Origin of the sequence: Pseudomonas sp. FSL R10-2189 (assembly GCF_009600325.1) — a bacterium.
Classification (GTDB): domain Bacteria; phylum Pseudomonadota; class Gammaproteobacteria; order Pseudomonadales; family Pseudomonadaceae; genus Aquipseudomonas; species Aquipseudomonas helleri.
Genome location: NZ_WIVZ01000018.1, coordinates 57,672 through 112,449 on the forward strand (window position 1 = coordinate 57,672; position 54,778 = coordinate 112,449).

The 54,778-nt window shown below is 60.6% G+C and carries 48 protein-coding genes and 1 pseudogene; 31 read left to right on the top strand and 18 right to left on the bottom strand.

The window, feature by feature from the left end; translation table 11 throughout:
• Positions 1-164: 164 nt before the first annotated feature.
• The 10 genes from GHO32_RS14525 to GHO32_RS14570 all read left to right on the top strand — a co-directional run bounded on the left by GHO32_RS14525 (position 165) and on the right by GHO32_RS14570 (position 11,170).
• Positions 165-617: an Lrp/AsnC family transcriptional regulator gene (locus GHO32_RS14525; RefSeq protein ID WP_281852772.1), complete on the top strand. Its 453-nt coding sequence runs from the start codon at positions 165-167 to the stop codon at positions 615-617.
• Positions 618-788: 171 nt separating this feature from the next.
• Positions 789-2,471 carry an NAD(P)/FAD-dependent oxidoreductase gene (locus GHO32_RS14530; RefSeq protein WP_153336810.1) on the top strand — a complete coding sequence of 561 codons (1,683 nt, stop codon included), beginning with the start codon at positions 789-791 and terminating at the stop codon, positions 2,469-2,471.
• Positions 2,472-2,588: 117 nt separating this feature from the next.
• Complete coding sequence (locus GHO32_RS14535; RefSeq protein WP_153336811.1) at positions 2,589-3,383, top strand: carbon-nitrogen hydrolase family protein; 795 nt, start codon at positions 2,589-2,591, stop codon at positions 3,381-3,383.
• A 48-nt stretch (positions 3,384-3,431) separates the two neighbouring features.
• Positions 3,432-5,870 (top strand): pyrroloquinoline quinone biosynthesis protein PqqF, encoded by a 2,439-nt coding sequence (pqqF, locus tag GHO32_RS14540; RefSeq protein ID WP_153336812.1) that lies wholly within the window; start codon positions 3,432-3,434, stop codon positions 5,868-5,870.
• Positions 5,871-6,021: 151 nt separating this feature from the next.
• A complete protein-coding gene (gene pqqA, locus GHO32_RS14545; RefSeq protein WP_003422658.1) occupies positions 6,022-6,096 on the top strand; it encodes a pyrroloquinoline quinone precursor peptide PqqA in 75 nt (24 codons plus the stop codon).
• A gap of 97 nt (positions 6,097-6,193) precedes the next feature.
• Positions 6,194-7,105, top strand: a complete 912-nt coding sequence (gene pqqB, locus GHO32_RS14550) for a pyrroloquinoline quinone biosynthesis protein PqqB (RefSeq protein ID WP_048372265.1) — start codon at positions 6,194-6,196, stop codon at positions 7,103-7,105.
• Between the two features lie 104 nt (positions 7,106-7,209).
• Positions 7,210-7,962, top strand: a complete 753-nt coding sequence (pqqC, locus tag GHO32_RS14555; protein WP_048372266.1) for a pyrroloquinoline-quinone synthase PqqC — start codon at positions 7,210-7,212, stop codon at positions 7,960-7,962.
• Positions 7,959-8,234 (top strand): pyrroloquinoline quinone biosynthesis peptide chaperone PqqD, encoded by a 276-nt coding sequence (gene pqqD / locus GHO32_RS14560; RefSeq protein ID WP_048372268.1) that lies wholly within the window; start codon positions 7,959-7,961, stop codon positions 8,232-8,234. Before pqqC ends, pqqD begins: the two co-directional genes overlap by 4 nt.
• Positions 8,206-9,378, top strand: a complete 1,173-nt coding sequence (gene pqqE / locus GHO32_RS14565; protein WP_368668386.1) for a pyrroloquinoline quinone biosynthesis protein PqqE — start codon at positions 8,206-8,208, stop codon at positions 9,376-9,378. Before pqqD ends, pqqE begins: the two co-directional genes overlap by 29 nt.
• On the top strand, positions 9,344-11,170 hold the full coding sequence (locus GHO32_RS14570; RefSeq protein WP_153442866.1) for a S9 family peptidase: 1,827 nt from the start codon (positions 9,344-9,346) through the stop codon (positions 11,168-11,170). The genes pqqE and GHO32_RS14570 overlap by 35 nt, the downstream gene beginning before the upstream one ends.
• 90 nt (positions 11,171-11,260) lie before the next feature.
• Here the strand turns inward: GHO32_RS14570 and GHO32_RS14575 are convergent, their stop codons facing one another.
• Both GHO32_RS14575 and GHO32_RS14580 read right to left on the bottom strand, forming a co-directional pair.
• Entirely contained in the window at positions 11,261-11,425 is a 165-nt protein-coding gene (locus tag GHO32_RS14575; protein ID WP_048384917.1) for a YqaE/Pmp3 family membrane protein, read from the bottom strand.
• A 170-nt stretch (positions 11,426-11,595) separates the two neighbouring features.
• The gene (locus GHO32_RS14580) at positions 11,596-12,879 is read right to left on the bottom strand and encodes an aspartate aminotransferase family protein (RefSeq protein ID WP_153336727.1); all 1,284 of its coding nucleotides are present in this window, start codon (positions 12,877-12,879) and stop codon (positions 11,596-11,598) included.
• A gap of 228 nt (positions 12,880-13,107) precedes the next feature.
• Between GHO32_RS14580 and GHO32_RS14585 the strand changes: the two genes are divergently transcribed.
• Positions 13,108-13,992 carry a LysR family transcriptional regulator gene (locus GHO32_RS14585; protein ID WP_153336728.1) on the top strand — a complete coding sequence of 295 codons (885 nt, stop codon included), beginning with the start codon at positions 13,108-13,110 and terminating at the stop codon, positions 13,990-13,992.
• 332 nt (positions 13,993-14,324) lie between these two features.
• Here GHO32_RS14585 and GHO32_RS14590 read toward each other — a convergent pair whose 3' ends face one another.
• The 7 genes from GHO32_RS14590 to bioB form a co-directional block, all read right to left on the bottom strand.
• The gene (locus tag GHO32_RS14590) at positions 14,325-16,103 is read right to left on the bottom strand and encodes an acyl-CoA dehydrogenase C-terminal domain-containing protein (protein ID WP_153336729.1); all 1,779 of its coding nucleotides are present in this window, start codon (positions 16,101-16,103) and stop codon (positions 14,325-14,327) included.
• Positions 16,104-16,347: 244 nt separating this feature from the next.
• Positions 16,348-18,153 (bottom strand): phenylacyl-CoA dehydrogenase, encoded by a 1,806-nt coding sequence (locus tag GHO32_RS14595; RefSeq protein WP_153336730.1) that lies wholly within the window; start codon positions 18,151-18,153, stop codon positions 16,348-16,350.
• A 241-nt stretch (positions 18,154-18,394) separates the two neighbouring features.
• Entirely contained in the window at positions 18,395-19,075 is a 681-nt protein-coding gene (gene bioD / locus GHO32_RS14600) for a dethiobiotin synthase (protein WP_153336731.1), read from the bottom strand.
• Positions 19,072-19,884: a malonyl-ACP O-methyltransferase BioC gene (gene bioC, locus GHO32_RS14605; protein ID WP_123750886.1), complete on the bottom strand. Its 813-nt coding sequence runs from the start codon at positions 19,882-19,884 to the stop codon at positions 19,072-19,074. The genes bioD and bioC overlap by 4 nt, the downstream gene beginning before the upstream one ends.
• Positions 19,877-20,608: an alpha/beta fold hydrolase gene (locus tag GHO32_RS14610; protein ID WP_153336732.1), complete on the bottom strand. Its 732-nt coding sequence runs from the start codon at positions 20,606-20,608 to the stop codon at positions 19,877-19,879. Before GHO32_RS14610 ends, bioC begins: the two co-directional genes overlap by 8 nt.
• The gene (gene bioF, locus GHO32_RS14615; protein WP_153336733.1) at positions 20,601-21,773 is read right to left on the bottom strand and encodes an 8-amino-7-oxononanoate synthase; all 1,173 of its coding nucleotides are present in this window, start codon (positions 21,771-21,773) and stop codon (positions 20,601-20,603) included. The genes GHO32_RS14610 and bioF overlap by 8 nt, the downstream gene beginning before the upstream one ends.
• A 108-nt stretch (positions 21,774-21,881) precedes the next feature.
• On the bottom strand, positions 21,882-22,937 hold the full coding sequence (gene bioB, locus GHO32_RS14620) for a biotin synthase BioB (RefSeq protein ID WP_048372289.1): 1,056 nt from the start codon (positions 22,935-22,937) through the stop codon (positions 21,882-21,884).
• A gap of 88 nt (positions 22,938-23,025) precedes the next feature.
• Here bioB and GHO32_RS14625 point away from each other — a divergent pair, with 88 nt between their 5' ends.
• The 6 genes from GHO32_RS14625 to GHO32_RS14650 all read left to right on the top strand — a co-directional run bounded on the left by GHO32_RS14625 (position 23,026) and on the right by GHO32_RS14650 (position 31,267).
• Complete coding sequence (locus GHO32_RS14625) at positions 23,026-23,766, top strand: ComF family protein (RefSeq protein WP_153338146.1); 741 nt, start codon at positions 23,026-23,028, stop codon at positions 23,764-23,766.
• A gap of 59 nt (positions 23,767-23,825) precedes the next feature.
• Entirely contained in the window at positions 23,826-24,590 is a 765-nt protein-coding gene (locus GHO32_RS14630; protein ID WP_153336672.1) for a TOBE domain-containing protein, read from the top strand.
• A 162-nt stretch (positions 24,591-24,752) separates the two neighbouring features.
• On the top strand, positions 24,753-26,654 hold the full coding sequence (locus GHO32_RS14635) for a PhoX family phosphatase (protein ID WP_153336673.1): 1,902 nt from the start codon (positions 24,753-24,755) through the stop codon (positions 26,652-26,654).
• A gap of 129 nt (positions 26,655-26,783) precedes the next feature.
• On the top strand, positions 26,784-27,758 hold the full coding sequence (locus GHO32_RS14640; RefSeq protein WP_123750880.1) for a serine/threonine protein kinase: 975 nt from the start codon (positions 26,784-26,786) through the stop codon (positions 27,756-27,758).
• 113 nt (positions 27,759-27,871) lie between these two features.
• The gene (rarD, locus tag GHO32_RS14645) at positions 27,872-28,759 is read left to right on the top strand and encodes an EamA family transporter RarD (RefSeq protein ID WP_153336674.1); all 888 of its coding nucleotides are present in this window, start codon (positions 27,872-27,874) and stop codon (positions 28,757-28,759) included.
• Between the two features lie 330 nt (positions 28,760-29,089).
• Positions 29,090-31,267, top strand: coding sequence for a malate synthase G (locus GHO32_RS14650; protein ID WP_153336675.1), 2,178 nt, complete (start codon positions 29,090-29,092; stop codon positions 31,265-31,267).
• 75 nt (positions 31,268-31,342) lie between these two features.
• Here the strand turns inward: GHO32_RS14650 and GHO32_RS14655 are convergent, their stop codons facing one another.
• Positions 31,343-31,783 carry a response regulator gene (locus tag GHO32_RS14655; protein ID WP_153336676.1) on the bottom strand — a complete coding sequence of 147 codons (441 nt, stop codon included), beginning with the start codon at positions 31,781-31,783 and terminating at the stop codon, positions 31,343-31,345.
• A 268-nt stretch (positions 31,784-32,051) separates the two neighbouring features.
• On the opposite strand from GHO32_RS14655, the gene GHO32_RS14660 reads away from it, so the two are divergent.
• The 8 genes from GHO32_RS14660 (at position 32,052) to GHO32_RS14690 (ending at position 41,406) form a co-directional block, all read left to right on the top strand.
• Positions 32,052-33,986 carry a putative nucleotidyltransferase substrate binding domain-containing protein gene (locus tag GHO32_RS14660; RefSeq protein WP_153336677.1) on the top strand — a complete coding sequence of 645 codons (1,935 nt, stop codon included), beginning with the start codon at positions 32,052-32,054 and terminating at the stop codon, positions 33,984-33,986.
• The gene (locus GHO32_RS14665; RefSeq protein ID WP_048384949.1) at positions 33,983-34,693 is read left to right on the top strand and encodes a PolC-type DNA polymerase III; all 711 of its coding nucleotides are present in this window, start codon (positions 33,983-33,985) and stop codon (positions 34,691-34,693) included. The genes GHO32_RS14660 and GHO32_RS14665 overlap by 4 nt, the downstream gene beginning before the upstream one ends.
• Positions 34,694-34,918: 225 nt before the next feature.
• Positions 34,919-35,437 (top strand): RNA polymerase sigma factor, encoded by a 519-nt coding sequence (locus GHO32_RS14670; protein ID WP_153336678.1) that lies wholly within the window; start codon positions 34,919-34,921, stop codon positions 35,435-35,437.
• Positions 35,434-36,408, top strand: coding sequence for a FecR domain-containing protein (locus GHO32_RS14675; protein WP_368668387.1), 975 nt, complete (start codon positions 35,434-35,436; stop codon positions 36,406-36,408). Before GHO32_RS14670 ends, GHO32_RS14675 begins: the two co-directional genes overlap by 4 nt.
• A gap of 90 nt (positions 36,409-36,498) precedes the next feature.
• A complete protein-coding gene (locus GHO32_RS14680; protein WP_153338147.1) occupies positions 36,499-38,934 on the top strand; it encodes a TonB-dependent siderophore receptor in 2,436 nt (811 codons plus the stop codon).
• A 96-nt stretch (positions 38,935-39,030) separates the two neighbouring features.
• Positions 39,031-40,143: a PepSY domain-containing protein gene (locus GHO32_RS14685; protein ID WP_153336820.1), complete on the top strand. Its 1,113-nt coding sequence runs from the start codon at positions 39,031-39,033 to the stop codon at positions 40,141-40,143.
• Positions 40,140-40,316 carry a hypothetical protein gene (locus tag GHO32_RS26485; protein WP_088500226.1) on the top strand — a complete coding sequence of 59 codons (177 nt, stop codon included), beginning with the start codon at positions 40,140-40,142 and terminating at the stop codon, positions 40,314-40,316. Before GHO32_RS14685 ends, GHO32_RS26485 begins: the two co-directional genes overlap by 4 nt.
• Before the next feature lie 124 nt (positions 40,317-40,440).
• Positions 40,441-41,406 (top strand): RHS repeat-associated core domain-containing protein, encoded by a 966-nt coding sequence (locus GHO32_RS14690; protein ID WP_153336821.1) that lies wholly within the window; start codon positions 40,441-40,443, stop codon positions 41,404-41,406.
• A gap of 17 nt (positions 41,407-41,423) precedes the next feature.
• Here GHO32_RS14690 and GHO32_RS14695 read toward each other — a convergent pair whose 3' ends face one another.
• Positions 41,424-41,924, bottom strand: a complete 501-nt coding sequence (locus GHO32_RS14695; protein WP_048372311.1) for an ATP-dependent zinc protease — start codon at positions 41,922-41,924, stop codon at positions 41,424-41,426.
• A gap of 247 nt (positions 41,925-42,171) precedes the next feature.
• On the opposite strand from GHO32_RS14695, the gene GHO32_RS14700 reads away from it, so the two are divergent.
• A complete protein-coding gene (locus GHO32_RS14700) occupies positions 42,172-43,059 on the top strand; it encodes an acyltransferase (protein WP_153336822.1) in 888 nt (295 codons plus the stop codon).
• Positions 43,060-43,062: 3 nt separating this feature from the next.
• Here the strand turns inward: GHO32_RS14700 and GHO32_RS14705 are convergent, their stop codons facing one another.
• Positions 43,063-43,638 carry a DUF2780 domain-containing protein gene (locus tag GHO32_RS14705; RefSeq protein ID WP_153336823.1) on the bottom strand — a complete coding sequence of 192 codons (576 nt, stop codon included), beginning with the start codon at positions 43,636-43,638 and terminating at the stop codon, positions 43,063-43,065.
• A 276-nt stretch (positions 43,639-43,914) separates the two neighbouring features.
• Between GHO32_RS14705 and GHO32_RS14710 the strand changes: the two genes are divergently transcribed.
• From GHO32_RS14710 to GHO32_RS14730, 5 genes and pseudogenes are all read left to right on the top strand, one after another.
• Entirely contained in the window at positions 43,915-44,433 is a 519-nt protein-coding gene (locus tag GHO32_RS14710; protein ID WP_153336824.1) for a sigma factor, read from the top strand.
• A pseudogene (locus tag GHO32_RS14715) lies at positions 44,430-44,750 on the top strand (anti-sigma factor); the annotation flags it as partial. The gene GHO32_RS14710 and the pseudogene GHO32_RS14715, both read left to right, overlap by 4 nt.
• Positions 44,751-45,063: 313 nt before the next feature.
• Positions 45,064-45,324, top strand: a complete 261-nt coding sequence (locus tag GHO32_RS14720) for a short-chain dehydrogenase (protein WP_153336825.1) — start codon at positions 45,064-45,066, stop codon at positions 45,322-45,324.
• A 91-nt stretch (positions 45,325-45,415) separates the two neighbouring features.
• Positions 45,416-46,456, top strand: a complete 1,041-nt coding sequence (locus tag GHO32_RS14725) for an RHS repeat-associated core domain-containing protein (RefSeq protein WP_153336826.1) — start codon at positions 45,416-45,418, stop codon at positions 46,454-46,456.
• 246 nt (positions 46,457-46,702) lie between these two features.
• A complete protein-coding gene (locus tag GHO32_RS14730; RefSeq protein ID WP_153336827.1) occupies positions 46,703-47,743 on the top strand; it encodes an RHS repeat-associated core domain-containing protein in 1,041 nt (346 codons plus the stop codon).
• A gap of 65 nt (positions 47,744-47,808) precedes the next feature.
• On the opposite strand, the gene fdhA is transcribed toward GHO32_RS14730, so the two are convergent.
• The 6 genes from fdhA to GHO32_RS14760 all read right to left on the bottom strand — a co-directional run.
• Positions 47,809-49,008 carry a formaldehyde dehydrogenase, glutathione-independent gene (gene fdhA / locus GHO32_RS14735; RefSeq protein ID WP_153338148.1) on the bottom strand — a complete coding sequence of 400 codons (1,200 nt, stop codon included), beginning with the start codon at positions 49,006-49,008 and terminating at the stop codon, positions 47,809-47,811.
• Between the two features lie 75 nt (positions 49,009-49,083).
• Positions 49,084-49,941 carry a formyltetrahydrofolate deformylase gene (gene purU, locus GHO32_RS14740; protein ID WP_153336562.1) on the bottom strand — a complete coding sequence of 286 codons (858 nt, stop codon included), beginning with the start codon at positions 49,939-49,941 and terminating at the stop codon, positions 49,084-49,086.
• A 138-nt stretch (positions 49,942-50,079) separates the two neighbouring features.
• On the bottom strand, positions 50,080-50,712 hold the full coding sequence (locus GHO32_RS14745; RefSeq protein ID WP_153336561.1) for a sarcosine oxidase subunit gamma: 633 nt from the start codon (positions 50,710-50,712) through the stop codon (positions 50,080-50,082).
• 12 nt (positions 50,713-50,724) lie between these two features.
• Positions 50,725-53,742 (bottom strand): sarcosine oxidase subunit alpha, encoded by a 3,018-nt coding sequence (locus GHO32_RS14750; RefSeq protein ID WP_153336560.1) that lies wholly within the window; start codon positions 53,740-53,742, stop codon positions 50,725-50,727.
• Positions 53,739-54,071, bottom strand: a complete 333-nt coding sequence (locus GHO32_RS14755) for a sarcosine oxidase subunit delta (protein ID WP_048372327.1) — start codon at positions 54,069-54,071, stop codon at positions 53,739-53,741. The genes GHO32_RS14750 and GHO32_RS14755 overlap by 4 nt, the downstream gene beginning before the upstream one ends.
• Positions 54,072-54,085: 14 nt before the next feature.
• Positions 54,086-54,778: FAD-dependent oxidoreductase (locus tag GHO32_RS14760; RefSeq protein WP_153442868.1), on the bottom strand; the 693-nt coding region annotated here is incomplete at its 5' end.

The window sequence follows — 54,778 nt, forward strand, 5'->3', positions numbered from 1 at the left end:
GATAATAGTCAGATTGTCACAATTCATGTAACACCCCGCATCTTCGGGCAAGCGTAGATCAACGTTCATCAATTTCAACACTGCCGGGCCAGATTTTGCCGGTTGAGAAGACCCGGCCTGTCCCTTACCCTACCCGCCCACCCTGCCCACACCGGAGCCTTCCTGTGCCTGATACCCACCCGCCTGCACTGGATGACATTGACCGCCAATTAATCGCGGCCTTGCAGCTTAATGCGCGTGAAAGCGTGGCGATGCTGGCGCGACAGTTGGGGATTGCGCGCACCACGGTGACGTCGCGCCTGGCCCGGCTGGAGAAAACCAAGGTCATCACCGGCTATGGCGTGCGTTTGAGTCAGCGTCTGGTGGATGGCGGGCTGCAAGCCTATGTCGGGATTACCGTGCAGCCGCGCTCCGGCAAAGAGGTGGTGCGGCGTCTGAGCAGCATGGCCCAGGTGCAACAGTTGTGCGCCGTGAGTGGCGAGTTCGATTACGTGGCCTGGCTGCGCAGCGAATCCCCCGAGCAACTGGACCAGTTGCTCGATCAGATCGGCAGCGTCGACGGTGTCGAAAAAACCACCACCTCGATCATTCTCAGCAGCAAGGTTGATCGCGGCTAAGGCGTTACGCCTGCGCCACACATCACTCTGTCAGCCAGATTCGTCATATTGACTAAACAAATGTCATAACGACGACACTTTGCGTCTTATTACCGTGTTCCGCGCTCCCTAAACTGGCGGCTGTCTTTTCCTATACTCACGTGTAACGCGAGTCGCCCAGTAAGGTCAGCCATGAACAAGAACAATCGCCACCCTGCCGACGGCAAAAAGCCGATCACTATTTTCGGCCCCGATTTCCCCTTTGCCTTTGATGACTGGATCGAACACCCGGCCGGGCTGGGCAGCATTCCGGCCAATAAGCTGGGCGCTGAAGTAGCGATTGTCGGCGCCGGGATGGCGGGTATGGTGGCCGCTTACGAGTTGATGAAGCTGGGCCTCAAGCCCGTGGTCTATGAAGCGTCGAAGATGGGCGGGCGCCTGCGTTCGCAAGCCTTTGAAGGCAGCGAAGGGGTGATTGCCGAGTTGGGTGGCATGCGTTTTCCGGTGTCTTCCACCGCGTTTTACCATTACGTCGACAAATTGGGCCTGGAAACAAAACCGTTCCCCAACCCGCTGACACCCGCGTCGGGCAGCACCGTCATCGACCTCGAAGGCCAGACCTTCTACGCACAGAAGCTGGCGGATCTACCCGCCCTGTTCCAGGAAGTGGCCGACGCCTGGGCAGACGCGCTGGAGGAAGGCTCGCGCTTTGGCGATATTCAACAAGCCATCCGCGACCGCGACGTGCCGCGCCTGAAAGAGCTGTGGAATACCCTGGTTCCGTTGTGGGACGACCGCACCTTCTATGACTTTGTCGCCACCTCCAAAGCCTTCGCCAAGTTGTCTTTCCAGCACCGCGAAGTGTTTGGTCAGGTAGGGTTTGGCACCGGCGGTTGGGACTCGGACTTCCCCAACTCGATGCTGGAAATTTTCCGCGTGGTGATGACCAACTGCGACGACCACCAGCACCTCGTGGTGGGCGGCGTCGAGCAAGTGCCGCTGGGCATCTGGAGCCATGTGCCGCAGCGCTGCGCCCATTGGCCTGAAGGTACCAGCCTGCGCTCGCTGCATCGCGGCGCCCCGCGCACCGGAGTCAAAGCCATATCACGCGCCGTCGACGGGCAGTTTTCGGTCACCGACAACCTCGGCGTCACCCGCACCCACGAAGCCGTGTTGGTGACGTGCCAGAGCTGGTTGCTGACCACGCAAATCGACTGCGAAGAATCGCTGTTCTCACAAAAAGTGTGGATGGCGCTGGACCGTACCCGTTACATGCAGTCGTCAAAAACCTTCGTCATGGTCGACCGCCCGTTCTGGAAAGACAAAGACCCGGACACCGGCCGCGACCTGATGAGCATGACCCTCACCGACCGCCTGACCCGTGGCACCTACCTGTTCGACAACGGCGACGACAAGCCGGGGGTGATTTGCCTGTCGTACTCATGGATGAGCGATGCGCTGAAAATGCTCCCGCACCCGGTGGAAAAACGCGTCAAGCTGGCCCTCGACTCGCTGAAAAAGATCTACCCGAAGGTCGACATCGCCAGCCGCATCATCGGCGACCCGATCACCGTGTCGTGGGAAGCCGACCCGCATTTCCTCGGTGCCTTCAAAGGTGCGCTGCCGGGTCACTACCGATACAACCAGCGCATGTACGCGCATTTCATGCAGCAAGACCTGCCCGGCGAACAGCGCGGGATTTTTATTGCCGGCGATGATGTCTCATGGACACCGGCCTGGGTTGAAGGCGCGGTACAAACGTCGTTGAACGCGGTCTGGGGCATCATGACCCACTTCGGCGGCAGCACCCACGCCGACAACCCGGGCCCAGGCGATGTCTTCCACGACATCGGCCCGATTGCCTTGCCGGACTGACCGCAAAGCAACCCCGCTGCCCCCCTGTAGGAGCGAGCTCGCCTCGCGATCTTTTGACCTTGAAAAGACCGCAAAACCAGCCCGCCCCCACAGGGATAGTGAATAAGGAGAGCCACCATGCGCATCGCCCTTTACCAATGCCAGCCCTTGCCACTCGATGTGGCAGGCAACCTCCAGCGCCTGGCTTCCATCGCTTCACAGGCCCAGGACATTGACTTGCTGGTCCTGCCCGAAATGTTCCTCACGGGCTACAACATTGGCGCCAAAGCGGTGGCCGATCTGGCCCAGCCCTCTGACGGCGACGCCGCGCTGCAGATTGCCGAACTGGCGCAAACCACCGGCATCGCGATTGCCTACGGCTACCCCGAGCGCGACCTTGACGGGCACCTCTACAACAGCGTGCAGGTGATCGACAGCCACGGCAAAAGCCTGTGCAATTACCGCAAAACCCATCTGTTCGGCCAACTCGACCGCGACATGTTCAGCCCCGGCCCGGACGCCTTTCCGGTGTTCGAACTGAATGGCTGGCAACTCGGCCTGCTGATTTGCTACGACCTCGAATTCCCCGAAAACACCCGCCGTCTGGCCCTCGCCGGGGCCGAGTTGATCGTCGTCCCCACCGCCAATATGGCGCCGTACGACTTTATCGCCGAGGTTACCGTGCGTAGCCGGGCCTTCGAAAACCAGTGCTATGTGGCCTACGCCAACTATTGCGGGCACGAAGGCAACGTCCATTACTGCGGGCAAAGCAGCATTACCGCCCCCAACGGCGTGCAAGTGGCCTTGGCCGAACAGGACGAAACCCTGATTACCGCCACCCTCGAAAGCCAACAATTGGAGGATGCCCGCACCGGCAACTTCTACCTGGCCGATCGCCGCCCCGAACTTTACACCCCGCTGAGCAAGCGCTGATCGCCCGTAATCCGCTAGCATGTGGGCATCTCTGTTCCGGAAATGCCCATGTCTGCGCTGAACCCCTCCCAAGCCCGCCGTTTGACCCTCACTGACGGCCTGACTCTTTCACTGCGCCACGCGCCGCGCCTCAAGCGCTGTGCGGCGTTTTTACGGGTTCACGCAGGCAGCCACGACGTGCCAGCCGCCTGGCCAGGGCTGGCGCATTTTCTTGAACACCTGTTGTTCCTCGGCACCGAGCGCTACCCCGCCGCCGACAACCTGATGGCCTACGTGCAACGCCACGGCGGCCAGGTCAACGCCCGCACCAGCGAGCGCCACACCGACTTCTTTTTTGAACTGCCGGTGGCCGCGTTCGAAGGCGGCCTGGCGCGTTTGTGCGACATGCTCGCTCAGCCACGCATGGACCCGGCAGAGCAACTGCGCGAACGTGAGGTGCTGCACGCAGAATTTATCGCCTGGGCCCGTGAGCCATCGGCCCGGCGCCAGTTCGAATTGCTCCAGCCGCTGAACCCGTCCCACCCGCTGCGGGCTTTTCACGCCGGTAATCGCTACAGCCTGCCGATCCAGCGACCTGCATTTCAGCACGCCCTGCACGATTTTTACCGAACGTTTTATCACGCCGGCAACATCAGCCTGAGCCTGGTCGGCCCGGTACCCGAAGACGAACTGCTAGCCCTGGCCGAGCGCTATACCGAGCCCTTCGCCACCGGCCCAGTGAAGGCGCAAAACCGCCCACCGGCCTTGCTGCCAAACGGTGAAACCGTGTACCAGCAACTCGACGACCAACACCTAAACCTGCTGTTCGCCTTCGAACAACTGCCCGAGGCCTCAAGCACGGCGCTGGACTTTTTGTGCCGCTGGATCAATGCCGACAAGCCGGGAGGCCTTATCGCCTACCTGCGCGAACAGCAACTGTGCACCGGCCTGAAAGCAGAGGTGCTGTACCAGTTCGAAGGCCAGGCGCTGCTGCACATCGCCTTCAGCGCCGCGGGCAACATGACGCAAAACGCCACGCCAGTCCGTGAAGCGTTTTACGACTGGCTGGCCTATTTCAACACGCAGCAAAACCATCCCGCCCTGCGCAACGAATTCCAATGGCTGCGCCAGCGTCAGCTGGAGGTCAGCAGCGCGCTGGAACTGGCCCGCGCTGATTGTGAGCAACGTGTGCCTGGGTTGTCAGATCAAGCCGTAGCAGCGCTCGCCGGCTTGCTGCAACAGATGCTGCCACCGGTGCAACCGGCCGCTGGCCACGCCTGGCAGTTGCCACCGCCCAACCCGTTTTTGAGCGCCCCCGAAAAGCCAGCCAATGCGGGATTGATCCGTGGCCAAACCAGCGCTCACCGGGGCTTGCGCACCTTTGCCCAAGACCGCTTGCGCAGCCGTCGCGACCATTCGGCCATGAGCTTTAACGCAGAGCTACCCGCCACCGGCCACGAGGCCGCGGTTTACCTGCGTTGGCGCTTGCCAACCAGCCCGGCCGACAGCCTGCTGCTCGCACTGGAGAACCGCCTGCGTCCGCTGCAACAGGATGCCCGCGAGGCTGGGGTCGAACTGTCATGCAGTGCTTCAGGCCATGACTGGCAGCTGAAAATGCAGGGCTTGCACACGCCGATGCCCGCCATTCTGGAACACGCTTTGCGCGCCCTTGAAACACCGGACGCACTGCCGGTTAGCTCACCAGCGGCGCCGCTGATGCCGATTCGCCAGCTACTCAAACGTCTGCCGCAATGCAGCCAGGCTGCCACCGACGCCACCTTGAGCGATGCCAGCCAATGCTGGGCGGCGGCACGCTGGGACGGCCTCGCGCTTGGCCTGCCTGCGGCCACGCAGCCCTTGATCAGCGCCGCCTTAAACAAAGCACCCGGCACGCCGGACGCACACTTGCCAACGGCCGCACATTCGACGCAACGGCGCTGGGTCACCGAACCCTGCGACTCCAGCGAACACGCCGTGCTGCTGTTTTGCCCGGCACCCGACGGTGATCTGGCGGCCGAGGCCGCGTGGCGTTTGCTCGCCCAGTTGGCAAGCACTCCGTTCTATCAACAACTGCGGGTAGAGCAGCAATTGGGCTACGCAGTGTTCAACGGTCTGCGCCAGCTCAATGGGCAAACCGGCCTGCTGTTCGGCGTGCAATCGCCTCACGCCCCCGTGGCAGACATCTTCGAACACATCCGCACATTCCTGGCTCAATTGCCGACGCTCGTCACGGCACTGGATGAAACAACCTTCATCCAGGCGCGAGATACCTTGGCGCAGCAATTTTTGCCCGAGTCATTAAGCGGGGTTCAAGCGAGTGAGCTGCTGTGGCAAGCAAAAATGGGGGGCCACCCGTCGGACGACTTGAAAGCGCTCTATACCGCGCTTATAAGGCTGGATCCACGGACTACACTGCAGGCAGCTCAGCAGATTAATCAGCCTGAGTGCGCTTGGCTGTGCCTGGCTACCCAGCCCGCAACTGAATCGTTTTTTCTCGGACAAAGCTGATTTTTACCAACCGCGTAATGAGCTTTCTCCGACATTGAAGCGCTCAGCAACAGACAATTTTAGTAACATAGCCGTCCAAGTTGTCAGAACCACTCTTTCGGGAGAGGGACTAACCCAGAGACACCCCACCAACCGCTGAAGGAGACACCCTATGTCGTGGACTAAACCTGCTTACACCGACCTGCGTATTGGCTTTGAAGTGACCATGTACTTCGCTAGCCGTTGATCTGTCGCGGCTCTTGGTTATCAAGAGTTGAGCAGAGCAACCCAACGCCTCGGCTCGCCGGGGCGTTTTTATTTTCAGATTTGCAAGAGAACACGCCATGTTTGTCCAGATTTTAGGTTCCGCCGCCGGCGGTGGTTTTCCACAGTGGAACTGTAACTGCGTGAACTGCGCGGGTTTTCGCGATGGCAGCCTGAACGCCAAAGCACGCACCCAATCCTCGATTGCGATCTCTGACGATGGCGTCAACTGGGTGCTGTGCAACACCTCGCCCGACATCCGCGCGCAACTCCAGAGCTTCGCCCCGATGCAACCGGGCCGCGCCCTGCGAGACACCGGCATCAGCGCCATTATTTTGATGGACAGCCAGATCGACCACACCACCGGCCTGCTGAGCCTGCGCGAAGGCTGCCCGCACGAGGTGTGGTGCACCGACATGGTCCACGAAGACCTGAGCACCGGCTTCCCGCTGTTCAACATGCTCAAGCACTGGAACGGCGGCCTGAACTGGAACCGCATCGAGCTGCACGGCTCGTTCACCATCCCGGCCTGCCCGAACCTGCGTTTCAGCCCGCTGCCGTTGCGCAGTGCTGCGCCACCTTACTCGCCGCACCGCTTCGACCCGCATCCGGGTGACAACATCGGCCTGATCGTTGAAGACCTGCGCACCGGCGGCAAGCTGTTCTACGCGCCGGGGCTGGGCAAGGTCGACGCGCCGTTGCTGGACATCATGGCCGGCAGCGATTGCCTGCTGGTGGACGGCACGATGTGGGACGACGACGAAATGCAACGCCGTGGCGTGGGCACCCGCACCGGCCGTGAAATGGGCCACCTGGCACAGAACGGCCCCGGCGGCATGCTCGAAGTGCTGGAGCAATTGCCCGAGCAGCGCAAGGTGCTGATCCACATCAACAACACCAACCCGATCCTCGACGAAGACTCCGCCGAGCGCGCCGAACTGGCCCGCCGGGGTGTTGAAGTGGCCTTTGACGGCATGAGCATCGAGTTGTAACCCACCCAAAACCTGTAGGAGCGAGCTTGCCTCGCGAGCTTTTAAACGATCAAAAGATCGCGAGGCAAGCTCGCTCCTACAGAGGTTCACCTTCTGGAGGCACTATGACCCAAGCCCCACTCTCCACTGCCGAGTTCGAAGCCGCGCTGCGGGCCAAAGGCGCGTATTACCACATCTATCACCCGTATCAGGTGGCGATGTATGAAGGCCGCGCGACCCGCGAACAGATCCAGGGCTGGGTCGCCAACCGCTTCTATTACCAGGTCAACATCCCGCTCAAAGACGCCGCCATCCTGGCCAACTGCCCGGACCGCGAAGTCCGCCGCGAGTGGATCCAGCGCCTGCTCGACCACGACGGCGCCCCCGGCGAAGACGGTGGCATCGAAGCCTGGCTGCGCCTGGGCCAGGCCGTGGGTCTGGACCCGGACCAGTTGCGCTCCCAGGAGCTGGTGCTGCCCGGCGTGCGCTTTGCGGTCGACGCTTACGTCAACTTCGCCCGTCGCGCCACGTGGGAAGAAGCCGCCAGCAGCTCGCTGACCGAAATGTTTGCCCCGCAGATCCACCAGTCACGCCTCGACAGCTGGCCGCAGCATTACCCGTGGATCGACCCGGCCGGTTATGAATACTTCCGCACCCGCCTGGGCCAGGCGCGCCGCGACGTTGAGCATGGCTTGGCGATCACCCTGCAGCACTACACCACCTACGCGGGTCAGCAACGCATGCTTGAGATTCTCCAGTTCAAACTGGACATTTTGTGGAGCATGCTCGACGCCATGACCATGGCCTACGAGCTGGACCGCCCGCCCTATCACAGCGTGACCGACCAACGTGTCTGGCACAAAGGAATCGCCCTATGAGTTTCGATCGCAGCAAAACCCCGACCTGGCGCCAGGGCTATCGTTTTCAGTACGAACCCGCGCAAAAAGGCCATGTGCTGCTCTACCCCGAAGGCATGATCAAACTCAACGAGAGTGCCGCCCTGATCGGTGGCCTGATCGACGGCGAGCGCGACGTGGCGGCGATCATCGCCGCACTGGACGCGCAGTTCCCCGGCGTGCCGGAGCTGGGCGATGACATCGAGCAATTTATGGAGGTCGCACGTGCACAGCACTGGATCGAACTTGTCTGACAGACCGCTGGCGCTGCCGCCCAAACCCGAGGTCGGCCTGCCGCTTTGGCTGCTCGCCGAGCTGACGTATCGCTGCCCGCTGCAATGCCCGTATTGCTCCAACCCGCTGGACTTCGCCCAGCAAGGCAAAGAGCTGAGCACCGAGCAATGGGTCAAAGTGTTTCGTGAAGCGCGGGAAATGGGTGCAGCACAGTTGGGTTTTTCAGGCGGCGAGCCGCTGGTGCGTCAGGACTTGGCCGAGCTGATCGGAGAGGCCCGCACACTGGGTTTTTACACCAACCTGATCACCTCCGGCATCGGTCTCACTGAGCAAAAAATCAGCGACTTCAAAAAGGCCGGACTGGACCACATCCAGATCAGCTTCCAGGCCAGCGACGAGCAAGTGAACAACCTGCTCGCGGGCTCGAAAAAGGCCTTCGCGCAAAAGCTCGAAATGGCCCGCGCGGTCAAAGCCCACGGCTACCCGATGGTGCTGAACTTCGTCACCCATCGGCACAACATCGACAAAATCGACCGCATCATCGAGCTGTGCATCGCCCTCGAAGCCGACTTTGTCGAGCTGGCGACCTGTCAGTTCTACGGCTGGGCGCAGCTCAACCGGGTGGGCCTGCTGCCGACCAAAGAGCAATTGGTACGCGCCGAGCGCATCACCAACGAATACCGCGCCAAGCTCGAAGCACAAGGCCACCCGTGCAAGCTGATCTTCGTCACCCCGGACTACTACGAAGAGCGGCCAAAAGCCTGCATGAACGGCTGGGGCAGCATCTTCCTCACCGTGACCCCGGACGGCACCGCCTTGCCGTGCCACGGAGCTAGACAAATGCCGGTCGAGTTCCCTAACGTGCGTGACCACAGCATGCAACACATCTGGTACGACTCGTTCGGCTTCAATCGTTTTCGAGGCTATGACTGGATGCCCGAGCCTTGCCGCTCGTGCGACGAGAAAGAAAAGGACTTCGGCGGCTGCCGTTGCCAAGCCTTTATGCTCACCGGAGACGCCAGCAATGCGGACCCGGTGTGCAGTAAATCGCCGCAACACGACCTGATTCTCAAGGCGCGCGAGGAAGCCGAGCACGCCACCCAGACCATCGAACAATTGGCCTTCAGAAATGAACGAAACTCACGCCTCATCGCAAAAGGCTGAACCTTTCAGCGCCGCCCTCGCCGTTGCCGCCGGTGTCGATTTTGCCGAACTGCGGGTCGGCCCCCACGGCCTGTTCTGGAACGAGTACCGCCCGCAAGAAGGCGCCTGCCGCATTTGGCACTGGCGCGATGAGCAGGCGCATTGCCTGACCCCCGCCACCTTCAGCGTGAGCAGCCGGGTGTATGAATATGGCGGGGGTTCTTTTTGCCTCAGCGATGACGGCGTGGTGTTCGTCAACGAAACCGATCAGCAACTGTACCAACAGGCCTTGGACGGCAGCGCACCGCACGCGCTGACCCACGGCACCTGCCGCTACGGCGACGTGCAGTTTGCCCACGGTCGGGTATTGGCCGTGGAAGAAGACGCCGCGCAGCACCGGCTGGTCAGCATCGACCTGAGCACCCGCCAGCGCCAGGTGCTGGCCGAAGGCGCCGACTTTTACGCCGCCCCTACGCTCAGCCCAAACGGCCAGTGCCTGGCCTGGATTGAGTGGAGCCGCCCGCACCAACCCTGGACCTCAACCCGCCTGATGCTCGCAGAAGGCCATCACCAGGGCCAGTGGAACCCCGCGCACTGCATTGCCGGGGACCTGAGCGAAGAGTCTCTGCAACAGCCACGCTTTGACGAACACAACCGCCTGTACTGCCTGACCGACCGTGGCGGCTTCTGGCAGCCATGGTCCGAGTCGGGCGAAGGCCTGGTGCCCGCGCAAAGCGCAGCGGCCGATCACGCCCCGGCGCCTTGGCAATTGGGCGGCCGGACCTGGCTGCCGCTGGGTGAGCAAAGTTACCTGGCCACCTGGACCGAAGCCGGTTTCGGACGCTTGGGCATTCACGCGGCTGACGGCAGCGTCGAAGACTTCACCGGCGACTACAGCCGGTTTCGCTGCCTGGCGCTGGATGATGCCTACCTCTATTGCATCGCCGCCTCCCCCGTCAGTCCGTCGGCGATCCTGCGCATTCGCCGCAGCGACAAACAGGTCCGCGTGCTGGCCGGTGGCGTGGCGCCGTTGCCCGCCGAACAGATCAGCCGCCCGCAGACCTTGCGCTACCCGTCCGGTAACGGCGAAGCCCACGGCTTCTTCTATCCGGCGATGCACGGCGAGGTTAAACCGCCCTTGGTGGTTTTCGTGCACGGCGGCCCGACATCCGCCTGCTACCCGATGCTCGACCCGCGTATTCAGTACTGGACCCAGCGCGGCTTTGCCGTGGCCGACCTCAACTACCGGGGCAGCACCGGCTATGGCCGCGACTATCGGCAAGCCTTGCACCTGAAATGGGGCGAAGTGGACGTTGAAGATGCCTGCGCGGTGGTCAGCTACCTGGCCGGGCAAGGGCTGATTGATGGCGAAAAAGCCTTTATTCGCGGCGGCAGCGCGGGCGGCTACACCACCCTGTGTGCGCTGGCGTTCAAAGATGTATTTCGTGGCGGTGCCAGCCTGTATGGCGTCAGCGACCCGATTGCGCTGACACGCAGCACCCACAAGTTTGAAGGCGACTACCTCGATTGGCTGATCGGCGACCCTGTGCGCGATGCCGAGCGTTACGCTGCGCGCACGCCGTTGCTGCACGCCGGGCAAATCCGCGTGCCGGTGATCTTCTTTCAAGGAGAACTGGACGCCGTGGTCGTGCCACAGCAAACCCGCGACATGCTCAAGGCCCTGGAAGACAACGGCATCCCGGCCAAAGCGTATTACTACCCGCAAGAACGCCACGGCTTTCGCACAGCCAGCAACCAGGCCCACGCGCTCGAGCACGAATGGCTGTTCTACAGCGAACTGCTAAACCCCTGAAACCCCAAAACCCCTGTAGGAGCGAGCTCGCCTCGCGATCTTTTGATCTTTAAAAGCTCGCGAGACAAGCTCGCTCCTACAGACGGCGGGTCAATTCGAACGCTTGGCGATGATGTACACCGCGTGCACGATCCCCGGGATGTAACCGCACAGGGTCAGCAAGATGTTCAACCAGAATGCCCCGCCAAACCCCACCTGCATGAACACGCCCAATGGCGGCAGCAAAATGGCAATGATGATCTTCAGAAATTCCATACGCTCGGCTCCCAATCCTTAACGGGCTCACACGGCCCTTACCCTTAATCGACTCACCGGCCCGACAAAAGGTTCAGCGCAGACTTATCCACAGACAAAAAAACGCCCCGCGCCGAACGAAACAGGCACAGGGCGACGCGTTATACCGCGAGACGGTTCTTTAAATGGCGTTACGTCGCAACCGCACGACGGCAGTGCAACTGCGCCGTACGCACGCGGGCAAAGGCCCGAGCCAGACGCAGCAACATCTCGTCGATGTTGCCTTTGCTCACGCACAACGCCGGGGTAAAGCGCAGGCAATTGGGCTGCGGGGCGGTGATCAACAGCCCTTCGTACAGCGCAGCTTTAACCACGTCCTCGGCCGAGTCATCCGACAAGGTCAGGCCCCAAAACAAACCCTGACCGCGCAATTCACCCTGTGCATAACTATTGGCCAGTCGCCCCAGCCCTTCGCGCAGGTACTGGCCCGCGTCGCGCACCTGCGCCAGAAAATCTTTTTCCAGAATCGTGTCGAGCACCGCCACACCGGCTGCGGTCATCAACGCGTTGCCGTGGTGGGTGCCGCCGAGCTCGCCGGGCTCCAGGCAGCATGCCTTGCCACGGGCCAGCAATGCGGCCAACGGCACGCCGCCGCCCAGGCCTTTGCCCAGGGTAACGATGTCGGCGCGCACGCCGTAGTTCTGCTCTGCCAGCAACGAACCGCAGCGGCCCATGCCGGTCTGGACCTCATCCAGAATCAGCAAAATACCCAGCTCGCGGCACAGGCGCTCGACGCCCTTGAGGTAATGCTCGGTCGCCGGAATCACCCCCGCATCGCTCTGCACCGGCTCCAGCATGATGGCCACGGTCTGTGCATCCACCGCCGCGTGCAGCGCAGGCAAGTCGTTAAACGGTACGTTGATAAAGCCTGGCAGTTGCGGCTCAAAGCGGTTGTCGAAGGTGCCGCTGCCCGAAGCCGACATCGCGCCGAAGCTGCGACCGTGGCAGCTGCGCGTTGCAGTGATGATCCGGTGGGCGCCGTTACGGTGCAGTTGGCCCCACTTGCGCGCCAGCTTGATCGCGCCTTCGTTGGCCTCGGCCCCGGTGTTTAAAAAGTGCACCTGATCGCTGCCCGTGCTGTGGCACAAGCGCTCGGCCAGGGTCAGCATGGCGCGGTTATAAAAACCTGCGCCGGGGTTCATCAATGACTGGGCTTGTTCCGTCATGGCCTTGACCAGCACCGCCGGGCTGTGGCCCAGGCTGTTCACGGCACCCCCCTGGGTGAAGTCGAGGTACGCACGGCTCTCGCTGTCCCACATCCAGGAACCCTGGCCACGCACAAACACCTGCGCCGGGCGTTCTACGCTGGGCATCAGGCAAAAGCGGGCTTCGGGGGTGCTCTCATGCGCGGGGGCAGGCTCCGCCACGGGTTGAGCAAGATGGGCTTGGGGGCGACGCAAGTTAAACAGGTTCATGCACGCAGGCCTTGTGTTCATAAGCAGATTCGATTTGCAACCGCCCCGGCACGGCCCGGGCGCTAAAACCTCTGACGGGTTTTTAGCCTTGCCTATGTAAATAAGCGCGCCACCGGTACGGTTTATCGCGCGTTTTTGCTCGATAGCCCCAGTGGAACGGGCGTAGACTAGGCGCCCACAAGCCTTTGAGCTATTTCGTTTTTTAAGCATTTTCGATAAGTATTACTTATGGATTTCAAGCAACTGCGTTATTTCGTCGCGGTGTACGAAGAAGGCCATGTGGGCCGCGCTGCCGAGCGTCTGTCGATCTCCCAACCGGCGCTGTCACAGCAGATCCGCCAGCTCGAACACAACCTCGACGTGACCCTCTTCGAGCGCAGCAGCAAACGCCTGCTGCCCACCCTGGCCGCCCATACGCTGTACAACCACGCCTTGCCGCTGCTCGACGGCTTGCAGCGTGCGCGTGAAGCGTTGAGTAACTTTCAAGGCCATGCGCTGCGCACCATTGCCATTGGCGTACTGCAAACCGTGCACACCAGCCTGGTGCCGCAAATGCTCGAGCGCGTGCGTCAGGCACAGCCGCATTTGGTGGTACAGATTTACGAATTGACCGGCATGGAGATCGAACGGCGCCTGCTCAATGGCTCACTCGACATCGGCATCAGCTACCTGCCGCCACGCCAGCCGGGGTTGCATGGCACGCAGTTGTACGAAGACGAACTGCAACTGGTCATCCCGGCGGATCATCCATTGCGTGAATTTAAGAAGGTGTCACTGACACAGGCCGCCGAGTTGCCGATGTTGTTGCTCGGGGAAGAGTTTCAGGTGCGCCAGATCTGGCAAAACCAATTGGCCAGCCTGGGCCGTCGCCCGCAGGTGCAGGCCGAGTTGAACACCATGGCCGGGATACTCGACAGCTTGCTGCACACCAAGTTGGCGACCGTGCTGCCGGGGCGCTCGCGCCATGAGAATGACCATCAGGCGCTGCTCTGGAAACCCCTGAGCGAACCCCGCGTGCCGCTGAAAGTCGGCCTGGTGTGCCGCGACGTGCAGCGCCAGCAAGCCACCCTGGGGCTACTGCGCAGCCTGCTTGAAGACGTGATCCATTCGTAGTCGCTGCCGAAGGCTGCGAAGGGTTGCGGAGCAACCCGTTTTCTTGAGAGCGGGCGCAACGCCCATCGCAGCCTCGTGCCTCGACAGCGACTACAAGAAATAGGAATTTCAGGCGCACAAAAAAGAAAACCCCGCCTAAGCGGGGTTTTGCAGACTGTTTCCCTGACATCCTTTTCGCTCCACCATCCTGGCGGAATCCTACGTGTCCGTGTTGTTGCTTTGAGCTTCCTGCTCTACGTCCTTGAAACCAAGATTACCCATGGATCCAATTTGGCGATATGGGCGATTGGCAGCACGTAATGTAAGCAAAAGCTTACACAGGACTAAACACCTTAAAACTGGGCCTCATCCAGCAAATACAGCGACTCACTGCCCGCCTTGACCGAAGCACTCAACGAATGGATACGCGGCAATAAACGCGCGAAATAAAAGCGCGCAGTGCCCAGCTTGCTGGCATAGAACGCGTCATCCGCCTCTTTACCCTGCGCCGCACGGGCCATCAACGCCCACATGTAGGCATACGCGGTGTAGCCGAACACGTGCAGGTACTCCACCGACGCCGCGCCGATTTCATTCGGGTTGTGTTGTGCGCGGTCGAGTACCCAGGCGGTCAACTGGTCAAGGGTGTCCAGCGCAGCAGCCAACGGCTGGGTGAACTCGTTGAGGTCAGCCGGGGCCTGCGCGATGAACTGGCGGATCTCGTCAGCAAACACGCGGTAGTCAGCCCCGCGATTGCCGACGATTTTGCGCCCCATCAGGTCCAGCGCCTGAATGCCGTTGGTGCCTTCGTAGATCTGCGTGATGCGCACATCACGCACCAGTTGCTCCTGGCCCCACTCGCGAATGTAGCCATGGCCGCCAAACACTTGCTGGCCGTGCACAGTGGTTTCCAGCCCCAAGTCAGTCAGGAAGGCCTTGGCGACTGGCGTCAGCAACGCCACCAAACCATCAGCGCGAGCGCGGGCGGTTGGGTCTTCGCTGAACTTGGCGATGTCCAACTGATTGGCCACGTAAGTCGAGAACGCACGGCCGCCTTCGTTGGACGCCTTCATGGTCAGCAGCATGCGGCGCACGTCGGCGTGCACGATGATCGGGTCAGCCGCTTTGTCTTTAGCCTGTGCGCCGGTTGCCGCGCGCCCTTGCAGGCGATCACGGGCGTATTCCACGGCGTTCTGATACGAGCGCTCGCCCGAGGCCAGGCCCTGGATACCCACGCCCAGACGCTCGTAGTTCATCATGGTGAACATCGCCGCCAGACCACGGTTAGGCTCGCCCACCAGATAACCCACGGCTTCATCGAAGTTCATCACACAGGTCGACGACGCCTTGATGCCCATCTTGTGTTCGATCGAGCCGCAGAACACCGGGTTACGCTCACCCAGGCTGCCATCGGCGTTAACCAGCACCTTGGGCACCAGGAACAGCGAAATGCCTTTAGGCCCCGCCGGCGCGTCCGGCAGCTTGGCCAGTACCAGGTGGATGATGTTTTCGGTGAGGTCGTGTTCGCCACCGGTGATAAAAATCTTGGTCCCGCTGACCTTGTACGAACCGTCTGCCTGCGGCTCGGCCTTGGTGCGGATCATCCCCAGGTCGGTCCCGGCGTGCGGCTCGGTCAAACACATGGAACCGGCCCACTCGCCCGAGTACATATTGGGCAGGTACGTGGCTTTGAGTTCTTCGCTGGCGTGGGCGTTGATCGACACACAGGCGCCTGAGGTGAGCATCGGGTACAGGCCAAATGCCAGGCTGGAAGAGTTGATCATTTCTTCGACCTGGGCCGACACCGCCTTGGGCATGCCCATGCCGCCGAACTCCGGGTTGCCACCCACGCCTACCCAACCGCCTTCAGCGTAGGTTTTATAGGCATCGACAAAACCGGCCGGCGTGGTCACCACGGAGTCATTCCAGTGGCAGCCTTCCTCGTCAGCCTCGCGGCTCAACGGGGCGACGCTCTTGGCGGTCACCTTGCCGGCTTCTTCGAGAATGGCTTCGACCGTTTCAGCATCAACGAACTCGGCCAATGCAGGCAGTTGCGCCCAGAGAGCAGCAACTTCGAACACTTCATTGAGGACGAAGCGCATATCACGCAGCGGCGCTTTGTAATCAGCCATGGCAAACCTCGTAATCTGTAAACGACGATTAATGTGGGACGCAGTCTAGCTTAACGACGCGAGCGATACATAGGGTCAAGCAGTGACTTATATTTATAATTTGGTCACTATTTGTAGGAGCGAGCTTGCCTCGCGATCTTTTGATCTTTAAAAGATCGCGAGGCAAGCTCGCTCCTACAGGGGATAAACCAAAAAAGCCGCTTTCCCGAAGGAGAAGCGGCTTTTCAAGGTGACTCACCGGGGCTTAGTAGCCCAGGTCGAAGTCTTCTTCTTTCATGTCCATCAGGTTGGCAGCACCCGACAACATGGCCGCAACGTGTGTGCGGGTACGCGGCAGGATGCGCTGGAAGTAGAAGCGCGCAGTCTGCAGCTTGGCGTTGTAGAAGGCTTCTTCAGAAGTGCCCTCGGCCAGTTTTGCAGCCGCCAGACGCGCCATGTCAGCCCAGAAGTACGCCAGGCACGCATAACCGGAATACATCAGGTAGTCGACCGAGGCCGCACCCACTTCTTCGCGGTCTTTCATGGCCGCCATACCGACCTTCATAGTCAGCTCGCCCCACTCTTTGTTCAGTGCAGCCAACGGGGCGACGAACTCTTTAACCGCTTCGTTGCCTTCGTTGTTCTGGCAGAACTTGTGGACGATTTTGGTGAAGCCCTTGAGCGCTTCGCCTTGAGTCATCAGCACTTTACGGCCCAGCAGGTCGAGAGCCTGGATGCCGGTGGTGCCTTCGTACAGCATCGAAATGCGGCTGTCGCGAACGTTCTGCTCCATGCCCCACTCAGCGATAAAGCCGTGGCCGCCGTAGATTTGCACGCCGTGGTTAGCGGCTTCGAAGCCCACTTCGGTCATGAACGCTTTCGCAATCGGCGTCATGAACGCCAGCAGCGCGTCGGCTTTTTTCTTCTCTTCTTCGTCAACGCCGTATTTCACGATGTCGACTTGCTTGGCGGTGAAATACACCATGGCGCGGTTGCCTTCAGCGAACGCCTTGGTGGTCAGCAGCATGCGACGCACGTCCGGGTGAACGATGATCGGGTCAGCCGCTTTTTCAGGGACTTTAGGGCCGGTCAGCGAACGCATTTGCAGACGGTCACGGGCATATTTCAAGCCGCCCTGGAAGGCGATTTCAGCGTGGGACAGACCTTGCAGTGCGGTGCCCAGACGTGCGGTGTTCATGAAGGTGAACATACAGTTCAGGCCTTTGTTCGGCGGGCCGATCAAGAAGCCGGTGGCGCCGTCAAAGTTCATCACGCAGGTGGCGTTACCGTGGATGCCCATTTTGTGCTCAAGCGAGCCACAGGAAACAGCGTTGCGCTCGCCCAGGGTGCCGTCGGCGTTAGCCTTGAACTTGGGCACGATGAACAGCGAGATACCTTTGGTGCCAGCCGGAGCATCCGGCAGGCGGGCCAGTACGATGTGGACGATGTTGTCGGCCATGTCGTGTTCACCGGCCGAGATAAAGATCTTGGTGCCAGAAATCTTGTACGAGCCATCAGCCTGAGGCTCAGCCTTGGTGCGCAGCAGGCCCAGATCGGTACCGCAATGCGATTCGGTCAGGCACATGGTGCCGGTCCACTCGCCGGTTACCAGCTTGGTCAGGTAGGTGTTTTGCTGCTCAGGGGTACCGTGCTCGGAGATGGTGTTCATCGCGCCGTGCGACAGGCCCGGGTACATGCCCCACGACCAGTTGGCCGCACCGACCATTTCACTCACCGCCAGACCCAGGGACTCCGGCAGGCCCTGGCCGCCGTGGTCGACGTCGTGGGCCAGGCTTGGCCAGCCGCCTTCAACGAATTGTTTGTAGGCTTCTTTAAAGCCTGTCGGCGTTTTAACCCCGGATTCACTCCAGGTGCAGCCTTCGATGTCACCCACGCGGTTCAGCGGTGCCAACACCTGCTCACAAAACTTGGCGCCTTCTTCAAGAATGGCGTCAACCATATCTGGCGTAGCGTCCTGGCAAGCCGGCAGGCTCTGATAGTGCGCTTCGTAACCGAGCAGTTCGTCACGAACGAAGCGAATATCACGCAAGGGGGCCTTGTAATCAGGCATAGCGATAAACCTCTGCTGATGAATCCGGGGATGAACAACCGCGTAGATTTGTTATTGCGGTCAAACAGGTGTTTGAAACATACGTTTACGCCCATTTGTTGTCAAGCAGCGCGAAGCCTCCGTTCGTCTTGGTACGAACAGATCACAGAGAGTAGAAGTTTCATCGAATCCTGTAGGAGCGAGCTCGCCTCGCGATCTTTTGATCTTTAAAAGATCGCAAGACAAGCCCGCAGCTTAGGACTCAGTCCAGCAAGTCCAGCTGCAAGTGCTCAGCCACCGCTTGTGCCGAGGCCGTTTTGAGTTTGGGCACGCGGCCCAGGCAAGGGGCCGGCAGGCGCTCGGCCAGGGTGGCGAGGTTCTCTTCAAGGCGCGCTGTTTTCGGGCCAATGATATTAGCCACCCAACCCGCCAGTTGCAGGCCGTCTCGGGCGATGGCTTCGGCGGTCAACAAGGCATGGCTGATGCACCCCAGGCGCACGCCGACCACCAGAATCACTGGCAGGTCGAGGGCCTGCGCCAGGTCCGACAAACTGTCTTGCCCCGACAGCGGGACTCGCCAGCCTCCCGCCCCTTCAATCAAGGTGAAGTCGGCCTGCTGGGCCAGCACATGGCGCATGGGCGCCAGCAAGGTCTGCACATTGACCACCTGGCCGGCTTCACGCGCCGCGATGTGCGGGGCGATGGGCGGCTCAAAAGCCACCGGGTTGACTTCGTCATAGGTCAGCGTCACAGAACTCACGGCCATCAATGCCAGCGCGTCGGCATTGCGCAGCCCTTGCGGGGTGATCTCACAGCCCGAGGCCACCGGCTTGCCAGCCACGGTGCTCAATCCGGCTTCGCGCGCGGCATACAACAAACCGGCGGCAATCGTGGTTTTGCCGACATCAGTGTCGGTTCCCGTAATGAAGTACGCTGGGCTCATCGCGTTTTCTCCAGGATGCCGTAGACCACCTGATAGGTTGCCGGTAGCCCTTGTGGCTGACGAAACTGCTCATAAGCGCTAACCAAAGCCTGCAGCCGCGCTCTGCCGGTCAACCCTTCCGGGCGACCCGGGTTCAGATTATGCGCACCCAATGCTTTCAATTCATGGGTCAGTTGGCGCACCTGTGCGTAGTGCAGCACATGGGGCTGACTCTGCAAGTCGAGCACGCGCATCGAGCTGTCAGCGCACAGCTGCTGATAGGTGGCAAATTCACGAAAGCGGTTCACATGGACTTGCCCGTCCACGGCTCGCCAACTGTCACGCAGCTCACTCAACGTGCCCACGCACAAGCTTGCAAACGCCATCACGCCACCGGGCTTCAGCACACGATGGGCTTCGCTGAGTACCTGCGCAAAATCACCGCACCACTGCAACGCCAGGCTGGAAAATATCAGGTCGCAACTGTCGGCTTGCAGCGGCAAGCTTTCGGCATCCCCGGCGATAAAATGCGTGGCGCCGCCCAAGGGCCGGGCGTACGCCAGCATGCCCTGAGCGATGTCCAGCGCCAGCCCTTCACGGTGGGGAAATTGCTGCGCCAGGGCCCGGCTGAAATAGCCCGTGCCGCTGCCCAGATCCAGCCAGCGCTGCGGCGCCAGATCAGCCGGTAAACGCGCCAGCAACGCATGCCCGACGTCACGTTGCAGTTCGGCCACGCTGTCGTAACTGGCCGCCGCACGCGAAAACGACACCGCCACCTGACGCTTGTCCGGCAGGTGGCCTGCACACGTTGCAACACTGAGATCAGTCATCGTCCAGCTCATGTAAAAAAGCCTGAATCGCGGCCGCCAGTTCGTGGGGCGCTTCCAGTAAAAAGGCATGACAGGCCTGTTCAATCAGACCCACTTCGACATCGGGCAACAGCGCCAGCAACGCCTCGGCCGCCGCCACCGGCACCAGCCCGTCGGTCCCGGCAAACAGGTGCAGTTGCGGCCCGTTGAAGGCTTGCAGTGCGGGGCGCACATCCAGTTGGCCCAGCAGTTCCAGCCCGGCCAACAAGGGTGCCGGCTGAGCTTTGGGGGCTGCGCCCAAGAGCAATTGCGCCATGGCGCGCGGGTCTGCCGCGCCTTGGCTACAAAGCAGGCCAAAGCGTTTGAAGGTGCTGTGCGGCGCTTCAGCGAAGCCTGAGATAAACGCCTCGAAGGTGGCGTTAGGCATTGCCGTTGGCCAGTCCTCACGGCTGACAAAACTCGGGTTGCTGGCCAAAGTGACCAGCCCGCAGCAGCGATCGCCACGGCGGGCGGCCAACTCACTGGCGAGCATCCCGCCCAGAGACCAGCCGCCCAGCCAGGCGTTGTCGGGAAGATTGGCGTCCAACTCGTCGAGCCAGTCGGCCAGTTGCGCAGACTCCAGCACCGGCAGCGGTTCAACCTCGACCCGCAAATGCTCATCCAGACCGCGCAAGGCTGCGGCCAACGGTTCCAGCGGGGAAATCCCCAAGCCCCAGCCGGGCAGCAAAATCAGACGATCACGCATGGTCGGGCTCCAGCTTTCGCCAACAGTCATCCAGTGCGCTTAACAATAGCTGCACCTGAGCCTCTGTGTGGGCCGCCGACAAGGTCACGCGCAACCGCGCACTGCCCGCCGGTACCGTCGGCGGGCGGATCGCGGTCACCAGCAAACCGCGCTCACGCAACATCGCAGACAAACGCAACGCCCGGCCACTGTCGCCAATCACGATCGGCTGGATCGGCGTAAAGCTGTCCATCAACTGCAAACCGATCTGCTCGGCGCCGCTGCGGAACTGGCGAATCAGGGTGTTCAGGTGTTCGCGGCGCCAGTGCTCGCTGCGCAACAGCTCAAGGCTTTTGAGGGTCGCGCAGGCCAGCGCGGGCGGCTGGCTGGTGGTGTAGATATAAGGCCGGGCGAACTGGATCAAGCTCTCGATCAGCTCTGCGCTGCCCGCCACAAACGCACCGCTGGTGCCGAACGCTTTGCCCAGCGTGCCCACCAGCACCGGCACGTCGTCCACGCCCAAGCCAAAATGCTCGGCAATCCCGCCGCCCTGCGCACCCAGCGGGCCAAAGCCGTGGGCATCGTCGACCATCAGCCAGGCGCCTTTGGCCTTGGCCTCACGGGCCAGGCTCGGCAAGTCGGCCACATCGCCGTCCATGCTGAACACGCCGTCGGTGACCACCAAAGTGTTGCCGCAGGCTTTCTCCAGACGCTTGGCCAGGCTGGCCGCGTCGTTGTGCAAATAGCGGTTGAAGCGCGCGCCGCTGAGCAAACCGGCATCCAGCAACGAGGCGTGATTGAGACGGTCTTCGAGCACCGTATCGCCCTGCCCGACCAGGGCGGTGACCGCCCCCAGATTGGCCATATAACCATTGCTGAACAGCAGCGCACGCGGGCGCCCGGTGAACTCGGCCAGGGCTTCTTCCAGCGCGTGATGCGGGCCGCTGTGGCCGATGACCAAATGCGACGCCCCGCCGCCCACGCCCCAGCGGGACGCACCGGCCTGCCAGGCTTCGATCACCTGCGGGTGATTGGCCAAGCCCAAGTAGTCGTTATTGCAGAAGGCCAATAGAGGCTGACCATCGACCACCACCTGCGGCCCTTGCGGGCTCTCAAGCAATGGCCGTTGACGGTAAAGATTGTCGGCACGACGCGCAGCCAGACGGGCGCTTAAATCAAAAGACATGCTGGCCTCGGAAATGGATTGCACAAGACCTGTAGGAGCGAGCTCGCCTCGCGATCTTTTGATCGTTTAAAAGATCGCGAGGCAAGCTCGCTCCTACAGTTAAGAGGCTTACACCGCAGCGTTATAGAACTGTTCGCTGGATTTCTGCTCAATCAGCGCTTGCTCGATCGCCGCCTGATGCACTTCATCGGCGTGTTCCTGGCGGGCTTCGGGCAAGATGCCCAGGCGCGCAAACAGCTGCATGTCTTTGTCCGCCTGCGGGTTGGCGGTGGTCAGCAATTTGTCGCCGTAGAAAATCGAGTTGGCCCCGGCAAAGAACGCCAGCGCCTGCATTTGCTCGTTCATGGCTTCACGCCCGGCCGACAGGCGAACATGGCTTTGTGGCATCAAGATACGCGCCACGGCCAGCATGCGGATGAAGTCGAACGGATCGATGTCCTCGGCATTGGCCAGCGGCGTGCCCGCCACTTTCACCAGCATGTTGATCGGCACCGACTCCGGGTGCTCGGGCAGGTTAGCCAGCTGGATTAGCAGATTGGCGCGGTCGTCCAGCGACTCGCCCATGCCCAGAATGCCCCCGGAACAGATCTTCATCCCCGCATCGCGCACGTAGCTCAAGGTTTGCAGGCGTTCGCTGTAGGTACGGGTGGTGATGATGCTGGTGTAAAAGTCGGGCGAGGTGTCGAGGTTGTGGTTGTAGTAGTCCAGCCCCGCGTGCGCCAGCGCCGCCGTTTGCTCCTGATCGAGCTTGCCCAGGGTCATGCAGGTTTCCAGGCCCATGGCCTTCACGCCTTTGACCATTTCCAGCACGTAGGGCATGTCTTTGGCCGACGGGTGCTTCCAGGCCGCGCCCATGCAGAAACGCGTCGAGCCGATGGCTTTGGCCCGCGCCGCCTCTTCAAGCACCGCCTGCACCTGCATCAACTTCTCTTTTTCCAGCCCGGTGTTGTAGTGACCGGACTGCGGACAATATTTGCAATCTTCCGGGCAGGCCCCGGTTTTGATCGAAAGCAGCGTCGAAACTTGCACCCGATTGGCGTCGAAATGCGCGCGGTGCACGGTCTGCGCCTGAAAAAGCAGGTCATTGAACGGCTGGACAAACAACGCTCGAACTTCGGCTAAAGACCAATCATGTCGCAAGTTGGCATGGGTGCTGGCGCTCATCGGCGATTCTCTTGTTTATGCTGGGACTTGAACCTGAAGCAACCGCCTCAGGCACGGCACGGATGCGCAATATGTTTGAGGATGCTACATGACTTGTCAACCACGCTTGTTTAGCGTGGTTGACAAGTGGTTATTAATTAACCAAACGTGTTTAGTGTGCGATGAACGCACCGACACCCCGCTGCCACTCTGCGCGGCCTGCGAACTGGAGCTGCCCTGGCTGGGTGACCGTTGCGAGCGGTGCGCATTGCCGCTGCCAATGGCCGGGCTCACCTGCGGCCTGTGTATCAAGCACCCACCGGCCTACGAATCGGTGTACGCGCCGTGGGTGTACGGCTTCCCCATTGACAGTTTGATCATCCGCTTCAAGCACAACAGCCGCTGGCCGTATGGCCGCTTGTTGGCCGACATTCTCGGCCAATCGCTGCGTGATCGGTTCAACACTGGCGACCCTCAACCCGACTGTTTACTGCCGGTGCCGCTGTCCACCCAGCGCCTGCGCCAGCGCGGCTACAACCAGGCCGCCATGCTCGCCCAGTGGTTGAGCCGCTATTTGGGTATCCCGTGTCACGACGACTGGCTGCTGCGCCACCAAGACACCGCCGCGCAGCAGGCGCTGGACGCCAAGGCCCGCAAGCGCAACTTGCTCCACGCCTTCAGCCTGGCCCCGCAGGTTGACGTGCGCGGCCTGCACCTGGCGCTGGTGGACGACGTGCTGACCACTGGCGCCACCGCGCAAAGCCTGGCGCGCCTGTTGCGTCAGGCCGGCGCGCGACAGGTAGATGTGTATTGCCTGGCGCGCACGCCCAGGCCCGACGCGCCGCCTTGACGCCACGGGGCTGAGCAGGCACTTTCCGGGGCTCACCCTGCTTTGCGAATGACGCCCCCATGCAACTACCGACTTTGCTCACCCAGCACATCGCCCGCCGCCCGCAGCGCATTGCCTTGTTGCAGCACATCGCCGAGCAAGGCTCGATCACCCGCGCCGCCAAAAGCGCGGGCATCAGCTACAAAGCGGCGTGGGACAGCATCGACGAGCTGAACAACCTGGCGCAAACCCCGCTGGTTGAGCGCAGTGTGGGCGGCAAAGGCGGCGGCGGTGCGCGCCTGTCGGTGGCCGGGGAACGGGTGATGCGCCTCTATCAACGCCTGCAAGCCCTGCAAAGCCAAGTGCTGGACGCCGCCGAAGACGCCAGCGATCTCGACCTGCTGGGCCGCTTGATGCTCAGAACCAGCGCCCGCAACCAGTTGCACGGCAGCGTCAAAGCCATCCACAGCCATGGCCACAATGACCTGATAGAACTGCAACTGCCCGGCGGCCTGACACTGCACGCGCAAATCACCCACGACAGCACCCAGCGTCTGGAACTGGGCGTCGACACCCCGGTGGTGGCGTTGATCAAGGCGGGCTGGCTGCAACTGACGGCACCCGACCAGCCATTGATGGCTGGGCACAACCTGCTGCGCGGGCGCATCGAACAGATCCTCGACGCCGACGACAGCCCCAGCGAAGTGCGCATCAGCCTGCCCAGCGGCCAAACCTTGTGCGCCCTGAGCGAACCGCAACACCTCGAAACACTCAAGTTGGCGGTGGGCAGCGAGGTCAATGTGCAGTTTTCACCGACCCTGGTGTTGCTCGGCACACCCCTCTAACGGCCTTGTGGGAGCGGGCTTGCTCGCGATGCAGACACCTCGGTCGACCCTTTGACCGCACCGATGCCATCGCGAGCAAGCCCGCTCCCACACGTTTTCTGCAACACCACTGTCATAACCGCTGCTTAAGGTTGCGCAAAAACCTTAAAAGGCCTGCGCACTATGAACCTCCTGGATGATCAACACCCCACCGACCTTGAGCGCATCGTCGGCTTGAGTCGACGCGGGTTTATCAGCGCAGGCGCCCTATGCGGCGCGGCGATGTTTCTGGGTGGCAACCTGCTCAGCCGCAGCGCGCTGGCCGCCGGGGTCAGCTCGGCCGCAAGCCCCTTGCTGGGCTTTGCCAGCATCAATGCCGCCACCAGCGACAGCCTCAGCTTGCCACCCGGCTACCGCGCCTCGGTGTTGATCAGTTGGGGCCAGCCCCTGCACACCAACGGCCCGGCCTTTGACCCCAGCGGCAACGGCAGCGCCGACGCTCAGGAAGTGCAGTTTGGCGACAACAACGACGGCATGAGCCTGTTCGCCTTCCCCGACGACCCCAACCGCGCCCTGCTGGCGATCAACAACGAATACACCAATTACCGCTACCTGTACCCCCACGGCGGCTTGCCGACATCGGCCGAAGAGGTGCGCAAAGCACAAGCCAGCGAAGGCGTGTCGGTGATTGAAGTGCAGCGCAAAGGCGACGGCTGGCAGTTCGTCCAGGACTCGCCCTTTAACCGGCGCATCCACGGCAACACGCCGATCCGCCTCAGCGGCCCGGCCGAAGGGCACGCCTTGCTGCGCACCCAGGCCGACATCAATGGCGCCCGGGTACTGGGTACCTTCCAGAACTGCGCCAACGGCAAAACACCGTGGGGCACCTACCTCACCTGCGAAGAAAACTTCACCGACTGCTTTGGCAGCTCAGACCCCCAGCAGACCTTCGACGCCGCGCAAAAGCGCTATGGCGCCACACTCGCCAGCCGCGAGATCAACTGGCACCTGCACGACCCGCGCTTCGACCTGGCGACCAACCCCAACGAGCTCAACCGCCATGGCTGGGTGGTCGAAATCGACCCGTTCGACCCGAAGTCGTTGCCGGTCAAACGCACCGCGCTGGGCCGCTTCAAACACGAAAACGCCGCATTGGCACAGACCCGTGATGGCCGCGCCGTGGTGTACATGGGCGACGACGAACGCGGTGAGTTCATCTACAAGTTCATCAGCCGTGACCGCATCGACACCCACAACCCCAAGGCCAACCGTGACCTGCTGGACCACGGCACGCTGTATGTGGCGCGCTTCGATGCGGGCGACAAGCACCCCGATCATCCCAAAGGCCAAGGCCAGTGGATCGAACTGCGCCACGGCAAAAACGGCATCGACGCCAGCCAGGGTTTCGCCAACCAGGCCGAAGTACTGATCCACGCCCGGCTCGCGGGCAGCGTGGTCAACGCCACGCGCATGGACCGCCCGGAATGGATCGTGGTCAGCCCCAAAGACGGCCAGGTGTATTGCACCCTGACCAACAACGCCAAACGCGGCGAAGACGGCCAACCCGTCGGCGGCCCTAACCCGCGCGAAAAGAACGTTTACGGGCAGATCCTGCGCTGGAAAGCCCACAACGACGACCACGGCGCCGACAGCTTCGACTGGGACCTGTTTGTGGTCGCGGGCAACCCGGTGGTGCACCCAAAACAGCCCAAAGGCGGCTCGACCAACATCACCCCGCAGAACATGTTCAACAGCCCCGACGGCCTGGGTTTTGACGACGCCGGGCGCCTGTGGATCCTGACCGACGGCGACTACAGTAACAGCGGCGACTTCGCCGGCATGGGCAATAACCAAATGCTCTGCGCCGACCCCGACAGCGGTGAAATACGCCGTTTCATGGTCGGCCCGGTGGGCTGTGAAGTGACCGGCATCAGCTTCTCGCCGGATCAAAAAACCCTGTTCGTCGGTATTCAGCACCCCGGCGAAAACGGCGGCTCGACCTTCCCCGAACACCTGCCCAACGGCAAACCGCGCTCCTCGGTCATGGCCATCAGCCGCGAAGATGGCGGGATCGTCGGCGCTTAGCGATGGGCCTTTGCTGCTCGCGATCTTTTGCTCTTTTAAAAGATCGCGAGGCAAGCTCGCTCCTACAGGGGTCAGTCTGCGTTAACATGCTTGGCCGGACGCGGCAGCCTGCTGCGCGCAGGAGTCAGCATGTCTCATCCGTTCGCAACACTTACCCCTGATCTGGTGCTCGACGCCGTCGAAAGCATCGGTTTCCTCAGCGACGCCCGCGTGCTCGCCCTCAACAGTTACGAAAACCGCGTGTACCAGGTCGGTATCGAAGGCTCGGAGCCGCTGATCGCGAAGTTCTACCGCCCACAGCGCTGGACCAACGAGGCGATCCTCGAAGAACACCGCTTTACCTTCGAACTGGCCGACTGCGAAGTGCCGGTGGTGGCGCCGATCATTCATAACGGCCAAAGCCTGTTCGAACACCAGGGTTTTCGCTTTACCTTGTTCCCGCGACGCGGTGGCCGTGCCCCCGAGCCGGGCAACCTCGACCAGCTGTACCGCCTCGGCCAACTGCTCGGACGTCTGCATGCGGTGGGCGCCACCAAGCCTTTTGAACACCGCGAAGCCCTGGGCGTGAAGAATTTTGGCCATGACTCGCTGAACACCTTGCTCGAAGGCAACTTCATCCCGCGCAGCCTGTTACCGGCTTACGAGTCGGTGGCCCGCGATCTGCTCAAGCGTGTCGAAGACGTGTACGCCGCCACCCCGCACAGCAACATTCGCATGCACGGCGACTGCCACCCCGGCAACATGATGTGCCGCGACGAGGTGTTCCATATTGTCGACCTCGACGACTGTCGCATGGGCCCGGCGGTGCAAGATCTGTGGATGATGTTGGCCGGTGATCGCCAGGAATGCCTCGGCCAACTGTCCGAACTGATGGATGGTTACAGCGAGTTCCACGACTTCAACCCCCGTGAACTGGCCCTGATCGAACCCCTTCGCGCCTTGCGCCTGATGCACTACAGTGCCTGGCTGGCCCGCCGTTGGGACGACCCGGCGTTCCCGCACAGCTTCCCGTGGTTTGGCAGCGAGCGGTATTGGGGCGATCAGGTGCTGGCGTTGCGCGAACAACTCTCGGCGCTCAATGAAGAGCCGCTGAAACTGTTTTAAATTGGTGCCCTTTGTAGGAGCGAGCTTGCCTCGCGATCTTTTTAAAAGATCAAAAGATCGCGAGGCAAACTCGCTCCTACAGCACCCGTCATTTGCTTAAACAAGGATCCTGCATGCAAGCCGCCAACCCGCGTCGCGGGTACATTCTGGGCCTCAGCGCCTATGTCATCTGGGGCCTGTTCCCGCTCTATTTCAAACTGCTGGAAAGCGTGCCCGCCGCCGAGATTATCGTCAGCCGCGTGCTCTGGTCAGCGCTGTTTGGCTCGCTGCTGTTGCTGGTGTGGAAGCACCCCGGCTGGTGGCAAGAGCTGCGCGACAACCCCAAACGCCTCGCCGTGCTCAGCGGCAGCGGCCTGTTGATCGCCACTAACTGGCTGACCTATGTGTGGGCAGTGAACAACGACCGTATGCTCGAAGCCAGCCTGGGTTACTACATCAACCCGCTGGTCAACGTACTGCTCGGGATGTTGCTGCTGGGTGAGCGCCTGCGCCGCCTGCAATGGATTGCCGTGGGCCTGGCCGCCATCGGTGTGGCCGAGCAAGTGTGGCAAGCCGGCAGCCTGCCGTGGGTGTCGCTGGTGCTGGCGCTGACCTTTGGCTTTTACGGGCTGATCCGCAAGCAGGCGCCGGTCAAGGCCTTGCCGGGGCTGGTGGTCGAAACCTGGATTCTGGTGCCCATCGCCATCGGCTGGCTGCTGATGCACCCCGAGGCCAACAGTGCCCACGCTGATTTCTGGGCCACCTCACAAGCCTGGCTGCTGGTGGCCGCAGGCCCGGCCACATTAATCCCGCTGGTGTGCTTCAACGCGGCCACGCGCCACCTGCCCTACACCACCATCGGCTTTATGCAGTACGTTGCGCCCACCCTGGTGCTGATTCTTGCCGTGTGGGTGTTTGGCGAACACTTGTCCGAGAGCACCCTGATCGCCTTTATGTTCATTTGGGCGGGCCTTGTGGTGTACAGCATTGACGCCTGGCTGAGCCTGCGCAAAAAAGCCTGACCTGAACCCCGTGGGAGCACGCCCGCTCCCACGGGGTTTTTATGGGCCTGCTTATAAAATTGTGTACTGTTTTTAGAATTATCTGGAACAACCTGCACTTTTCTTGAGAACATCCTGTTCTTCTACGTGACCGATAGCTTAATAAAAGTCGCAGAACGACGTAGTTAGTCTGATTTTCACATCGGCAAATGATCATGTAGTATGCCTCGGCGACCACTACATAATTGGCAACAAGGTCGGTCAATGCGTCTGCTTTACCCCGTATGACCCCGCTGCGGCGGTGTTTTGAGAAGCGCTCCAGGCTTTAAATAACAATGAGTGAGGCAAGCAATGACTGAACACGTTCACGTCGGTGGCCTGCAGGTCGCCAAAGTCCTGTTCGACTTCGTCAACAACGAAGCCATCCCCGGTACCGGCCTCAACGCCGACCAGTTCTGGGCCGGTGCCGATAAGGTCATTCATGACTTGGCCCCCAAGAACAAAGCACTGCTCGCCAAACGCGATGATTTGCAGGCGCGCATCGACGCCTGGCACCAGGCGCAGGCCGGTAAGGCCCATGACGCCGTGGCTTACAAAGCCTTCCTACAAGACATTGGGTATCTGCAGCCAGAAGCCGCAGATTTCCAGGCAACGACGCAAAACGTCGATGACGAAATCGCCCGCATGGCTGGCCCACAATTGGTGGTGCCGGTGATGAATGCGCGCTTTGCCCTCAACGCCTCGAACGCCCGCTGGGGTTCGCTGTACGACGCGTTGTACGGCACCGATGCCATCAGCGAAGCCGATGGCGCCGAAAAGGGCAAAGGCTACAACAAGGTCCGTGGCGACAAGGTGATTGCCTTCGCCCGCGCCTTTCTTGACGAAGCCGCGCCGCTGGCCAGCGGTTCGCACGTTGACTCCACGGCTTACGCCATCGTTGACGGCGCCTTGCAGGTCACCCTCAAAGGCGGCGCCAGCAGCGGCCTGCGCGACACCGCGCAACTGATCGGCTACCACGGCTCGGCTGCGGCACCGACCGCTGTATTGCTCAAACACAACGGCCTGCACTTCGAGATCCAGATCGACGCCACCAGCCCGGTCGGTAAAACCGATTCGGCAGGCGTCAAAGACGTGCTGATGGAAGCCGCGCTGACCACCATCATGGACTGCGAAGACTCGGTTGCTGCAGTCGACGCCGATGACAAAGTGGTGATCTACCGCAACTGGCTCGGCCTGATGAAGGGCAACCTGAGCGAGCAAGTGACCAAGGGCGGCGAAACCTTCACCCGCACCATGAACCCGGACCGCGAGTACACCGCGCCTAACGGCGGCACTGTCAGCCTGCATGGCCGTTCGCTGTTGTTCGTGCGTAACGTGGGCCACCTGATGACCATCGACGCGATCCTCGACAAGGACGGCAACGAAGTCCCTGAAGGCATCCTCGACGGCCTGCTGACTAGCCTCGCGGCCATCCACAGCCTCAACGGCCAGGCCTCGCGCAAAAACAGCCGCACCGGTTCGGTGTACATCGTCAAACCGAAAATGCACGGGCCTGACGAAGCCGCCTTCACCAACGAGCTGTTCGGGCGCATCGAAGACGTGCTCAAGCTGCCGCGCAACACGCTCAAAGTCGGGATCATGGACGAAGAGCGCCGCACCACCGTCAACCTCAAGGCGTGCATCAAAGCCGCCAGCGAGCGCGTGGTGTTCATCAACACCGGCTTCCTGGACCGTACCGGCGACGAGATCCACACCTCCATGGAAGCCGGGCCGATGGTGCGCAAGGCCGACATGAAAGCCGAGAAGTGGATTTCGGCCTACGAGAACAACAACGTCGACGTGGGTTTGAGCACCGGCCTGCAAGGCCGTGCGCAAATCGGCAAAGGCATGTGGGCCATGCCCGACCTGATGGCGGCGATGCTGGAACAGAAAATCGCTCACCCGCTGGCCGGCGCCAACACCGCCTGGGTACCGTCGCCGACCGCCGCCGCCTTGCACGCGCTGCATTACCACAAGGTCGACGTGTTCGCGCGCCAGGCCGAACTGGCCAAGCGCGCCCCGGCCTCGGTAGACGACATCCTGACCATTCCGCTGGCCGTGAACCCGCAGTGGACGCCTGAGCAGATCCAGAACGAACTGGACAACAACTCACAAGGCATTCTGGGTTACGTGGTGCGCTGGATTGATCAGGGCGTGGGCTGTTCGAAAGTGCCGGACATTCATGACGTCGGCCTGATGGAAGACCGTGCAACGCTGCGTATTTCCAGCCAGCACATCGCCAACTGGTTGCGTCACGGCATCGTCAGCGAGACCCAAGTGCTTGAAAGCCTCAAGCGCATGGCCCCGGTGGTTGACCGCCAGAACGCCAACGACGCGCTGTACCGTCCATTGGCACCGAACTTCGACAGCAACATCGCCTTCCAGGCGGCGGTCGAATTGGTGATCGAAGGCACTAAACAGCCAAACGGCTACACCGAGCCGGTGTTGCACCGTCGTCGTCGTGAGTTCAAGGCTAAAAACGGCCTGTAAAACCTCGTAACCCTGTAGGAGCCAACTTGCCTCGCGATCTTTTAGAAGATCAAAAGATCGCGAGCAAGCTCGCTCCTACAGGTTGAGGGTCCGCTTGATCAGGTCCAGCAGCTTGGGCGGGTCGATGGGCTTGAGCAGAAAGTCCAGCACGTTCAAGTGCATCGCTTCAATCGCGTCCCGCACCTCTGCATCCCCGGACATGATGATGATCGGCAGCTCAGCGCGTTCCGATTCGCGCACCTGGCGGATCAGGTGCAAGCCGTCGTGGGGCTCCATGCGCAAATCGGTCAGCATCAGGCCAATCGGCAAGGCTGAATCCAGCAGCGCCAGCGCCTGCGTGCCATTACTGGCAGTCGCGCAGTCAATCCCGTGCAGCGACAGCAGCTCTGCCAGCAACTCGCGAGCATACGGGTCATCTTCGACGATCAACACGCACTGCTCTGCCGGAGCAGGGGCATGCATCACCTCGCTCAAGAGTTCGCGTTCGGCGTCGGTCAGAATGTCGTGTTCGTTCATACCCGTCTCAAAAACTGCCCCCGGTTAAAAACCAAGCGGTTCAGTCAGTTATCCCGCAATGCGATCAATGTGCACCTAGCTAAGCCTATTTCCAAGTAGGGCCGGTCTGAAAAATGTAAAAAGCCCGCACGTTGTCGAAAAACACAGCCACCAGACAGGTTTCCTAGACTTACGTCCAATGGGCACCCGCGTGCAGACAACCGAGCATGAAGGCCAGCAGGGGCCACGCCCCGTGATAACAACAACGGCTAATCATGCGGTATCGGTAATGAGCAAATCGGATGCGTTTCTCCAGGCAGGTCGAACGGCGGTGTTGCAAAACATCCACGGCACCATGCAGTTCTTGCAGCGGTTCCCGCCCTTTAACCAAATGGAAAACACTCACCTGGCCTTCCTGGTTGAACAGTGCCAACTGCGCTTCTATGGCCCCGGTGACAGCATCATTCGGCCCGAAGACGGCCCGGTCGAGCATTTCTATATCGTCAAACAAGGCCGCGTCATCGGCGAGCGCACGCACCAGGGCGCCAGCGTGGTCGAAACCACTTTTGAGATCACCGCTGGCGAATGCTTCCCCCTCGCCGCCCTGCTGGGTGAACGGGCCACTCGCACAGAACACTTGGCCGCTGAAGACACCTTCTGCCTGCAACTGAACAAAGCCGCGTTTATCAAAGTGTTTGCCCTGTCCGAAGAGTTCCGCGATTTCGCCTTGCGCGGGGTCAGCAGCCTGCTCGACAAGGTCAACCGGCAAGTGCAGCAAAAAGCCGTCGAAACCCTCGGCACCCAATACTCGCTCAACACCCGCCTGGGCGAATTGGCCATGCGCCACCCGGTTACCTGCAGCCCGCAGACCGCCCTGCGCGAAGCCGTGCGCCTGATGCATGAGCAACAAGTGGGCAGCATCGTGATCGTTAACGAACACAAGGCTCCGCTAGGGATTTTCACCCTGCGTGATTTGCGTCAGGTGGTGGCCAATGGCATTGAAGAGTTTGATCAGGCCATCGACGCGCACATGACCGCCGGGCCGTTTTACCTGTCACCCGACCACAGTGCTTTCGACGCCGCCATTGCCATGACCGAGCGGCACATCGCCCACGTGTGTCTGGTCAAGGAACAGCGCCTGTGCGGCGTGGTCTCCGAGCGCGACCTGTTCTCGTTGCAACGGGTCGACCTGGTGCACCTGGCCCGCACCATTCGCCATGCGCCCCGGCTGGACACTCTGATCAACCTGCGCGGCGAAATCAGCCAGTTGGTAGAGCGCATGCTGGCCCACGGCGCTTCATCCACCCAGATCACCCACATCATCACCCTGCTCAACGACCACACCGTGTGCCGCGTGATCGAGCTGGTGCTGGCCGAGCGTGGCGACCCCGGCGTGGCGTTCACCTGGCTGTGTTTCGGCAGCGAAGGCCGACGCGAGCAAACCCTGCACACCGACCAGGACAACGGCATCTTGTTCGAGGCCAAAGACGCTGCCGAAACTGCCGAGATTCGCCAGCGCTTGCTGCCCATCGCGCAGCAGATCAACCACCACCTGGCGGCCTGCGGCTTCACCCTGTGCAAAGGCAACATCATGGCCGGCAACCCCGAGCTGTGTTTGTCCCGCGCCGAATGGGCCCGGCGCTTCAGCGCATTTATTCGCGAGGCCACGCCGCAAAACCTGTTGGCCTCCAGCATCTACTTCGACCTGCGCGCCGTGTGGGGCGACGAACAAGGTTGCCAGCACCTGCGCCGCACGATCCTCACCCAAGTCGCCGACAACCGCTTGTTCCAGCGCATGATGGCCGACAACGCCCTGCGCCATCGCCCGCCCGTGGGCCGTTTTCGGGAATTTGTGCTTGAGCGCAAAGGCGGCGACAAAGCCACCCTCGACCTCAAGGTGCAGGGCCTCGGCCCGTTCGTTGACGGCGCCCGCCTGTTGGCGCTGGCCCATGGCGTCGAGGCCATCAACACCCTGGAACGCCTGCGCCAGCTCACCACCCTGGGCGTGATCGAGCCGCTGGACGGCGCGGCCTACGAAGAGGCGTATCACTTTATTCAGCAGACCCGCATGCAACAGCATCAACTGCAGACCCGGCAAAATCGCCCGTACTCCAACCGCGTCGACCCCGACCAGTTGAACCAGCTAGACCGCCGCATCCTGCGTGAAGCCTTGCGACAGGCGCAGCGCCTGCAAAGCAGCCTGGCCCTGCGGTATCAGCTATGAAGCTGTTTTCCTGGCTGCTGCCGCGTAAAGCCCCGACCTTAAGCCTTGCCCAGCAGCAACGCCTGTTGCGCTTGCCCGAGTCTGCCGGGCTGGGCGACCACGCGCTGCGCGCTCAGCGCTGGGTGGTGGTTGATCTGGAAACCAGCGGCCTGAACCTCAATCGCGACCAAGTGTTATCGATTGGCGCGATGGTCATTGAAGACGGCGCCATCGACTTCAGCCAAACCTTTGAACGGACCTTGTTGCGCACCGACAACCCGCTGAGCCCCAGCGTCTTGCTGCATGGCTTGGGGCCCAGTGCAATTGCCGCCGGCAGCGACCCGGCCGACGCCCTGCTGGACTTTATGGCGTTTGTCGGTGACAGCCCGCTGCTGGCCTTTCACGCCCCGTTCGACCAGCACATGCTCACCCGTGCGCTCAAAGACAGCCTGGGTTACCGCCTGCAACATGCCTTTATGGACGTGGCAGCCCTGGCGCCCATGCTCTGCCCGCAGCATCAGGGCCGCGAGGCCGGTCTGGATCACTGGATCAAGCACTTCAACCTGTATGTCGAAGATCGCCACAACGCCAGCGCCGACGCCCTGGCCACGGCGGAGCTGGCGCTCATCCTGTTCAGCCGCGCCCGCGCCCAAGGCATCGACAGCCCCCAGGCCCTGCAACAGCGCCTCAACCAGTGGCAACGGCGCAAGATCATTCACAGCTTTTAAAAGCGCCCTCTCCCTAGCCCTCTCCCGGAGGGAGAGGGGACTGACCGCACGCGGACTCAAGATCACCACACATCGGCTCCCTCTCCCTCCGGCAGAGGGTTGGGGTGAGGGCGAGGGCTGCCCGCGATCAAAACCCATCCGATGAGCGTCAATTGCGCCGCCCGTTCCCCTCTGACACAATCGCGAATAATTATCGTTAGTTAAAACTTGCCCTCGGTGCAGCCGTTGTCCTCACTCCACACCCCTCAGCACGAACTGGTTGGCTCGCTTTACCGCGACCATCGCGTTTGGCTGCTGGCGTGGTTACGGCGCAATGTGGCGTGCCCGCAGCGCGCCGAGGACTTGAGCCAGGACACCTTCGTGCGCCTGCTGGGCCGCAGCGAACTCAGCGCCCCGCGTGAGCCCCGGGCGTTTCTCGCGGCCATCGCCAAGGGCCTGCTGTTTGACTACTTTCGCCGCGCCGCCCTGGAGCAGGCGTACCTCAACGAACTGACGCTACTGCCCGAGGCCGAGCAGCCCTCGCCCGAAGAACAACACCTGATCCTCGAAGACCTCAAAGCCATCGACCGCTTGCTCGGCAAGCTGTCGAGCAAGGCCCGTGCGGCGTTCCTGTACAGCCGCCTCGATGGCCTGCCCCACGCCGACATCGCGCAGCGTTTGGGCGTATCGGTGCCGCGTGTGCGTCAGTACCTGGCCCAAGGCATGCGCCAGTGCTACATCGCGCTGTATGGCGAGCCCACGTGAGCGCGATCAGTTCCAAACCGGTGTCGGCCCGTGTGCTCGACGCGGCCATTGCCTGGCAACTGTGCCTGGACTGCGGCAATGGCAGCCCCGTGCAACAGGCCGAATTCGACAAGTGGTACGCTGCCAGCGAAGAACACGCCCGCGCCTGGCAACAACTGGGCATGCTCGACCACCGCTTCAGCAGCACCAGCCTGGCCGCACGCAACGCCTTGCGTAACGCCCGCAGCGGGGTGCAACAACGGGTGCGCAAACTCGGCAGCGGCCTGGCGAGCATTGCGCTGGTGTGCGGGCTGGCCCTGTTCGCGGGTAAAAACTACCTGCCGTTGGACTACTGGATGGCCGACCAACGCACCGCCACCGGCGAGCAACGCCAGTTGCAACTGGCCGATGGTACGGTGATCAACCTCAACACCCACAGCGCGGTAGATGTGCAGTTTGATGGCGACACCCGGCGCATCATCCTGCAAGCCGGCGAGATCATGGTGCAGACCGGCCACGGCGACCCACGACCCTTTGTCGTGCAAACCCGCGACGGCACCCTGCGGGCCTTGGGCACGCGGTTTATGGTCAAGCGCGAAGACGACGGCACGCGCCTGAGCGTGCTGCAGTCACGCGTGGCGGCGCACCCCGAAAACAGCGTTGAAGACGTCATCTTCAGCGCAGGTCAGCAAGTGCTCATGCACCGCGACCACCTCGGCCAGATGCTCACCGTCACCGCCGGGGCCGATGCCTGGACACGCGGCATGCTGGTGCTCGACAACGTGCGCCTGGCCGACATGGTCAGCGAACTCAATCGCTACCACCGTGGGCATCTGGGCGTTGACCCGCGTGTGGCCGACCTGCGCATCACCGGCAGCTTCCCGCTGGACAACCTTGCGCTGGCGCTTAACGCCCTGCCGCCGATTCTGCCGGTCAAGGTCAAACAGCTCACCCCGTGGTGGATCACTGTTGCCCCGGCCCCAGAAAAATAAATGCAGATTATTTTCAATTAGCCCTATCACTTTTCGCTGCTCGTTCGGCTCCTAGTCATTGAGAACCATTTCCATTCAGGAATCCGCCGAATGTCCCGCACCTTCGATACGTTTTTGCGCCCCAGCCTGTTAACCCTGGCCATTGCCCTCGGCGCACCGCTGGCCAGCACCGCGTTAATAGCCGCCGAGCATAACGCCGCCTCGCGCAGCTACAACCTGCCCGCCGGGCCGTTGGCCGCGACCCTCAACCAGATCGCCAGCCAGGCCAACCTGACCCTGGCCATCAACCCTGCGCTGCTGGCCGGCAAAACCTCGGCACCTGTGCAGGGCGCGTTCGAACCCACCACGGCGCTGCGTGAAGCATTGCGGGGGACGGGGTTGCAGTTGGTGCCGGGCAGCGCAGGCAGCTACACCCTGATCGCAATCACGCAGGGCGCCGTAGCCCTGGAAGCCACCACGATTTCCGCTCAGGGCGGGTACGAAAGTGCTTGGGGGCCGGTCACCGGCTACCTGGCGCAGCGCTCAGCGGCGGGCACTAAAACCGACACCGCGCTGGCAGAAGCCCCACGCTCAATCTCGGTCGCCACGCGCAGCCAGATGCAAGATCGAGCGGCGCAAAACCTCGACGATGCCGTGCGTTACATGCCCGGCGTGACCGCCAGCAGCTATGGCAGCGACAGCCGCTCGGAATGGCTGAAAGTGCGCGGTTTTGAACCCACTCAATTCCTCGACGGCCTGCCGCTGCCCAAAGGCTCCTACACCATGCCCAAGCTGGACACCTGGAACCTGGAGCGCGTCGCCTTGCTGCGCGGCCCGGCCTCATCGGTGTACGGGCAAACCCCGGCAGGCGGCTTGCTGGACATGGTCAGCCGTCGCCCCGAAGACACCGCCAGCCACGAGGTACAGCTGCAAATCGGCAGCTACCAGCGCAAGCAAATCAGCTTCGACAGCACGGGACCGATAGATGACGAAGGGCGTTTTCTGTATCGCGTGAGCGGCGTGGTGCGTGACAGCAACACCACCATCGAGCACACCGATGACAAGCGCTACAACATCGCCCCGAGCCTGACGTGGAACATCGACCCGGACACCACGCTGACCTTCCTCAGCCAGTTCAACCGCGATGACACCGGCACCACCAGCCAGTTCTTGCCAATTCAGGGCACGCTGGTGTCCACCCCGGCGGGCAAGGTCAAGCCCCACAAGAACCTGGGTGATCCGGACTGGGAGTTCTACGACAAAACTTACTACGCACTCGGCTATGCCTTTGAACATCGCCTGAACGATGTGTGGCAGTTCCGCCAAAACCTGCGTTACACCAAAAGTGACTTGTCCTTTCAGAGCATCACCGCCGGCGGTTACTTTGGTTCGGTGGCCGATGACGGCACCGTCCAGCGCGGCGCCAACATCGTGGACGAAGACATCAGCCAGTTTGCCGTGGACAACAACCTGCAAGCCGACTTCACCACCGGCGCGCTCAAGCACACGCTGCTGATCGGCCTCGATCATCAGCGCGTCAATACCCACTACAAATGGCAATACGGCGTTGCCCCGGTCAGTAACATCATCAACCCGATCTACGGGCAAGACTTCAGCCACATCAACTACACCGCCTACAACGATTACAACCAGAAAACCCGCGACACCGGCCTGTACCTGCAAGACCAGATGGCGCTGGATAACTGGCGTCTGACCCTGGGCGGGCGTCAAGACTGGCTGCACACCGACACCACCTTCTACAACCAGAACGATGCCCACGACAAACGCGACGACAGCGCCTTTACCGGCAATGCGGCGCTGAGCTACGTGTTCGACTCGGGGTTCACCCCTTACGTGTCCTATGCCGAGTCGTTCCAGGCCGAACCGGGGGGCTTTGGCGGCAAAGCGTTCAAGCCAGGTACAGGCAAGCAATACGAATTGGGCCTTAAATACCAGCCACCGGGCAGCGAGATGCTCCTCACTGCCGCCGTGTATGACCTGACCCGCAAAAACATCGTGCTCAGCGACACCCTTGGCGTGAGCCGCCCCTTGGGTGAAGCCAACGTGCGTGGCCTGGAACTGGAGGCCGTGGGCAACGTCAACGACAACCTCAAACTGACCGCCGCCTACACTTACGCCAACACCAAAATGACCAAAGTCTCAGACCCGCTGGACAAAAATCGCCCGCTGCCGCTGACACCCGAGCATCAGGCCTCCATCTGGGCTGATTACACCTGGCACAAAGGTGCACTGGAAGGCTTCGGCATTGGTTTCGGGGCGCGTTACATCGGCGAAACCGACAACATCGCCATTGGCAGCAAGGGCTACGTGGCAGACGCCGCTTACGGTCATACAGACGCGTACACCGTGTATGACGCGGCCGTGCATTACGACCTCGGCAAGGTCAGCAAAGCCCTCAAAGGCACCACCGTGTCGGTCAATGCCAATAACGTTTTCGACAAGCAATACCTGTCAACGTGTGACGGTTTCTACTGCTACTACGGTGACCGCCGCAACATCATGGCCAGCGTCGACTACAAGTGGTAACCCGCTGAACCGGCCCCTGCAGGCGCGAGCTTTTAAAAGCTCGCGAGGCAAGCTCGCTCCTGCAGGGACAAGGGTGTTTTTACATTTGGGACCTTCATGAAAAGCAAAACCATTCGCCGCTGGTCCTTTATCCACACCTGGACCAGCCTGATTTGCACCGCCTTTTTGCTGATGCTGGCGCTCACCGGTTTGCCGTTGATTTTCAGCCATGAAATCGATCACCTGCTGGGCAATGCGCCGCAAGTCCAGGCACTGCCCGAAGGCACGCCACAGCTCGATTTGCAGCAATTGGTGCAGGCCGCCGAGGCACATCGGCCCGGGGAGGTCATGCAGTATTTCGGCTGGGAAGAAGACGAACCCAACGCCGTCTACGCCATCATGGCCGCCACCGCAGGCACGGAGCCGAACTCGTCCCACACCTTTATGCTCGACACCCGCACCGGCCAGCCCATTGACGTACCGTCGGCCAATGGCGGTTTCATGATGGTCATGCTGCGCCTGCACGTGGACATGTTCGCGGGCCTGCCCGGCAAGCTGCTGCTGGCCTTTATGGGCACCCTGTTTGTACTGGCGATCATCTCCGGCACCGTGCTGTACCTGCCGTTTATGCGGCGCAATGAATTTGCCACCGTGCGCACCGACAAATCCCGCCGCCTGCGCTGGCTCGACCTGCACAACCTGATCGGCGTGGTGACCCTGACCTGGGCCTTGGTGGTGGGCGTGACCGGGGTGATCAGCGCCTGCGCCGACCTGATCATCGACGCCTGGCGCAACGACAGCCTCAGCGCCATGGTTGAACCCTACCGCAATGCCCCGCCCCTCACCCGGCACGCCCCGGCCACTCACCTGCTGGAGATCGCCAACCAGGCCGCGCCCGGCATGCAACCGGACTTTATCGCCTTCCCCGGCACGCGCTTCTCCAGCGAACACCACTACGCCGTCTTCATGAAAGGCAGCACCCACCTCACCTCGCACCTGCTGACACCGGTGTTGATCGACGCCAGCACCCTGGACGTCACCGCCGTCGGCGACCGCCCCTGGTACATGAACGCCATGGGCATGTCCCAGCCCCTGCACTTTGGTGACTACGGCGGCATGCCAATGAAAATACTCTGGGCGGCCCTCGATGTACTGACCCTGGTTGTGCTCGGCAGCGGCCTGTATTTGTGGTGGGTACGGCGCAAGGCCAGCAAGGAGAGCGCCCGATGAAGCCGCGCCAGTCCAACTTCTGGAAAGTCTTTAGCGTGCCACTGGCAATTGGCCTGGTCAGTGCCACAGGTTTGTTCGCGGCCCTGCTGGGCGAAGGCGCATGGGACGCCCTGAGCTGGATCGGCCTGGGCATCCCGGTGTGGATCAGCGTGCGCGGGCTGCTCAAGCGCTGACCCGTGCGCTACCCAATGGCTTGGCGACCAACGGCACACAAACCTAGCCGTTCTGTCAGTACCGCTCACGGTATTAACCCGCTATCCCTGTCTGCTCATTGAGCAAGCGATTACGGTAAAAGCCATGTCAGCGCAAAAGCCCCTTCAACTGCACCAGTACGCCTATGACCCGCTGGACCGTCATGTGAAAACCGGCACTGAAGACCAAGCCACTCACCTGTTTTATTGTCGTCAACGGGTGGCGACTGAAATCACAGGCGATACCCGTGCACAAGTCTTTGAGTCTCAAGAGGCGGTACTGGCTTACCGAACCCATCAGGGCGAGGGACTCACGACGGCTCTGGTCGCCGGGGACACTAAACGTTCAACGCTGTCGGTTCTGAACCACAGCCAGCCTGCATCAGTGGCTTTTACACCTTATGGGCACCAGCCCTTCACGCCAGGCGCACACAGGGTGCCCGGCTTTAATGGCGAACGTGCAGACCCGCTGACCGGGCATTACTTGCTGGGCAATGGCTATCGGGCGTTTAACCCGATACTGATGCGCTTTAACAGCCCAGACCGCTGGAGCCCGTTTGGCAAAGGCGGGTTTAATGCGTATGCGTATTGCGCGGGGGAGCCTGTGAATCGCACGGACCCGACAGGCCATGCATGGGCATTTATCAAGCGAATCAGACGTTTTTTGGGCGTAAAGAAACCACCTCGCTTATCGGTTGAAAGCCCCGTCAATACCGCCGATAAAGCCGTGGATTTGAATAGGGCTATAAAGCAGGAATTAAAAGACGTGGAAGAAGCGCTCGTCCACTCAAAAAACAATGAGCGCTTCATGGCAATGAAAATGCAAGGCGAACTAAGCAACGCTCAAGATCAGATAGTGGAACTGAGGGCCATTAACTCGGCTTTACTCGAGAAAAACCAGAAGCTCACCCAGCAACTTGCCCAGAAAACCCCGCGCGCCAAAATACCTCCATCCCCACCCACAAGGCCCATTGCCACGCTGACGCATCAATCAAACCCCATCCCCGTGACAACCCATCAACTCGACTATCTGGACTTGGCCATCTTAAAAACTGCGGTGCGCAGACTCTGACAGCCTCACCAGGGTACTCAACACCCCGGCTGATCCGCCGTATAGCGTCGCGCCGGGTTCACCGCCGCGCCAAACTCACGCAGCGCTTTGGCCCCGATCAACAGCGGGTAGTTGAAGTTGCTGCGGTCGGTGAGGTTGACCTCCACGGTGCGTTTGACATTGCCCAGGCACATCTCCAGATCCACCACCGGGCGCTTGGCCACGTTGACTTCATCTTTGTCTTCGTCTTCATCAGCGCGGTTTTTGATTTTGCTGATGCGTGACACTTTGTGCTCATACACCTTGCTGCCCGCGTCCGGGGTGGCCAGCTGGAAACGCACCCACTCTTCACCGTCACGGGTGAAGGTCTGAATGTTTTTGGCCGACAGCGATGCCGTCAAGGCGCCGGTGTCCATCTTGGCCTTCAGCGTCTCGCCGATTTCCGGCAGTTTGATGTACTCATAACGCCCGTACAGGGTCGGTTCGGCGGCCATCACCGGCAACGCCAATACAGACAGCAAGGCTAAAACAGACTTCATGGCGGTCATTTCCTTTTAGGGGTGCGGGTTAGACCCTTTATTTACCATTGGTTCATGTGGGAGCGGGCTTGCTCGCGATTCAGGCAACCCGGTCCGCCTGAAGCAACGTGATGATGCTATCGCGAGCAAGCCCGCTCCCACAGAGGGAAATAGCCTGTAGAGCTCGAAACATTTGTTAGCACTCTGATTTGGCGTTCTGCAACACGCTGCTTATCATGGCGGGTCCTTAAATGTTCAAGAGTTACTTATGCGCCGCCTGCTCACCGGCTGTTTGGTCACATTGCTGTTGCTGTGCAACACCCTCATTCTGTTCGGCCCGCTCATGCTGTTCGCGCTGCTCAAGCTGATTTCACCGGGCCGGCTGCGCGATTACAACTCGTGGGCCGTGATGTGGATCGCCGAAACCTGGTCCGAGATCGACAAACGCATTTTCGCCCTGTGCCTGCCCACCCGCTGGGACATTCGCGGTGCAGAGAACCTCAGCCGCACCACCTCGTACCTGGTGATCAGCAACCACCAATCGTGGGTCGATATACCGGCCTTGATGCAAGGCTTGAACCGCCGCACGCCGTTCTTCAAGTTCTTCCTTAAAAAAGAACTGATCTGGGTGCCGTTTCTGGGCCTGGCCTGGTGGGCGCTCGACTACCCGTTCATGAAGCGCTATTCCAAGGCCTTTTTGGCCAAACACCCTGAGTTAAAGGGCCAGGACCTCAAGATCACCCAAGCTGCCTGCGAGCTGTTCAAGCGCCAGCCGGTAACGGTCGTCAACTACCTGGAAGGCACCCGCTTTACACCGGCCAAACGCGCCCAACAACAATCGCCCTACACCTACCTGCTCAAACCCAAGGCGGGTGGCGTGGCTTTTGTACTGGCGGCAATGGGCCCACAGCTGGACGCCGTGCTCGACGTCACCGTGGTGTATCCACAGGCAAAGATTCCGGGGTTTTGGGCGTTGATCAGTGGGCAAGTGCCCAAAGTGATTGTTGATATCCAGACCCGCGAACTGGATCCGGCCCTGTGCCAGGGTGATTACGAGAACGATCCGGTGTTTCGTGCGCAGATCCAGAGCTGGGTCAACCAGCTCTGGATCAAGAAAGACCAGCGCATCAGCACATTGCGGGCTGAGCGCGGCTAATCCTTAGATGCCCCACAGTGTACCCAGGGTGGTCAGCAGCGGGCTGGCAACCCCTTGCTGGCCCAGGTACTGAGTGATCACAGGAGCGAATTCCTGGACCATGCTGCTTTTCATGCCCAGCGCCTGGAACGCGCTGTTCAATTGCGATTGGTTGGTCACGTTGCTGACCGCCACTTTGGCATCATTGCTGACCGGGTTGATCTGGCCCACCAGGGCCTGAAGCTGCGGGTTTTTCGCGCTGAACTGGCTCAGTTGAGTCAGGGCACCGGCGCCGGTGACCTTGTTAATGCCCGGCACTTGCTGGGTCAAGGCTGCGTAATCATTGGCTGTCAGCTGGTTTTTCGCCAGGCTCAACATCGCCCCGACGCCACCCGCCGCTTGCTCAGGCTTGACGCCCATCTGCTGGGCTTTGGTCAGCAGTTGCAAGGCCTGCACCGACTTGTCAGAGCTGGCGTTGTTGCCGCCTTGTACCTGGCCCAAGAGCTGGGTTGCCGCGCCCAGGTCAAACCCTGCTGCAAACACCGGGGTTACCGCTACGCTCATCAATGTTGCCAGTGCTACTGCGCTCAACTTTTTCATCGCATCGACCTCTTCAACCAAAAAGCTGCCCGCCAAGGAGCAGCAAAACTAATACTCAGACTCAACACCGCTGCGGATGTTCCCTACAGCCAGCATTCAGCAAACAGGGCGCAATCTTAATTGAAAACAGGAACGGCGCGGGCATCGCTCTACAGCGGGCCGGCACTTATCAAGACAGGATGATAAAAACGCCAAAAATCAAGTCGGCACATCAGAAAAAAATGATCGGCCAATGCATGGAATAGCCACGAATTTTGGACTAATCTTTCCACGCAAATGGCACATTGCCATCCCCTGATAAATGGGAGAACGGTCATCTTAATCTCCGACGCCGAGTACCTCAAAAAGCTGTTGGCCCAATGTGCATTGGGCAATCGCCGAGCCTTTGAAACGTTGTATCGTAGCGTCGCCCCCCGTCTGCAAAACGTAGCTTTGCAGTGCATCAGCCAGCGTGATCTGGCCGAACACGTGGTGCAAGAAAGCTTCGTGCGCATCTGGCAAAACGCCGCGCAATACGACCCCCATTTATCAGCCCCTGTGGCCTGGATGATCGCCATCACCCACGACCAGGCCATCGAGCAATTGCGCAGACACCGCGAGCTACCCGAGGGCGCCCTGCAACAGCCGCCTTGCCTTGAGCAGCTGGATGGCATGCAGCGTCAAACCATTACCACTGCTTATTTTCAGGGCCGCAGCGCCAAAGAGTTAGCCGAGCAATTGGCCGCGCCACTGGGTTCGGTCAAAGCCTGGTTGCGCCGTGGCATGGAACGGCTGCGTGGAGGCCTTGAAGCATGAACTATCAAACCCCCACCCTGCGCCGTGCCCTGGCAGGCGATTACGCCATCGGGCTGATGCCGCCTGCCGCCAGCAAACGCTTTGAACAACTGCTGGTCGATGACGCCGGGTTACGCGAAGAACTCGCCGCCTGGCAAACCAGCCTCGCCCGCCTGACCGACTCCGTGGGCCAGGACCCGGTGCCCGACCGTGTGTGGCAAGCGATTGTGGCGCGCATTGAACCTCAAGTGGCGGCCAAGCGACCGTTATTGAGCGGGCTGAACCTGGTCGCTATCGCCTGTGTGGTGGTGGCGGCAGTGGTTGTGCTGGTTGTCTTTTAACCCTCAAAAGATCGCGAGCAAGCTCGCTCCTACAAGGTTTTAGGTTTGCACGGGTTGGAGTCAGGGGCTTATAGTCCGCCGGTCGTCCCAATGGCGACCGGGTTTGGCGACCTGAAACCACCATGCGAAAAATCCTGTTTTTTTGCAGGCTTTTTTGCACCCGCAAGGCTGTGTTATGGCAGCTGTGCGCGGGAGACCTTCGGGTCTGCCGGGTGGTGTGTTTCCGGTTCGCCAACCTGCGTGCAGCTGCCACCTATTCGTTTGGCGACGAATAGGTGGCAGCTTTATCCAACACACCAGAGTGCACTTTATGAACCAATACATCCCGCTGACCGCAATAGACTGCCTGATCCCCAGCTTGCTGATTGACCGCCAAAGCCCGCCTGACGTGCTGCATGCCAATGCGGCGGCGCGCATTCTGGCCGTGACCCAACTGTTCGAAAGCCTCAACCGTTTAGACCTGAGCGCCGCCGACGGCGCAGACCTCAAACACATCACCCAGCCTTGCGCCATTTTGCTGCGCGACGGCTGTGACCTGCTCGACGTACTGGGCCAGCGTTTGCAGGTCTAAACGCTCGCCACCTAGCAGTTCTGCTAGCTATACAGCGTGCAACTCCAGGGGGAAGCTCAACCTTCGTCCGCGCTTTTCCCGGGAGTTCTGCATGAGCAAACAGCGCAAAACCGTCGCCAGCACCTACCTGTACGATCCATTGGACCGGCTGGCAGCCAGCAACAGCATTCAACGTTTTTACAACGACACCCGCATCGCCACTGAGGTTGAGGGCGATCGTAAAAGCCGGTTTTTTGAGACCGACTCACAACCCCTCGCGTTGCAGCAGCAGGGCAGCCTGCCCGGCACCACCTTATTGGCGACCGATCAGCAAACCTCTGTGCTCAATGGCGTTAGCCCTGAGGGAGCCCTGCACGCGCAGGCTTACTCGCCCTTTGGCCATCACCCCATCGGCACCTCACTCAATGGAGCCGGGTTTAACGGCGAACGACCTGAACCGCTGACAGGGCATTATTTGTTGGGCCAGGGATATCGGGCGTTTAACCCGGTATTGATGCGTTTTAACAGTCCGGACAGTTGGAGCCCGTTTGGTGATGGGGGGATTAATGCGTATGCGTATTGCACGGACCCAATAATGGAAATAGACCCAACAGGGCATGCGGGCATATGGGGCGCAGTAAAAGGTTTATTAAAGTTAACGGGATTAAGAAAAACCTCGGTAAAAAAAATACCCCGCGTTGTTTCCAACCTAAAATCAGAATCTATAAATCCTGGCCTTAAAGCGAACCAACTGTATGCTGATTCGGATATCTACAACACCGTCTCATACACAACCTCAGCCACCTCCCGCCCATCAATAAGCAGCAGCAGAATCAAGCAAATCCAAGCACGCCCCCTTCCGTCCTTACCTTCAGAGTCCAGCCTGTCCAGCAATTATTCCTCCCTCGCCAACAGTGTCAGCGACAACCTGTATGACGACATTATCGTCCTAAAAAATCACAACAATCGAAACTACGGCCCTCAGTTTAAAAGCTTTTTAGATTCTGCATATATGTTTTCACAAAACAAAAATTACGATCCCTACGTGAATCTTATTTCAGGAAAGTGGGTCATCCAAAACCATAAAACATTGACCGCTCAAAAAATCATCAGAAGAGGGAAAGATAACAACGGCACAAAAAACCCTCAATAAAAAATCTCTTCCACTCACGGGCTGTGTTGCCCAATCACATGAAGATGACTGAACAATATTTATAAATAACGACAGGTAAAGTGCACCTTCCCGCGAAGGCCCTCATTGATGCCCTTTCATTTCAAGGCCCACACTGTCGGCTATCTTGATTCGGCAGGCTCACTCCCTAGTAGTTCTGCTAGCTATACAGCGTGCAACTCCAGGGGGAAGCTGAACCTTCGTCCGCGCTTTTCCCGGGAGTTCAGCATGAGCAAACAGCGCAAAACCGTCGCCAGCACCTACCTGTACGATCCATTAGACCGCCTGGCCGCCAGCAACAGCATTCAACGTTTTTACAACGACACCCGCATCGCCACTGAGGTTGAGGGCGATCGTAAAAGCCGGTTTTTTGAGACCGACTCACAACCCCTCGCGTTGCAGCAGCATGGCAGCCTGCCCGGCACTACCTTATTGGCCACCGATCAGCAAACCTCTGTACTCAATGGCGTTAGCCCTGAGGGTACCCTGCACGCGCAGGCTTACTCGCCCTTTGGCCATCACCCCATCGGCGCCTCACTCAATGGCGCAGGGTTTAACGGCGAACGGCCAGAACCGCTGACGGGGCATTATTTATTGGGCCAAGGGTATCGGGCATTCAACCCGGTCTTGATGCGCTTTAATAGTCCGGACAGTTGGAGCCCGTTTGGGGAGGGAGGGATTAACGCATATGCGTATTGCGATAATGACCCGTTGAACAAGGTTGATCCCACCGGGCACCTTCCTTCACTCGTAAAAAACATTCTGCGATCCATGCACTTAATAAGCCCATCTGCAACTTCAAAAAAGACAATTAAATTACTAAGCCAGAGCACTAAAGAAACTAAAACAACCATTCAGCGCGGATTAAAAAAAGGCATTAATCCTATAGAAAGAAGCCCATCTATTGCCGCCTCCAGTAAAGAACAGTTAACTGGCAGAGCTTACAAACTAAACTCAGAAATCGCCCAACAAGCCAAAGACTACGACTCAATTCTTTTTGAAAATATACGAAAACATACTAAGCACAACAACCGTATCGAAACATGGAAAGCACGTAACTCCCCTCAAAACACCAATGACCTACCCAGTTACAGACAAGTTACAGCCACGGCTACCCTGCCCCCTCCTAGCTGGAATACGGTGACAGCAGGTTGGGATTTAGATACGCACGATACATTGCTCACAGCAGCTGCGATCTCACTTCAGAACAAAAAATTAGAGCTAAACTACGTAAAAGAGCAACTTGTACGCATCAGAGGAAATAAATAAAAACACTACCTGCAGTACAACGACTGATAAGGCGAACAGCAGCTCGCCTTATCAGGCAACTCCATCTACCGCGCACTAAACAACGTATGCGGATCAATCACAAACTTCTTCGGCACACCGGCATCAAACTCGCCATACCCGCGCGGGGCGTCATTCAAGCTGATCACCTCTACGCCCACAATGTCGGCAATTTTGATGCGGTCCCACATGATCGCCTGCATCAGTTGGCGGTTGTATTTCATCACCGGAGTTTGCCCGGTGTGGAAGGTGTGGGATTTGGCCCAGCCCAGACCAAAGCGGATGCTCAGGCTGCCCATTTTGGCGGCCGCATCGACAGCGCCCGGGTCTTCGGTGACGTACAGGCCCGGAATACCGATTTTGCCCGCCACCCGCACCACGCCCATCAGTGAGTTGAGCACCGTGGCCGGGGCTTCGTGCTTGACGCCGTCATGGCCGTGGCCACGGGCTTCAAAGCCCACGGCATCGACCGCGCAGTCGACTTCCGGCTCGCCCAGCAACTCGGCGATTTGTTCATGCAGCGGGGTGTCTTTGGACAGGTCAGCAATTTCGAAGCCCTGCGCCTTGGCATGCGCCAGACGGATCGGGTTAACGTCACCGACAATCACCACCGCCGCGCCCAGCAAACGCGCCGACGCCGCCGCAGCCAGGCCCACCGGGCCAGCGCCGGCGATGTACACCGTGCTGCCGGGGCCAACGCCCGCCGTAACCGCACCGTGGTAGCCGGTGGGCAGGATGTCGGAGAGGCAGGTCAGGTCGCGGATTTTCTCCATGGCGGCGTCGCGGTTCGGCAGTTTGAGCAGGTTGAAATCGGCATACGGCACCAGCACATATTCCGCCTGGCCGCCTACCCAATCGCCCATGTCCACATAGCCATACGCACCGCCGGGACGGGCGGGGTTGACGGTCAGGCACACGCCGGTGTTTTGCTCTTTGCAACTGCGGCAACGCCCGCAGGCCACGTTGAACGGCACCGACACCAGGTCGCCGACTTTCAAATGTTCAACGTCACGCCCGGCCTCAATCACCTCGCCGGTGATCTCATGACCCAGCACCAGCCCCACTTGCGCCGTGGTGCGACCGCGCACCATATGCTGGTCAGACCCACAAATATTGGTCGACACCACCCGCAGGATCACCCCGTGATGGATCGGCTTGCCTTGTGGGTTTTGCATCTTGGGAAAAGGAATGTTCTGCACTTCAACCTGGCCATTGCCCAGGTACACCACACCGCGATTGTCAGCCATCGTATTCACCCTTGTTGTTGTTGGAGGTGAAGCAGTTTTAACGTGTCGCTTGCAGCTTAGAGCTTGCCGCTGCCGTCACAACACCACCGTACGACCTCCATTTAGGAAAACGCGCCGTTCAATGTGATAGCCCACGCCCCGCGCCAAGGTCTGGGCTTCGATGTCGCGGCCCTTGGCGATCAAGTCTTCGGGGTAGTGACTGTGGTCAACCACCTCCACGCCCTGGGCGATGATCGGGCCTTCGTCCAGGTCGTTATTGATGTAGTGCGCGGTGGCGCCCACCAGTTTCACGCCTTTCTCGTAGGCCTGGTGATACGGCTTGGCGCCTTTAAAACCGGGGAGCAAGGAGTGGTGAATGTTGATGGCCTTGCCGTCGAGTTTGCGGCACAGCTCGGGGGACAGCACTTGCATGTAGCGGGCAAGAATCACCAGTTCGGCGCCGGTGTCTTCGATCACTTGCCACACGCGGGCCTCTTGCGCGGGCTTGTTGGCCGGGTCGAGGGCGAAGTGGTGATAAGGGATGCCATGCCATTGCGCCAGCGGTTCAAGGTCAGGGTGGTTGGACACCACCGCCACCACGTCCATCGACAGTTGGCCGATGCGTTGGCGATACAGCAAGTCGTTCAGGCAGTGGTCCGCCTTGGAGACCATGATCAGCACTTTGGGGCGGTAGTGCGGTGGGGTCAGCTCAAAGGTCATGCCGAAGGCATTGCCCCGCTCTGCGAGCCCTTCGCGAAAGGCGTTCTCGTCAAAACCGTCGGGCTGGCGGAATTCAACGCGAATAAAAAACCGCCCCGAACGCTGATCATCAAAGGAATGGTGCTCGGTGACGTAGCAACGGTGTTCAAACAGATAGCGGGTCACGGCGTCGACGGTGCCCAGCAGGCTGGGGCAATCGGCCGTGAGGATCCAGGTGTCAGGGGCGCGGCTCATGGTGCAATTCCTTGTTTGAATGATGAAAAGCAAAAGCCCCTCACCCTGGCCCTTTCGCGCAGGGAGAGGGAACTGACCGCGCCGACAATCAGCCCCCTCTCCCTCCGGGAGAGGGTTGGGGTGAGGGCAAGCCGTTACTCAGGCCTCAACATTCAGCCCATATTCCGCCGCTGCATCCTGCAGCCACAGCCACCAGTAATCCGAGAAACTGCGGCGGATCAACAGCTCCCAGGTGTCTTCAGCCGTGTGCCGGATCACCAGTTGCGACTTGGCAAACACGGTGCCCACCGCCTTGCCCACAGGGAAGTTGTCGGGATGCACGTCGTAGCTCGTCGACTTCATCAGCACGTTGCGCACATCCGGCCCGCTCAGCTCCAGCAGTTGCTGCCCGCCGCTGACGTTGACCACCGAAATATGCAGCCCCGCCAACGCGGCGCGCAGGGCCTGTTCCACGGCGTATTCCTGACCGCCGGGGACGATGAGCAGCCATTCATCCGGGCCCATCCATTGCAGCGAGCTGTCGCCCTTGGCCACCAGGCTCAAGGCCACCGGCAACTCCAGGCCCAGCGCCTTGTGCACGCCTTCGGCAAAGGCCGGGTCTTTGGCGTCGCCGCGCAGGGTCAGGTGGCCCAGCAGTTTTTTCTCGCGCACGGTCACGCCGGGGTTTTTACGACCCTTGCCGATCAACTTGGCCAGGTGGGCGTGATGCAGCGATGACTCAGCTTTGGCGCCCGAGTCCGGGCGTTGTTGGTATACGTTTGCGGTCGTCATGAGATCACCCACTCAAATATTCTGCCGGTCGCCTTTCGGGTCGAAGAACACCGAAGACACAATTTCAGCCTCGATCACGCTGCCATCCGCCTGGGGTGAGAACACCCGCTCGCCGAGGCGCTTGAGACCACCCTTGACCACGCCCATGGCAAACGAATACCCCAGCGAGTTGTGCGCATAGCTGGAAGTCACATGGCCAACCATGGTCATCGGGATGGTCTGTTTAGGGTCGAACACCAGTTGCGCGCCTTCCGGCAGCCATTTATTCGGATCGACCGGCTTGAGGCCCACCAGCTGTTTGCGCTGGTCACGCACACAGTCTTCGCGGTTCATGCCGCGCCAGCCGATCCACGAGAACGGTTTGGTGCGGCCCACGCACCAGCCCATGTTGAGGTCGTCCGGGGTCATGGAGCCGTCGGTGTCCTGGCCAACGATGATGAAACCCTTCTCGGCGCGCAGCACGTGCATGGTCTCGGTGCCGTACGGGGTCAGGTTGTACTGCTTGCCCGCCTCGGCGATTTTTTCCAGCACGCCCATGGCGTAGTCAGCCTGGATGTTGACCTCGTACGACAGCTCGCCGGTAAACGAAATACGGAACACCCGCGCCGGCACGCCCGCCACCAGGCCTTCTTTCCAGGTCATGAACGGGAACGCATCGCGGTCCAGATCAATGTCGGTCACTTCGCTCAGCAGCTTGCGGCTGTTGGGGCCGCTCAAGGTCAGCGTTGCGTAATGGTCGGTGACCGAGGTGAAGTACACCTTGAGTTCCGGCCATTCCGTCTGTTGATAGATTTCCAGCCATTGCAGCACGCGGGCCGCACCGCCGGTGGTGGTAGTCATGACGAAATGGTTGTCGGCCAGGCACGCCGTCACACCGTCGTCGAAGACCATGCCGTCTTCTTTGCACATCAGCCCGTAACGCGCCTTGCCCACATCCAGCTTGGTCCAGGCGTTGGTGTAGATGCGGTTTAAAAACTCCCGCGCATCAGGGCCTTGAATGTCGATTTTGCCCAGGGTCGAGGCGTCCAGAATACCGACGCTGTCACGCACCGCCTGGCACTCGCGTTTAACCGCAGCGTGCAGGTCTTCGCCATGACGCGGGAAGTACCACGGGCGTTTCCACTGGCCGACGTCTTCAAACTCGGCGCCCTGTTTCACGTGCCAGGCCTGCAACGCGGTGTAACGCACCGGCTCAAAAATGTGCCCGCAATGGCGACCCGCCACCGCGCCAAACGTCACTGGCGTGTAGTTGGGGCGGAACATGGTGGTGCCCATCTGCGCGATGGTCACGTTCAACGAACGCGCAGCAATCGCCAGGCCGTTAACGTTGCCCAGCTTGCCCTGGTCAGTACCAAAGCCCAGCGCGGTGTAGCGTTTAACGTGCTCGACCGACTCAAAGCCTTCGCGGGTGGCCAGCTCAATCGCGGCCGCCGTCACGTCGTTTTGCAGGTCGACAAATTGTTTGGGGGCACGCGCCGTGGCTTTTTCGTGGGGCACCTGAAACAGCGCCACGGTGGCTTCCTGCACTTGATTCAAGGCTTTGGGCAACACGCCCTCGACCGCTTTAAACCCGGCTTCACTGGCTGCGCGCACGCCGCCTTCAAAGCCATCGGCCAGGCTGTCACCCAACCCGTACACGCCATTGATGCCGCCGACGCACACGCGTTTTTGCGGTGCTTCGCCCGGTACAAACCCCAGAATGTCTTCGCGCCAGATCGGCTTGCCGCCCAAGTGCGAGGCCAGGTGCACCACCGGGCTGTAACCGCCCGACGTCGCCACCAGGTCACACACCAGCCATTCGCCGGGGCTGGTAACGCTGTGGGTTTTAAGGTCAATGGCCGCCACGCGGGCGCCGGTCACGCGTTTGCTGCCACGGGCTTCGATCACCGCACTGGCGGTCAAGATCCGAATGCCTTTGGCCCGCGCTTCTTCAACCAGCGCGCCTCGCGGATTGCTCCGTGCATCGGCCACCGCCACCACCTGTTGGCCGGCATCGAGCCAGTCCAGCGCGACGCGGTAGGCGTAATCGTTGTTGGTGCTCAGCAGCAATTTTTTACCCGGCGCCACGCCGTAGCGGCGCACGTAGGTCGACACCGCACCCGCCAGCATGTTGCCCGGCACGTCGTTGTTGCCGTACACCAGCGGGCGCTCGCAGGCGCCGGTGGCCAGCACCACGCGCTTGGCCCGGACCCGGTGCAAACGTTGGCGCACCTGGCCAATCGGCGCACGGTCGCCCAAGTGGTCGGTGAGGCGCTCGTGAATGGTCAGAAAGTTGTGGTCGTGATAACCGTTGACCGTCGCCCGCGGCAGTAACAACACGTCCGGCAGGCTCTTGAGTTCAGTGATCACCTTCGCCACCCACTCCATGGCCGGTTTGCCGTCGAGGCTTTCGCGGCTGTCCAGCAGGCTGCCGCCAAACTCTTCCTGCTCATCGGCGACAATCACCCGTGCACCGCTGCGTGCAGCCGCCAGGGCAGCGGCCAAACCGGCAGGCCCGGCGCCGACAATCAGCACGTCGCAGTGGTGGTTCAGGTTGTCGTAGGTATCGGGGTCATTCTGCGTAGGCGAACGGCCCAAGCCTGCAGCCTTGCGGATGTACTTCTCGTAAGTCATCCAGAACGACTGCGGGTACATAAAGGTTTTGTAGTAAAAACCCGGCGGCATCAGCTTGCCGCCGACCTTGCCCAAAATGCCCATCATGTCGGTGTTGACGTTGGGCCAGCCGTTGGTGCTGGCGGCCACCAAACCTTGATACAGCGCCTGTTGCGTGGCGCGCACGTTGGGGATTTGTGTGGCTTCGGTGGCGCCGATTTGCAGCACCGCGTTGGGCTCTTCAGCGCCAGCAGCATAAATGCCCCGAGGCCGGGAGTACTTGAAACTGCGACCGATGATGTCGACTCCATTGGCCAGCAACGCGGCCGCCAGGCTGTCGCCTTCATAGCCTTTGTACTGTTGGCCGTTGAAGGTAAAGGTCAGCACTTTGCTGCGATCAACACGGCCGCCGCTAGGCAAGCGATGGGTCTGGCTCATACCTTTTCTCCCAGCTCGCGGGTGGCTGCAGGCGCAACCGGTGCGGCCTGTTCGGTGAACTGCGGTTTGCTACCAATCAGGTAGGTTTCCAGAATTTCGTAGGTCACGGTGTTGCGCGTGGCGTTGAAGAACTGCCGGCAACCGGCGACGTGGTTCCACAGTTCGTGGTGCAGGCCGCGCGGGTTGTCGCGAAAGAACATGTAGTCGCCCCACTCCTTGTCGGTGCAGGCGTTAGGGTCGAGCGGGCGCGGAATGTGCGCCTGGCCGCTGGCGTGAAACTCTTCTTCGGAGCGCAACTCGCCGCAATGAGGACAGAAGATATGCAACATGGGTGTTTCTCCTGTTAGTGGGCGACAGCAGCAGCGCCGTGTTCGTCGATTAGTGCGCCGTTGTAAAAACGGTCGATGGAAAACGGTGCCGCCAGCGGGTGCATTTCGCCTTTGGCCAAACTGGCGGCAAACACGTTGCCCGAGCCCGGCGTGGCTTTAAAACCGCCCGTGCCCCAGCCGCAGTTGAAGAACAGATTCGGGACCGGGGTTTTCGAAATGATCGGGCAGGCGTCTGGTGTGGTGTCGACGATGCCGCCCCATTGGCGGTTCATGCGCACGCGCGACAGCACCGGGAACATCTCCACAATCGCTTGAATGGTGTGTTCGATCACCGGGTACGAGCCGCGCTGGCCGTAGCCGACCCATCCGTCGATACCGGCGCCGATCACCAGGTCGCCCTTGTCGGACTGGCTGATGTAGCCGTGTACGGCGTTGGACATGATCACGCTGTCGATAATCGGCTTGATCGGCTCCGACACCAGCGCTTGCAGCGGGTGCGATTCGATCGGCAAACGGAACCCGGCCTGGCGCGCCATGTGCCCGGAGTTACCGGCCGTGACCACGCCCACGCGCTTGGCGCCGATAAAGCCCTTGCTGGTTTCAACACCGATGCACACGCCGTTCTCTTTGCGAAAGCCGAGCACTTCGGTCTGCTGGATCAAGTCCACGCCCAGGGCGTCGGCGGCCCGGGCAAAGCCCCAGGCCAC

Bases quoted from the DNA above. Each gene is read 5' to 3' on its own strand.
- purU (WP_153336562.1), bottom strand. From the start codon at position 49,941: ATGAGCCGCGCCCCTGACACCTGGATCCTCACGGCCGATTGCCCCAGC.
- bioC (WP_123750886.1), bottom strand. From the start codon at position 19,884: ATGACTGATCTCAGTGTTGCAACGTGTGCAGGCCACCTGCCGGACAAG.
- pqqC (WP_048372266.1), top strand. From the start codon at position 7,210: ATGACCCAAGCCCCACTCTCCACTGCCGAGTTCGAAGCCGCGCTGCGG.
- GHO32_RS14700 (WP_153336822.1), top strand. From the start codon at position 42,172: ATGCGCCGCCTGCTCACCGGCTGTTTGGTCACATTGCTGTTGCTGTGC.
- pqqF (WP_153336812.1), top strand. From the start codon at position 3,432: ATGTCTGCGCTGAACCCCTCCCAAGCCCGCCGTTTGACCCTCACTGAC.
- GHO32_RS14650 (WP_153336675.1), top strand. From the start codon at position 29,090: ATGACTGAACACGTTCACGTCGGTGGCCTGCAGGTCGCCAAAGTCCTG.
- GHO32_RS14630 (WP_153336672.1), top strand. From the start codon at position 23,826: ATGCAACTACCGACTTTGCTCACCCAGCACATCGCCCGCCGCCCGCAG.
- GHO32_RS14725 (WP_153336826.1), top strand. From the start codon at position 45,416: ATGAGCAAACAGCGCAAAACCGTCGCCAGCACCTACCTGTACGATCCA.
- GHO32_RS14680 (WP_153338147.1), top strand. From the start codon at position 36,499: ATGTCCCGCACCTTCGATACGTTTTTGCGCCCCAGCCTGTTAACCCTG.
- GHO32_RS14585 (WP_153336728.1), top strand. From the start codon at position 13,108: ATGGATTTCAAGCAACTGCGTTATTTCGTCGCGGTGTACGAAGAAGGC.
- GHO32_RS14745 (WP_153336561.1), bottom strand. From the start codon at position 50,712: ATGACGACCGCAAACGTATACCAACAACGCCCGGACTCGGGCGCCAAA.
- GHO32_RS14755 (WP_048372327.1), bottom strand. From the start codon at position 54,071: ATGTTGCATATCTTCTGTCCTCATTGCGGCGAGTTGCGCTCCGAAGAA.
- GHO32_RS14720 (WP_153336825.1), top strand. From the start codon at position 45,064: ATGAACCAATACATCCCGCTGACCGCAATAGACTGCCTGATCCCCAGC.
- pqqB (WP_048372265.1), top strand. From the start codon at position 6,194: ATGTTTGTCCAGATTTTAGGTTCCGCCGCCGGCGGTGGTTTTCCACAG.
- GHO32_RS14660 (WP_153336677.1), top strand. From the start codon at position 32,052: ATGAGCAAATCGGATGCGTTTCTCCAGGCAGGTCGAACGGCGGTGTTG.
- GHO32_RS14730 (WP_153336827.1), top strand. From the start codon at position 46,703: ATGAGCAAACAGCGCAAAACCGTCGCCAGCACCTACCTGTACGATCCA.
- GHO32_RS14610 (WP_153336732.1), bottom strand. From the start codon at position 20,608: ATGCGTGATCGTCTGATTTTGCTGCCCGGCTGGGGCTTGGGGATTTCC.
- bioD (WP_153336731.1), bottom strand. From the start codon at position 19,075: ATGAGCCCAGCGTACTTCATTACGGGAACCGACACTGATGTCGGCAAA.
- GHO32_RS14575 (WP_048384917.1), bottom strand. From the start codon at position 11,425: ATGGAATTTCTGAAGATCATCATTGCCATTTTGCTGCCGCCATTGGGC.
- fdhA (WP_153338148.1), bottom strand. From the start codon at position 49,008: ATGGCTGACAATCGCGGTGTGGTGTACCTGGGCAATGGCCAGGTTGAA.
- GHO32_RS14625 (WP_153338146.1), top strand. From the start codon at position 23,026: ATGACTTGTCAACCACGCTTGTTTAGCGTGGTTGACAAGTGGTTATTA.
- GHO32_RS14530 (WP_153336810.1), top strand. From the start codon at position 789: ATGAACAAGAACAATCGCCACCCTGCCGACGGCAAAAAGCCGATCACT.
- bioB (WP_048372289.1), bottom strand. From the start codon at position 22,937: ATGAGCGCCAGCACCCATGCCAACTTGCGACATGATTGGTCTTTAGCC.
- GHO32_RS14655 (WP_153336676.1), bottom strand. From the start codon at position 31,783: ATGAACGAACACGACATTCTGACCGACGCCGAACGCGAACTCTTGAGC.
- GHO32_RS26485 (WP_088500226.1), top strand. From the start codon at position 40,140: ATGAAGCCGCGCCAGTCCAACTTCTGGAAAGTCTTTAGCGTGCCACTG.
- GHO32_RS14705 (WP_153336823.1), bottom strand. From the start codon at position 43,638: ATGAAAAAGTTGAGCGCAGTAGCACTGGCAACATTGATGAGCGTAGCG.
- pqqD (WP_048372268.1), top strand. From the start codon at position 7,959: ATGAGTTTCGATCGCAGCAAAACCCCGACCTGGCGCCAGGGCTATCGT.
- GHO32_RS14635 (WP_153336673.1), top strand. From the start codon at position 24,753: ATGAACCTCCTGGATGATCAACACCCCACCGACCTTGAGCGCATCGTC.
- GHO32_RS14570 (WP_153442866.1), top strand. From the start codon at position 9,344: ATGAACGAAACTCACGCCTCATCGCAAAAGGCTGAACCTTTCAGCGCC.
- GHO32_RS14590 (WP_153336729.1), bottom strand. From the start codon at position 16,103: ATGGCTGATTACAAAGCGCCGCTGCGTGATATGCGCTTCGTCCTCAAT.
- bioF (WP_153336733.1), bottom strand. From the start codon at position 21,773: ATGTCTTTTGATTTAAGCGCCCGTCTGGCTGCGCGTCGTGCCGACAAT.
- GHO32_RS14665 (WP_048384949.1), top strand. From the start codon at position 33,983: ATGAAGCTGTTTTCCTGGCTGCTGCCGCGTAAAGCCCCGACCTTAAGC.
- GHO32_RS14690 (WP_153336821.1), top strand. From the start codon at position 40,441: ATGTCAGCGCAAAAGCCCCTTCAACTGCACCAGTACGCCTATGACCCG.
- GHO32_RS14685 (WP_153336820.1), top strand. From the start codon at position 39,031: ATGAAAAGCAAAACCATTCGCCGCTGGTCCTTTATCCACACCTGGACC.
- GHO32_RS14580 (WP_153336727.1), bottom strand. From the start codon at position 12,879: ATGAACCTGTTTAACTTGCGTCGCCCCCAAGCCCATCTTGCTCAACCC.
- GHO32_RS14595 (WP_153336730.1), bottom strand. From the start codon at position 18,153: ATGCCTGATTACAAGGCCCCCTTGCGTGATATTCGCTTCGTTCGTGAC.
- GHO32_RS14695 (WP_048372311.1), bottom strand. From the start codon at position 41,924: ATGAAGTCTGTTTTAGCCTTGCTGTCTGTATTGGCGTTGCCGGTGATG.
- GHO32_RS14750 (WP_153336560.1), bottom strand. From the start codon at position 53,742: ATGAGCCAGACCCATCGCTTGCCTAGCGGCGGCCGTGTTGATCGCAGC.
- rarD (WP_153336674.1), top strand. From the start codon at position 27,872: ATGCAAGCCGCCAACCCGCGTCGCGGGTACATTCTGGGCCTCAGCGCC.
- GHO32_RS14535 (WP_153336811.1), top strand. From the start codon at position 2,589: ATGCGCATCGCCCTTTACCAATGCCAGCCCTTGCCACTCGATGTGGCA.
- GHO32_RS14640 (WP_123750880.1), top strand. From the start codon at position 26,784: ATGTCTCATCCGTTCGCAACACTTACCCCTGATCTGGTGCTCGACGCC.
- GHO32_RS14710 (WP_153336824.1), top strand. From the start codon at position 43,915: ATGGCACATTGCCATCCCCTGATAAATGGGAGAACGGTCATCTTAATC.